Source organism: Candidatus Pelagibacter sp. PS_17 (assembly GCF_059417945.1).
Genome location: NZ_CM182073.1, coordinates 1,149,932 through 1,207,602, shown reverse-complemented (window position 1 = coordinate 1,207,602; position 57,671 = coordinate 1,149,932). Strand labels below are relative to the sequence as shown.

58 protein-coding genes (2 of these 58 running past the window's edge) are annotated in these 57,671 nt (G+C 30.9%); 39 read left to right on the top strand and 19 right to left on the bottom strand.

The genetic code is table 11. The features are described 5' to 3' along the window. The 4 genes in view from AC5SML_RS06395 to AC5SML_RS06380 are tightly spaced (at most 58 nt apart) and all read left to right on the top strand, a layout consistent with a single transcriptional unit that may run on beyond the window. A protein-coding gene (locus AC5SML_RS06395) for an amidase (RefSeq protein ID WP_494617085.1) crosses the window boundary here: on the top strand, nt 1–914 show its 3' portion. Its footprint begins 424 nt before the window's first position; the window shows 914 of its 1,338 coding nt (coding positions 425–1,338); its start codon lies off the left edge, out of view; it ends in the stop codon at nt 912–914. Beyond that, nucleotides 904–1,083, top strand: a complete 180-nt coding sequence (locus AC5SML_RS06390; protein ID WP_011281579.1) for a hypothetical protein — start codon at nt 904–906, stop codon at nt 1,081–1,083. Before AC5SML_RS06395 ends, AC5SML_RS06390 begins: the two co-directional genes overlap by 11 nt. 12 nt (nt 1,084–1,095) lie before the next feature. Then, nucleotides 1,096–1,989 (top strand): DMT family transporter, encoded by an 894-nt coding sequence (locus tag AC5SML_RS06385; protein WP_011281578.1) that lies wholly within the window; start codon nt 1,096–1,098, stop codon nt 1,987–1,989. A gap of 58 nt (nt 1,990–2,047) precedes the next feature. Further along, complete coding sequence (locus AC5SML_RS06380; RefSeq protein ID WP_006997650.1) at nt 2,048–2,611, top strand: hypothetical protein; 564 nt, start codon at nt 2,048–2,050, stop codon at nt 2,609–2,611. On the opposite strand, the gene ftsY is transcribed toward AC5SML_RS06380, so the two are convergent. Next, on the bottom strand, nt 2,604–3,521 hold the full coding sequence (gene ftsY / locus AC5SML_RS06375) for a signal recognition particle-docking protein FtsY (RefSeq protein WP_271616582.1): 918 nt from the start codon (nt 3,519–3,521) through the stop codon (nt 2,604–2,606). The two genes, AC5SML_RS06380 and ftsY, sit on opposite strands and share 8 nt — an antisense overlap. Further along, a complete protein-coding gene (gene dapF / locus AC5SML_RS06370; protein WP_018413629.1) occupies nt 3,521–4,345 on the bottom strand; it encodes a diaminopimelate epimerase in 825 nt (274 codons plus the stop codon). Before dapF ends, ftsY begins: the two co-directional genes overlap by 1 nt. A gap of 159 nt (nt 4,346–4,504) precedes the next feature. Between dapF and ffh the strand changes: the two genes are divergently transcribed. The 29 genes from ffh to atpC all read left to right on the top strand — a co-directional run bounded on the left by ffh (nt 4,505) and on the right by atpC (nt 37,357). After that, complete coding sequence (gene ffh / locus AC5SML_RS06365) at nt 4,505–5,863, top strand: signal recognition particle protein (protein WP_018413628.1); 1,359 nt, start codon at nt 4,505–4,507, stop codon at nt 5,861–5,863. A 14-nt stretch (nt 5,864–5,877) separates the two neighbouring features. Next, nucleotides 5,878–6,411: a 30S ribosomal protein S16 gene (gene rpsP / locus AC5SML_RS06360; RefSeq protein WP_011281575.1), complete on the top strand. Its 534-nt coding sequence runs from the start codon at nt 5,878–5,880 to the stop codon at nt 6,409–6,411. 8 nt (nt 6,412–6,419) lie between these two features. Further along, on the top strand, nt 6,420–7,106 hold the full coding sequence (gene trmD, locus AC5SML_RS06355; RefSeq protein ID WP_271499528.1) for a tRNA (guanosine(37)-N1)-methyltransferase TrmD: 687 nt from the start codon (nt 6,420–6,422) through the stop codon (nt 7,104–7,106). 16 nt (nt 7,107–7,122) lie between these two features. Continuing rightward, complete coding sequence (gene rplS / locus AC5SML_RS06350; RefSeq protein WP_018413625.1) at nt 7,123–7,647, top strand: 50S ribosomal protein L19; 525 nt, start codon at nt 7,123–7,125, stop codon at nt 7,645–7,647. 11 nt (nt 7,648–7,658) lie between these two features. After that, a complete protein-coding gene (leuC, locus tag AC5SML_RS06345; protein WP_018413624.1) occupies nt 7,659–9,062 on the top strand; it encodes a 3-isopropylmalate dehydratase large subunit in 1,404 nt (467 codons plus the stop codon). Between the two features lies 1 nt (nt 9,063). Continuing rightward, nucleotides 9,064–9,675 (top strand): 3-isopropylmalate dehydratase small subunit, encoded by a 612-nt coding sequence (leuD, locus tag AC5SML_RS06340; RefSeq protein ID WP_011281572.1) that lies wholly within the window; start codon nt 9,064–9,066, stop codon nt 9,673–9,675. Further along, complete coding sequence (gene leuB / locus AC5SML_RS06335; protein ID WP_006997659.1) at nt 9,662–10,768, top strand: 3-isopropylmalate dehydrogenase; 1,107 nt, start codon at nt 9,662–9,664, stop codon at nt 10,766–10,768. The genes leuD and leuB overlap by 14 nt, the downstream gene beginning before the upstream one ends. A gap of 26 nt (nt 10,769–10,794) precedes the next feature. Beyond that, a complete protein-coding gene (locus AC5SML_RS06330; protein ID WP_494617084.1) occupies nt 10,795–12,558 on the top strand; it encodes an acyl-CoA dehydrogenase C-terminal domain-containing protein in 1,764 nt (587 codons plus the stop codon). Between the two features lies 1 nt (nt 12,559). Further along, nucleotides 12,560–14,188 (top strand): acyl-CoA synthetase, encoded by a 1,629-nt coding sequence (locus AC5SML_RS06325; RefSeq protein WP_494617083.1) that lies wholly within the window; start codon nt 12,560–12,562, stop codon nt 14,186–14,188. Then, a complete protein-coding gene (locus AC5SML_RS06320; protein ID WP_494617082.1) occupies nt 14,185–14,961 on the top strand; it encodes an alpha/beta fold hydrolase in 777 nt (258 codons plus the stop codon). The genes AC5SML_RS06325 and AC5SML_RS06320 overlap by 4 nt, the downstream gene beginning before the upstream one ends. Further along, a complete protein-coding gene (locus AC5SML_RS06315) occupies nt 14,958–16,067 on the top strand; it encodes a dimethylsulfoniopropionate demethylase (RefSeq protein WP_494617080.1) in 1,110 nt (369 codons plus the stop codon). The genes AC5SML_RS06320 and AC5SML_RS06315 overlap by 4 nt, the downstream gene beginning before the upstream one ends. A gap of 20 nt (nt 16,068–16,087) precedes the next feature. After that, entirely contained in the window at nt 16,088–17,089 is a 1,002-nt protein-coding gene (locus AC5SML_RS06310; protein WP_018413621.1) for an aspartate-semialdehyde dehydrogenase, read from the top strand. Continuing rightward, complete coding sequence (gene sdhC / locus AC5SML_RS06305) at nt 17,082–17,465, top strand: succinate dehydrogenase, cytochrome b556 subunit (protein ID WP_011281568.1); 384 nt, start codon at nt 17,082–17,084, stop codon at nt 17,463–17,465. Before AC5SML_RS06310 ends, sdhC begins: the two co-directional genes overlap by 8 nt. Nucleotide 17,466: 1 nt before the next feature. Further along, nucleotides 17,467–17,793 carry a succinate dehydrogenase, hydrophobic membrane anchor protein gene (sdhD, locus tag AC5SML_RS06300; protein WP_018413620.1) on the top strand — a complete coding sequence of 109 codons (327 nt, stop codon included), beginning with the start codon at nt 17,467–17,469 and terminating at the stop codon, nt 17,791–17,793. Beyond that, complete coding sequence (gene sdhA, locus AC5SML_RS06295) at nt 17,793–19,565, top strand: succinate dehydrogenase flavoprotein subunit (RefSeq protein WP_494617078.1); 1,773 nt, start codon at nt 17,793–17,795, stop codon at nt 19,563–19,565. Before sdhD ends, sdhA begins: the two co-directional genes overlap by 1 nt. Then, a complete protein-coding gene (locus AC5SML_RS06290) occupies nt 19,565–20,338 on the top strand; it encodes a succinate dehydrogenase iron-sulfur subunit (RefSeq protein WP_011281565.1) in 774 nt (257 codons plus the stop codon). Before sdhA ends, AC5SML_RS06290 begins: the two co-directional genes overlap by 1 nt. A gap of 24 nt (nt 20,339–20,362) precedes the next feature. Further along, nucleotides 20,363–21,856 carry a CoA-acylating methylmalonate-semialdehyde dehydrogenase gene (locus AC5SML_RS06285; RefSeq protein ID WP_011281564.1) on the top strand — a complete coding sequence of 498 codons (1,494 nt, stop codon included), beginning with the start codon at nt 20,363–20,365 and terminating at the stop codon, nt 21,854–21,856. A gap of 8 nt (nt 21,857–21,864) precedes the next feature. Next, nucleotides 21,865–22,827, top strand: coding sequence for a malate dehydrogenase (gene mdh / locus AC5SML_RS06280; protein ID WP_011281563.1), 963 nt, complete (start codon nt 21,865–21,867; stop codon nt 22,825–22,827). Further along, a complete protein-coding gene (sucC, locus tag AC5SML_RS06275) occupies nt 22,827–23,987 on the top strand; it encodes an ADP-forming succinate--CoA ligase subunit beta (RefSeq protein WP_011281562.1) in 1,161 nt (386 codons plus the stop codon). Before mdh ends, sucC begins: the two co-directional genes overlap by 1 nt. Before the next feature lies 1 nt (nt 23,988). After that, nucleotides 23,989–24,864 carry a succinate--CoA ligase subunit alpha gene (gene sucD / locus AC5SML_RS06270; RefSeq protein WP_018413618.1) on the top strand — a complete coding sequence of 292 codons (876 nt, stop codon included), beginning with the start codon at nt 23,989–23,991 and terminating at the stop codon, nt 24,862–24,864. 34 nt (nt 24,865–24,898) lie between these two features. Continuing rightward, on the top strand, nt 24,899–27,802 hold the full coding sequence (locus tag AC5SML_RS06265) for a 2-oxoglutarate dehydrogenase E1 component (RefSeq protein ID WP_494617077.1): 2,904 nt from the start codon (nt 24,899–24,901) through the stop codon (nt 27,800–27,802). 2 nt (nt 27,803–27,804) lie between these two features. After that, nucleotides 27,805–29,082 carry a 2-oxoglutarate dehydrogenase complex dihydrolipoyllysine-residue succinyltransferase gene (gene odhB / locus AC5SML_RS06260; RefSeq protein WP_011281559.1) on the top strand — a complete coding sequence of 426 codons (1,278 nt, stop codon included), beginning with the start codon at nt 27,805–27,807 and terminating at the stop codon, nt 29,080–29,082. After that, nucleotides 29,083–30,483 (top strand): dihydrolipoyl dehydrogenase, encoded by a 1,401-nt coding sequence (lpdA, locus tag AC5SML_RS06255; protein ID WP_011281558.1) that lies wholly within the window; start codon nt 29,083–29,085, stop codon nt 30,481–30,483. It begins immediately after the preceding gene. A 22-nt stretch (nt 30,484–30,505) separates the two neighbouring features. Then, entirely contained in the window at nt 30,506–32,461 is a 1,956-nt protein-coding gene (gene priA, locus AC5SML_RS06250) for a replication restart helicase PriA (protein WP_494617075.1), read from the top strand. Between the two features lie 110 nt (nt 32,462–32,571). Next, complete coding sequence (gene atpH / locus AC5SML_RS06245) at nt 32,572–33,129, top strand: ATP synthase F1 subunit delta (RefSeq protein WP_018413614.1); 558 nt, start codon at nt 32,572–32,574, stop codon at nt 33,127–33,129. Continuing rightward, nucleotides 33,130–34,665: a F0F1 ATP synthase subunit alpha gene (atpA, locus tag AC5SML_RS06240; protein WP_006997678.1), complete on the top strand. Its 1,536-nt coding sequence runs from the start codon at nt 33,130–33,132 to the stop codon at nt 34,663–34,665. Nucleotides 34,666–34,668: 3 nt separating this feature from the next. Beyond that, nucleotides 34,669–35,544: a F0F1 ATP synthase subunit gamma gene (locus tag AC5SML_RS06235; protein WP_494598735.1), complete on the top strand. Its 876-nt coding sequence runs from the start codon at nt 34,669–34,671 to the stop codon at nt 35,542–35,544. A gap of 2 nt (nt 35,545–35,546) precedes the next feature. Then, nucleotides 35,547–36,965, top strand: coding sequence for a F0F1 ATP synthase subunit beta (gene atpD, locus AC5SML_RS06230; protein WP_006997680.1), 1,419 nt, complete (start codon nt 35,547–35,549; stop codon nt 36,963–36,965). After that, entirely contained in the window at nt 36,965–37,357 is a 393-nt protein-coding gene (gene atpC, locus AC5SML_RS06225) for an ATP synthase F1 subunit epsilon (RefSeq protein WP_018413613.1), read from the top strand. The genes atpD and atpC overlap by 1 nt, the downstream gene beginning before the upstream one ends. Here atpC and AC5SML_RS06220 read toward each other — a convergent pair. From AC5SML_RS06220 to metX, 12 genes are all read right to left on the bottom strand, one after another. Next, nucleotides 37,350–37,826, bottom strand: coding sequence for an RNA pyrophosphohydrolase (locus AC5SML_RS06220; protein WP_020168880.1), 477 nt, complete (start codon nt 37,824–37,826; stop codon nt 37,350–37,352). The two genes, atpC and AC5SML_RS06220, sit on opposite strands and share 8 nt — an antisense overlap. Next, complete coding sequence (locus AC5SML_RS06215; protein ID WP_494617073.1) at nt 37,827–38,966, bottom strand: S41 family peptidase; 1,140 nt, start codon at nt 38,964–38,966, stop codon at nt 37,827–37,829. Then, entirely contained in the window at nt 38,963–39,313 is a 351-nt protein-coding gene (rsfS, locus tag AC5SML_RS06210) for a ribosome silencing factor (protein ID WP_006997684.1), read from the bottom strand. The genes AC5SML_RS06215 and rsfS overlap by 4 nt, the downstream gene beginning before the upstream one ends. Before the next feature lie 17 nt (nt 39,314–39,330). After that, complete coding sequence (gene nadD, locus AC5SML_RS06205; RefSeq protein WP_006997685.1) at nt 39,331–39,873, bottom strand: nicotinate (nicotinamide) nucleotide adenylyltransferase; 543 nt, start codon at nt 39,871–39,873, stop codon at nt 39,331–39,333. Further along, entirely contained in the window at nt 39,854–41,104 is a 1,251-nt protein-coding gene (locus tag AC5SML_RS06200) for a glutamate-5-semialdehyde dehydrogenase (RefSeq protein ID WP_494617072.1), read from the bottom strand. Before AC5SML_RS06200 ends, nadD begins: the two co-directional genes overlap by 20 nt. Before the next feature lies 1 nt (nt 41,105). Further along, nucleotides 41,106–42,212: a glutamate 5-kinase gene (gene proB / locus AC5SML_RS06195; protein WP_018413609.1), complete on the bottom strand. Its 1,107-nt coding sequence runs from the start codon at nt 42,210–42,212 to the stop codon at nt 41,106–41,108. Next, nucleotides 42,202–43,185 carry an Obg family GTPase CgtA gene (gene cgtA, locus AC5SML_RS06190; protein WP_006997688.1) on the bottom strand — a complete coding sequence of 328 codons (984 nt, stop codon included), beginning with the start codon at nt 43,183–43,185 and terminating at the stop codon, nt 42,202–42,204. Before cgtA ends, proB begins: the two co-directional genes overlap by 11 nt. 30 nt (nt 43,186–43,215) lie before the next feature. Next, nucleotides 43,216–43,470, bottom strand: coding sequence for a 50S ribosomal protein L27 (rpmA, locus tag AC5SML_RS06185; protein ID WP_006997689.1), 255 nt, complete (start codon nt 43,468–43,470; stop codon nt 43,216–43,218). A 12-nt stretch (nt 43,471–43,482) separates the two neighbouring features. Beyond that, nucleotides 43,483–43,887 (bottom strand): 50S ribosomal protein L21, encoded by a 405-nt coding sequence (gene rplU / locus AC5SML_RS06180; protein ID WP_006997690.1) that lies wholly within the window; start codon nt 43,885–43,887, stop codon nt 43,483–43,485. Between the two features lie 65 nt (nt 43,888–43,952). After that, on the bottom strand, nt 43,953–44,672 hold the full coding sequence (gene gloB, locus AC5SML_RS06175) for a hydroxyacylglutathione hydrolase (RefSeq protein WP_494587272.1): 720 nt from the start codon (nt 44,670–44,672) through the stop codon (nt 43,953–43,955). Next, nucleotides 44,673–45,269: a methionine biosynthesis protein MetW gene (gene metW, locus AC5SML_RS06170; RefSeq protein WP_018413606.1), complete on the bottom strand. Its 597-nt coding sequence runs from the start codon at nt 45,267–45,269 to the stop codon at nt 44,673–44,675. Between the two features lie 2 nt (nt 45,270–45,271). Next, nucleotides 45,272–46,390 (bottom strand): homoserine O-acetyltransferase MetX, encoded by a 1,119-nt coding sequence (metX, locus tag AC5SML_RS06165; RefSeq protein WP_494617070.1) that lies wholly within the window; start codon nt 46,388–46,390, stop codon nt 45,272–45,274. A 191-nt stretch (nt 46,391–46,581) separates the two neighbouring features. Between metX and hisC the strand changes: the two genes are divergently transcribed. Continuing rightward, nucleotides 46,582–47,664 carry a histidinol-phosphate transaminase gene (gene hisC, locus AC5SML_RS06160; protein ID WP_494617069.1) on the top strand — a complete coding sequence of 361 codons (1,083 nt, stop codon included), beginning with the start codon at nt 46,582–46,584 and terminating at the stop codon, nt 47,662–47,664. Between the two features lie 2 nt (nt 47,665–47,666). Further along, on the top strand, nt 47,667–48,563 hold the full coding sequence (locus AC5SML_RS06155) for a prephenate dehydrogenase (protein WP_494617067.1): 897 nt from the start codon (nt 47,667–47,669) through the stop codon (nt 48,561–48,563). Here the strand turns inward: AC5SML_RS06155 and AC5SML_RS06150 are convergent. From AC5SML_RS06150 to AC5SML_RS06140, 3 genes are read right to left on the bottom strand one after another with little or no spacing between them, the layout of a single operon-like run. Further along, a complete protein-coding gene (locus AC5SML_RS06150; protein WP_494617065.1) occupies nt 48,560–49,306 on the bottom strand; it encodes a C40 family peptidase in 747 nt (248 codons plus the stop codon). The genes AC5SML_RS06155 and AC5SML_RS06150 overlap by 4 nt on opposite strands. Next, nucleotides 49,296–50,672: an AmpG family muropeptide MFS transporter gene (locus AC5SML_RS06145; RefSeq protein WP_494591715.1), complete on the bottom strand. Its 1,377-nt coding sequence runs from the start codon at nt 50,670–50,672 to the stop codon at nt 49,296–49,298. Before AC5SML_RS06145 ends, AC5SML_RS06150 begins: the two co-directional genes overlap by 11 nt. Before the next feature lie 2 nt (nt 50,673–50,674). Continuing rightward, the gene (locus AC5SML_RS06140) at nt 50,675–52,120 is read right to left on the bottom strand and encodes a TrkH family potassium uptake protein (RefSeq protein ID WP_271564182.1); all 1,446 of its coding nucleotides are present in this window, start codon (nt 52,118–52,120) and stop codon (nt 50,675–50,677) included. 90 nt (nt 52,121–52,210) lie between these two features. On the opposite strand from AC5SML_RS06140, the gene AC5SML_RS06135 reads away from it, so the two are divergent. The 4 genes from AC5SML_RS06135 to AC5SML_RS06120 are packed head-to-tail and all read left to right on the top strand — an operon-like array spanning nt 52,211 to nt 55,756. Further along, on the top strand, nt 52,211–53,773 hold the full coding sequence (locus AC5SML_RS06135; RefSeq protein WP_236608322.1) for a lysine--tRNA ligase: 1,563 nt from the start codon (nt 52,211–52,213) through the stop codon (nt 53,771–53,773). Then, nucleotides 53,773–54,825 (top strand): quinone-dependent dihydroorotate dehydrogenase, encoded by a 1,053-nt coding sequence (locus AC5SML_RS06130; RefSeq protein WP_494617063.1) that lies wholly within the window; start codon nt 53,773–53,775, stop codon nt 54,823–54,825. Before AC5SML_RS06135 ends, AC5SML_RS06130 begins: the two co-directional genes overlap by 1 nt. A gap of 53 nt (nt 54,826–54,878) precedes the next feature. Beyond that, nucleotides 54,879–55,202, top strand: coding sequence for a 50S ribosomal protein L28 (gene rpmB / locus AC5SML_RS06125; protein ID WP_006997702.1), 324 nt, complete (start codon nt 54,879–54,881; stop codon nt 55,200–55,202). Next, nucleotides 55,202–55,756, top strand: a complete 555-nt coding sequence (locus AC5SML_RS06120) for a queuosine precursor transporter (protein ID WP_018413597.1) — start codon at nt 55,202–55,204, stop codon at nt 55,754–55,756. The genes rpmB and AC5SML_RS06120 overlap by 1 nt, the downstream gene beginning before the upstream one ends. On the opposite strand, the gene speB is transcribed toward AC5SML_RS06120, so the two are convergent. Both speB and AC5SML_RS06110 read right to left on the bottom strand, forming a co-directional pair. Next, entirely contained in the window at nt 55,753–56,628 is an 876-nt protein-coding gene (gene speB / locus AC5SML_RS06115) for an agmatinase (RefSeq protein ID WP_271616154.1), read from the bottom strand. The genes AC5SML_RS06120 and speB overlap by 4 nt on opposite strands. 2 nt (nt 56,629–56,630) lie before the next feature. After that, nucleotides 56,631–57,671: the 3' portion of a 1,9-bis(guanidino)-5-aza-nonane synthase gene (locus AC5SML_RS06110; protein WP_018413595.1), read on the bottom strand. It continues 3 nt past the right edge of the window; 1,041 of the gene's 1,044 nt are visible here — the last part of the coding sequence; its start codon lies off the right edge, out of view; the stop codon is at nt 56,631–56,633.

The following is a 57,671-nucleotide window of genomic DNA, read 5'->3' as shown; positions in this document are numbered from 1 at the left end:
ATTCAAGAACACCTGGGGGGTCATCAAGTGGTTCTGCAGCAGCTATAGCAGCACATATGGCGCCACTATCAATTGGATCACAAACTAATGGCTCAATTATTAGACCTGCTTCCTACTGTGGAGTTGTTGGTTATAAGCCATCTTATGGATTGATTTCACGAAGTGGTGTGATGAGACAATCTGATAAATTAGATCACATCGGAGTATTTGGAAAAACAGTAGAAGATGTTGCTCTGTTTGCAAAATCACTTATAAAAAAAGATTTATACGATTCATCAACTATTCATTATGCGGCAGATGAAATGTTAAATGTTTGTAAAAAAGGACCACTATATGAGCCTAAATTTATTTTTTATAAAACTAAAAACTGGAAAAATATTGATAAAGAATCACAAAAATCTTTTGAGTTCTTTTTAAAAACTTTTAAAAAAAATATTGAAGTATTTGATACCCCTTCTTATTTTGATGATATTCCAAAATATCATAAAATAATTCATGAAACAGATATGGCAAATAATTTTCAAGGTTATTATAAAAAATCTAAAAAACACCTTTCTAAAGAAATGGTTAGTGCAATTGAAAGAGGCTTAAAGTATTCAGCCAAAGAATATGCTGAAGCGATAGATTTTATGAAGAGAAGTTATGAATCTTATAAAGAAGTTTTTGAAGATTATCATGGAGTGTTAACTCCATCATCAGCAGGGGTTGCACCGAAGGGTCTTAAGAGTACTGGAAGTCCAGAATTTTGCACTGTTTGGACTTATATGGGTCTACCATCTATTTCATTACCTTTACTTGTTGGAGAAAATAATTTACCATTAGGTATACAGCTAATTGGAGACAAGCTAGATGATTTAAGATTTCTAGGTGTAGCCAACTGGCTAGAAAAAAATTGTAAAAAATATGCTAAATAAAATAACAACTCTAATCGGGTCAGGCCTTGCAACATTATTTCTTATTGGCCTTGCAACAACTTTAACTAGATCTTCGATGATAGGATTTTGGGATATATTGCCAGTGTTTATTTTAATGGCAGTAGCAATTTTTATGATGTTCTACGAAGCTTTTTTCGACAAGAATTAAATCTTCTTTTAAGTGAATAATTCTAAAAATAGCTATTTACCTTTCTTATTATTATTTATTCAACCAATTTTTATGGCTAGCAACTTAATCGTTGCAAGAGGTGGGGTTGAGTATGTTCCTCCAATATCTTTAGCTTTTTGGAGATGGACTGCAGTTTTTTTAATATTACTACCATTCACCTACAGTTCTTTAAAAAAAAATTTTAAGTTTGTAAAACAAGAATATAAAAGAATATTTTTCATTGGATCGATGGGTTGTGGAGTTTGTGGAGCTTTTCCATTTTTAGCTGGTCAAACAACAACGGTTACCAACATGGGAATTATATATTCCTCTTCTCCAATTTTTATAATCATAATCTCAAGTTTATTTTTTAAGGAAAAAATCAATCTTCTTAGGATTATTGGACTAGTTTCATGTTTAATAGGTGTTTTTGCCATTATTATTAAAGGTGATTTATCTTTATTAATTAGTCTTAAATTCACAATTGGTGACCTCTGGATGCTAGCTTCTGCAATAGGTTGGGCTCTTTATTCTATTTATCTATTTTATTGGAAAACTAATCTAAAAATTTTTGATAGATTTACTTTGATTGCATTTTTTGGAGTGGTTAGCTTGCTCCCATTTTATCTAATCGAAGAAGCTTTTTTTGTAAGAACTGTATTTAATTCTGATTTTTTTATGTGGGTTTTATTTGCAGCTATTTCACCGGGAATTATAGCTTTTACCTTGTATACAATGGCACAAAAAAAACTTGGGGCATCTATAACTGGATTTACTCTTTACATTTTTACAGTTTATAGTGCTATTTATGGAGTTTTATTCTTTAATGAGCAACTCGAGTATTATCATTATATAGGGACAGCCCTTGTTTTTGGTGGGGTATATATAGTTAAGAGAAAAGTTTAAATAAATTAAGCCACAATCTAAACAAATAATTTACAAATTTCATATTTATACAATAAGTATGAAAAAAATTGTTAGGACTTTATTTATTATAATCTTTGTAGCTAATTTTACTTATGCGGATGAAAAAGATTATTCTGCGGATAATTTTTTTCATATAGGTCAGATGAATTCACATGATGAAAATTTTAGTCTTTATTTTAAAACTAGAGAAAAACCTATTTTAGCACGAGGGGAAGAATCTAATTATATAACTGATTTTCCTCAGGATCTTTATATCTATAACTATAAAACAAAAACTTCACTTCCTCTAATTTCATACGAGTGGTTTCCTTCAAAGGCTAAATTTTTTTTAGAAGAGTATGATTTTCCAGTGTTCCCTGAAGATTTTGCTTATTATTTATTAAAAGATAATAATACATTAGTTATGATTAGTGCTATTAAAAATATTAATAAAAATTTTCAATTCGATATTACTAATAAAAAGTTAAATCAATATCCTTCTAGTGGAAAATTTGAATTTATAATTTCATCGATCGCAAAAAACTGTGGTCACTCACAATTAAAAGAAAATTATAAATGTAATTATTATAAACCTTTAATTTCGAATAATTTAATCAATTAATTTGAGTAAATGCTTCTGCAAATTTTTCTGCATTAAAAATTTGTAAATCATCCTCTTTTTCACCAAGTCCAAGAGCAATTATTGGAAGCTTATATTTTTTAGCAAGGGCTAATAAAATTCCTCCTTTTGCAGTACCATCTAATTTTGTCATTATCAAACCAGTAAGAGGTATAATTTTGTTAAACTCTTCAACTTGACTGATAACATTTTGGCCAGAGGTTGCGTCAAGCACTAGGATTACATCGTGAGGAGCATCTGGATCTATTTTTTTTGTTACATGGGCAATTTTTTTGTATTCTTCCATTAAATTTTTTTTATTTTGTAATCTCCCTGCCGTATCGATCAAAACATGGTTAAAATCGTTCTTTAATGCCTCTTCTATTGCCTTGTAGGCAACTGATGCCGGGTCGGATCCTTGAGTAGATTTTGTAATTTGCACATCAATTTTATTAGCCCAACTTTCTAATTGTTCTATAGCAGCTGCTCTAAACGTATCACAGGCAGAAAACATAACTTTATTACCATTAGATTTTAAAATTTTACCAACTTTTCCAATAGTTGTTGTTTTTCCAACCCCGTTAACTCCCGATACTAGGACTGCATTAAGTTTTTCTTTTTTATTAAAAAAATTCTCATTTTCCAAAGGTTTCATTAAAGTAACTATATAGTTTCTAAGAATCAAGTTTACCTCATTCATAATATCTTTTTTGGGGTCAATTTTTTCTTGAGCAATAATTTTTTTAATTTCTTCAGCTGCAACAAGACCAACATCTGATTGAATCAAATATTCTTCAATTTGATCTAATGTTTTGTCATCTATTTCTTTTTTTACAATTATATCTCTTAAACCAGATGTAAATGTAGAAGCACTTTTCTTAAAACCAATTTTAAATTTATCAAAAATTCCCATTACAACTTAATGTTGATATTTTTAATATCAGACACAGGTCCTTTCATATGAATACTATTTCTTTCATCAATAGAAATTGTTAAACTACCTAATGCAAACTCTATATCTGTAGTTTTTTCTACCAGATTATTAATGTTAGCTGCAACAGCTGTTGCACAAGCTGCCGTCCCACAAGCCTTGGTAAGTCCAGCTCCTCTTTCCCAAACTTTTACTTTTATTAAATTTCTATTTATAACTTTGGCCAGGGTCACATTACATTTTTCAGGAAATAGAGGATGATTTTCAATTTTCGGACCAATATTTTTTAAGTCAAATGCTTCAATATCATCTACAAAAAAAATTATGTGCGGATTGCCAACATTTATGGCTATTCCACCAATATGTTTGGTAGTATTTCTATCTATAATTTCAATTTTTAAGTCTTGAGTATCTAGCTGCTTACTTAATGGAATTTCTTGCCAATTAACTTTTGGTATACCAATTTCAGTCTCGACTAAATTATTTCCTAAAATTTTTGATTTTAGTGAGCCAGAAGTTGTTAAGAGCGTTATTTCTTTTTTACCACTTTCTTTTGATAGAAGATCTGCAACACACCTAGTGCCATTTCCACAAGCACCAGATATGCTTCCATCTGAATTAAAAAATTCTACATTTGCATCTATTTCTTTATTTTTCTTAATTAGGATGAGTTGATCGCATCCAATAAAACTACGATCACATATCTTAATTATTTGATCTTTATCTAAATTAAAATCTTGGCTTCTTTGATCAATAATTACAAAATCATTGCCTAAACCATCCATTTTAAATGCTTTAATATCCATATACAGATATTTAACTTATTTATTGACTTTTTGAACCTCTATTATAGGTTGATTTCGTTTCCACAAAAACGTTAAATTTGTGGTGTCTTTGGAAACAAAGAGATCAACACTAGTCAGCGATATTCGCCCACTAGTGCGAAACTGCTGTGCGTAATAAATATGTTTGAAAACTTAACAAATAAATTCGAAGAAATTTTTTCTTCTTTAAAAAAAGCACCTTCACTTGACGAAAAGCAAGTAGATGAGGGTTTAAGGGCTATTAGGCAGGCCCTCTTAGAAGCTGATGTCTCTTTAGATGTAGCTAAAGATTTTATAACAAAAGTTAAACCTAAAGTATTAGGTCAAGAGATAATCAGATCAACTTCACCAGGAGATATGGTTGTTAAAATTGTTTATGATGAACTAGTAAGCCTTTTAGGCGAAAGCAACACAGATATTAATTTAAATGCAGTTCCGCCAGTTCCAATGATGCTAGTTGGTCTTCAAGGTTCTGGTAAAACTACAACAACAGCAAAATTAGCCAAATACTTAGAAAAAAATAAAAAGAAAAAGATAATGATGGTTAGCCTTGATGTTTACAGGCCTGCTGCCCAAGAACAATTAAGGTCTTTAGGAGAACAAAATAATATTTTAACACTTCCTATAATTGAAGGACAATTACCAGCAGACATTTGTAGAAGAGCAGTTAGTGCTGCAAGCTTAAATGGAGCAGAAATTATATTGTTTGATACAGCTGGTAGAACTCAAATTGACCTTCAGATGATGAGCGAAATTAAACAAATAGAGAATATAATCAATCCAACTGAAACATTTTTAGTTGCAGATTCTTTAACAGGGCAAGTTGCTGCAGAAGTTGCAAAAGAATTTAAAAATACGGTAAACTTAACAGGTATTGTTTTAACTAGAGCTGATGGTGATGCAAGAGGTGGTGCAGCTCTTAGTATGAAATATGTTTCTCAAGTACCAATTAAGTTTTTAGGGGTAGGAGAAAAAATAGAAAACTTAGAAGTTTTTCATCCAGATAGAATAGCAAATAGAATACTAGGAATGGGAGATATTGTTTCCCTTGTAGAAAAAGCAGCAGAAGATCTTGGTGAAGAAAATTTAAAAAAAGCTGAAGAAAATTTGAAAAAGGGACAATTTTCTATGGAGGACTATCTATCCCAACTAAGACAAATGAAAAAAATGGGTGGTATAGAAGGAATAATGTCATTTATGCCAGGTGTTTCAAAGATGAAGTCACAGATGGATGCTGCGGGAATTGATGAAAGTATTATTACTCAAAACGAAGCAATAATTTTGTCTATGACCAAAAAAGAAAGAGGGAATCCTAAAATCATAGATGGTTCTAGGAAAAAAAGAATTGCTAATGGCTCTGGAACAGATGCGGCCACTATCAATAAATTGCTTAAGCAATTTAAAATGATGTCTGAAATGATGAAGAAGATGTCAAAAGGAAACCTGAAGGGTATGTCTGATAAAGGAATACCTCCAGAGCTACTAAATCAACTTAAATAAAAAAAGGAAAAAAAATGATAAAAATAAGACTATCAAGAGGTGGAACAAAGAAAAGACCAGTATATAAAGTAGTTATAGCTGACAGTCGTCGTGCAAGAGATGGAAGATTTATTGAGAAGGTAGGATTCTTTAATCCACTTTTACCAAAAGATAAAAAAGAAAGAGTAGGACTAGAAGCAGAAAGAATTAAATATTGGTTAGGTCAAGGTGCTCAACCAACTACTAGAGTTGCAAGAATTTTAGGTGAAAATGGTATTATAGCAATGCCTGCAAACGGTAGTAATCCAAGTAAAGCTATTCCTAAAAAAGAAAGAAAAAAAGAAGGAGACGAAGCAGCACCAGCAGCAGCTCCTAAAGCAGAAGCAGCACCAGCAGCAGAAGCTCCAAAGGAAGAAGCTCCTAAAGCAGAAGCAGCACCAGCAGCAGAAGCTCCAAAAGAAGAAGCTCCTAAAGCAGAAGCAGCACCAGCAGCAGAAGCTCCAAAAGAAGAAGCTCCTAAAGCAGAAGCAGCACCAGCAGCAGAAGCTCCAAAGGAAGAAGCTAAATAGTTGGATTTATGTGGCAAGCTCAGATATTCACACTCTATCCTGATTTTTTTCCTGGCCCTTTAAATAAAGGGCTATATGGAAAAGCTTTAACAAATAAAATTTGGGATTTAAAAGTTGTAAATATTAGAGATGCTGCTGAGGATAAACACAAAACTGTAGACGACACTCCTTTTGGAGGTGGATCTGGAATGTTGTTGAAAGCTGATATTTTAGCAAAATCTCTTGATGAAAATAAAAAAGAAGGAGAAAGAATTTTTTATTTATCACCAAAAGGAAAAAAGCTTGATCAGAAATTAGCACTAGAACTGTCTAAAGAAAAATCTATTAGTTTAATTTGTGGTCATTTTGAAGGTGTTGATGAAAGGTTGTTATCTACAAGGAATATAGAAGAACTTAGCATAGGAGATTTTATTTTATCTGGAGGTGAAACAGCAGCATTTGTTGTACTAGATAGTGTTCTAAGATTGCTTCCAGGTGTCTTGGGAAATGAACAATCAAAGACTGATGAGAGTTTTGAGAACGGACTTTTGGAGTATCCTCAATACACAAAACCTCAAATTTGGGAGGAAAAAAGCGTTCCAGAAGTGCTATTATCAGGAGATCACAACAAAATTAAAGACTGGCGTTTATCACAATCAGAGGCTATAACACGCGTCCGAAGACCAGATTTATGGGAAAAATATAAGAAAAATTAATTTGATAAATACTAATATGAAAACAATTGAAGAAATAAATCAACTAAACGTTAAAAAAATACTATCAGAGAAGAAAATCCCAGATTTTTTTCCAGGAGATGTAATAAAAGTTGGTGTTAGAATTACAGAGGGTAAAAAAGATAGAATTCAATATTTTGAAGGTGTGTGTATAGCTAGAAAAAACAGAGATATAAATTCTTCATTCACAGTTAGAAAAATTTCATTTGGTGAAGGTGTTGAAAGAACATTTCCCCTATATGGTACTGTTATAGATACAATTACAGTTATCCGTCATGGTAAAGTTAGAAGAGCAAAATTATATTACCTAAGAGACAGAACAGGTAAATCAGCTAGAATTGCAGAAAAAATTAGAAAAAAAATTGGTATAGAAGTTGATGTTAAACCAGAAATGGTAACAGAAGAAACTTTAGCACCAGTAGCTGCAGAAGCAGAAAAACAAACAGAAGTTCAAGCAGAACCTGTAAAACAAGCAGAAGTTCAAGCAGAACCAAAAATAGAAAAATCAGAAGAAAAAAAATAATTTTTTTTTCAATGCCTTTAACTCTTTACGATAAAATTTGGAATGATCATTTAGTAGATCAACAAGATGATGGTACAGCACTATTATTTGTTGATCGACATTTAGTACATGAAGTAACAAGCCCACAAGCTTTTGAAGGATTAAGAAACTCTAATAGAAAAGTTAGACAACCTGGCTTAACACTAGCAGTTGCAGACCATAATGTTCCAACTACTGATAGATCTAAAGGAATAGCGGATGCAGAGTCTAAAATTCAAGTAGATACCTTAGAAAGCAATTGTAAGGAATTTGGAGTTCAATATTTAGGCATGAATGACAAGAGACAAGGAATTGTTCACATAATTGGTCCAGAACAAGGTTTTACACAACCTGGTACAGTAATTGTTTGTGGAGATAGCCACACAGCAACACATGGTGCATTTGGTGCTTTGGCATTTGGAATTGGGACCTCAGAAGTAGAACATGTTCTAGCAACACAAACATTAGTTCAAAAAAAAGCAAAAAATTTTAGAATCAATGTTAACGGAAAACTTCCTATTGGAGTTACCTCTAAAGATGTAATCTTACAAATTATAGGAAATATTGGAACTGCGGGAGGAACAGGATCAGTTATTGAGTATGCCGGCAGTCTAATTTCATCTTTAAGCGTAGAGCAACGAATGACTATTTGCAATATGACTATTGAAGGAGGAGCAAGAGCAGGGTTAATTGCTCCTGATGAAAAAATATTTGAATATTTAAAGGGTAAACCGATGTCTCCAAAAAATGAAAATTGGGATAAGGCTATGAAATATTGGGAAAGTTTAAAAACTGATGATGGAGCTAAATTTGATAAAGAAATCAACTTAGTTGCAGAAGATATTTTACCGATGATTACTTGGGGAACCTCTCCACAAGATGTAATCACTATAGATGGCAAAGTTCCAAATCCTAAAAATGAACAAGATGAAGATAAAAAGAACTCTTTAGAAAGATCATTAAATTATATGGGCTTAAAAGCTGATACACTAGCTACAGATATTAAGATTGATAAGGTTTTCATAGGAAGTTGTACAAATGGTAGAATTGAAGATTTAAGGGAAGCTGCCAAAATATTAAAAGATAAAAAGAAAGCGTCCCATGTTCAGGCAATGGTTGTTCCGGGCTCAGGTTTGGTTAAAGAACAAGCAGAGCAGGAAGGTTTAGATAAAATATTTATAGCTTCAGGTTTTGAATGGAGAGAGCCTGGCTGTTCTATGTGTCTTGCCATGAATGCTGATAAATTAAAACCAGGAGAAAGATGCGCCTCAACTTCAAACAGAAACTTTGAAGGAAGACAAGGTAGAGGTGGAAGAACACATTTAGTAAGTCCTGGAATGGCAGCTGCAGCTGCAATTTCTGGAAACTTAGATGATGTTAGAAAGTATCAAAACTAAAATGCAAAAATTTAATTCACTTACTAGTATCCCAGCATATTTACCAATAGTAAATATTGATACAGATATGATTATTCCAAAACAATTTCTTAAAACGATTAAAAGAACAGGGTTAGGAAAAAACTTATTTTTTGAAATGAGATACGATGATAATGGAAATGAAATTAAAGATTTTATTCTAAATCAAAAACCTCACAATCAATCAAAAATATTAATCGCAGGAAAAAATTTTGGCTGTGGCTCATCAAGAGAACATGCACCTTGGGCACTTCTAGATTTTGGAATAACATGTGTGATAAGCTCTAGTTATGCCGATATTTTTTACAGCAACTGTTTCAAAAATGGAATTTTACCAATTACTCTGCCAGAAGAAAAAATAAAAGAATTATCAGAGTATTCAAAAAGAAAAGAAGAAATTTCAATAGACTTAAATGAAGAAAAAATAATTTTTGGAAATAGTGAAATCAAATTTGATATTGATCCTTTTAAGAAAAAATGTTTGTTAGAAGGACTTGATGATATTGCACTATCGTTAGCCAAAAAAGAAAAAATTATAACTTTTGAAGAAAATCTAAAAAATAATAAACCATGGATATTTAATGATAAAAATTAAAAAAAGAAAAATTTTACTTCTTCCTGGGGATGGTATTGGACCCGAGGTTATTCAAGAAGTTAAAAAAGTTATTTTATGGTTGAATTCAAATAAATCTCTAGATTTTGAAATTGATGAAGATTTAGCTGGAGGCTGTTCTTATGACAAACATGGGACACCAATCACGGATGAAGTTTTTTACAAAGCTCTAGAAAGTGAATTTGTTATGTTAGGTGCAGTTGGTGGACCAAAATGGGATAACTTAGAGTTTTCAAAAAAGCCTGAAAGAGCCTTATTAAAATTAAGAAAAGAATTAAAACTATTTGCAAATTTAAGACCTGCAATTTGTTTTGAACAATTAGTTGATGCCTCAACCTTAAAACCAGAAATCGTGTCTGGATTAGATATTATGATAGTTAGAGAATTAACAGGTGGAATTTATTTTGGTGAACCAAGAGGAATTAAGCCGATAGAAAATGGTGAAAGAAAAGGGATTAATACCCATTCATACACAACTAGCGAAATAGTTAGAGTTGCAAAAGTAGCTTTTGATTTAGCAAGAAAGAGATCAAATAGAGTTACTTCATGTGAAAAGTCAAATGTAATGGAAGCTGGACAACTTTGGAAAGAAGAAGTTCAAGAACTACACGACAAAGAATATAAAGATGTAGAATTAAGTCATATGCTTGCTGATAATTGTGCAATGCAATTATTAAAAAACCCAAAACAATTTGATGTAATTGTTACGGACAATTTATTTGGAGATATGCTTTCAGACCAAGCCTCAATGTTAACGGGATCTCTAGGTTTATTACCATCTGCTTCTTTAGGTGCAAAAAATAAAGATGGAGAAATGAGAGCTATGTATGAGCCTATTCATGGTTCTGCACCGGATATTGCTGGAAAAGAAATTGCAAACCCAATAGCCTCAATTTTAAGTTTTGCAATGGCTTTAAGATACTCTTTAGATTTAGATAGTGAAGCTGATGCTTTAGAAAAAGCTGTACAAGATGTCTTAAATGATGGTCTTAGAACAAAAGATATTCTTTCTCAGGGAAAAAAAGAAGTATCAACATCAGCTATGGGTGATGCAATCATTTCAAAATTGCAATAATTAAATAATTATTCTAGAGTTCTGGAATGCCAAATTATACTGCTCCAGTCGAAGACATGATGTTTCTTTTTGATAAATTAAGAAATAATAAAAATTATAATGATCTTGAAAAGTATAAAGAGGTTAATTCAGAATTAGTAAAAGATATTTTAGAAGAAGCAGCCAAGATTAATCAAAACTTAATATTACCATTAGCAAAATCAGGTGATGAAAATCCAACAGTTCTAGAGAATGGTGTGGTTAGAACACCGCCAGGCTACAAAGAAGCTTATTCTAAATATATAGAAGATGGTTGGACTTCACTTTCTTGTGATCCAAAATATGGAGGACAAGGAATGCCAAAAACAGTAAGTGCTTTTTTTGACGAAATGTTATCATCTGCAAGTTTATCATTTAAACTTTATAGTGAGTTAAGTATTGGTGCATATAATTGTATTTCTCATCACGCTACAGATGAAATAAAAGAAAAATACCTTCCAAAAATGGTTGAAGGAAAATGGAGTGGCACGATGTGCCTTACTGAACCAGTTTGTGGAACTGATTTAGGTCTTTTAAAAACTAAAGCTATTGAGCAATCTGATGGAACTTTTAAGTTAAGTGGACAGAAAATTTTTATTACATCAGGTGATCAAGATTTAACTGAAAATATTATCCACTTAGTTATTGCAAGAGCAGCTGACTCACCAGCAGGCACAAAAGGAATAAGTTTATTCTTAGTACCTAAATTTTTAGTAAATGAAGATGGATCTAGTGGAACTAGAAATGGAGTTTCTACAGGGTCTATAGAAAGTAAAATGGGAATTAAAGGTTCTGCTACATGTGTATTAAATTTTGATGATGCAACTGGTTATATGATCGGATTGAAGAATAAAGGCTTAAACGCAATGTTTACTATGATGAATTTAGAGAGAATTGTTGTAGGAATTCAAGGCTTGGGGATTTCTGAAATTGCCTATCAAAACTCTTTGAGTTACGCAAAAGAACGAAAACAAGGAAAAACAAATAATACAAAATCAACTAATGGAGCAGATTTTATAATTGAACATGCAGATATTAGAAAATCTTTGCTTAATATGAAATCTATTATTGAAGGCGAAAGAGCTTTATGTTTTTGGCTGTCTCAACAAACAGAAGTTAGCCTTTATCACCCAGATGAAAAAATTAAACAAGAAGCTTCAGATCTTGTGTCGTTAATGACACCTGTGGTTAAAACGATGTTTAGTGATATGGGAATGGAAATAACCAGTGAGGCTATGCAGGTTCATGGTGGTTATGGCTATACGAAAGATCAAGGTATAGAACAGTTGTATAGAGATAATAGAATCACCCCAATTTATGAAGGAACAAATTCTATCCAAGCAGCTGATTTAGTTTTTAGAAAATTGGTAAATAAAAATGGTGATATAATCGACAAATATTTAGAACTGATCAAGAATGATTGCAGTACTGAAAATGAAAAATTAAAACCTTTTATAAAAGAATTAAAAACGCATCTAGAGGTATTATCTACTTTTACTGATTGGATTAAAGAAAAAGTGCAAAACTCAAAAGACGATGCAAGCGCAGCATGCAATGACTATTTAAAAGCATTGGGGTTTGTGTCCATAGCACATGCGTGGATAAAAGTTTTAGAGGTAAGTTTTAAAGATTATGAACAAAACAAAGACTTTTATGAAGATAAAATACAGACTGCAAATTTTTATTTTAAAAGAGTTTTACCAAGAGCCGAAAGTCATTTTAAAACAGCCACATCAGGAAGTGACTATATAATGAATTTTAAATTTAGTTAATATGAGTCATTACGATACAAATTTAGATAAAAATGAGGCTAATTATGTTCCTCTTTCTCCTTTAGCATTCTTAGAAAGAACTAAAGATATATATCCAAATTATGAAGCCTTAGTTTATGAAAGTAGGTCGTATACTTGGGAAGAAGTTTATAAAAGATGTGTTAAGTTTGCTAGCGCATTAGATAAATTGGGTGTGAAAACTGGAGATACAGTTTCTATAATGGCTTTCAATACACCAGAAATTTTTGAAGCACATTATTCAATACCTATGGTGGGGGCAGTAATTAATGCAATCAATACAAGACTAGACCCCAATACTATAAGTTATATTTTACAACATAGTGATGCAAAGGTTTTAATTGTAGATAGACAATTTCATGATGTAATTGAGAAGGCTTTAAAAAATGTTAAAAATAAGATTACAATTATTGATATTGACGACCAGGACATAGACACAAGTTCTTTTAAAAAAATAGGTGAACTTGAATATGAAAGTTTCTTAAACACAGGTAATGAAAATTATGAATGGAAAAAACCAAAAGATGAATGGGAAGCGATTTCATTAGGGTACACTTCAGGAACTACTGGAAACCCAAAAGGAGTAGTTTATCATCACAGAGGCTCATATTTGATGGCAACAGGTAGTGTTACAGCTTGGAATATGCCTAACAAATTAAATTTTTTATGTGTTGTTCCAATGTTTCATTGCAATGGTTGGTGTTATCCTTGGACATTAGCAATGCTGCACGCAAGAGTAATTTGTTTAAGAAATATTGATGTTAAAAAGATGTTTGAACTAATTGATAAATATGAAGTAACACATTTTGGTGGAGCTCCAATAGTTTTAAATATGATTGTTAATTCTCCTAAGGAAGATCAAAAAGCCTTAAAAAGAAAAGTCAATGTTTTAACTGCAGGTGCACCTCCACCAAGTATTATTTTTGAAAAAATGGAAAATCTTGGCTTTGAGGTTATGCATGTTTATGGATTAACAGAAACTTATGGTCATATGTTGCAGTGTGCGTGGAATGATGATTGGAATTCTTTAGAAAAAGATAAAAAGAATGAAATCAAAGCAAGGCAAGGTGTACGTTACCCAAACACAGAGGGCGCTATTGTAATGGATCCAGAAACAATGAAGCCAGTACCTAAAGATGGAAAGACTATGGGTGAAATTATGATTAGAGGGAATATTGTAATGAAGGGATATTACAAGGATAAAGAAGCAACAGATAAGTCAATGGCAGGTGGATGGTTTCATTCAGGAGATTTAGCTGTGACCCATCCTGATGGATATATAAAAATTCAAGATAGATCTAAAGATATTATTATCTCTGGAGGAGAAAATATTTCTTCAATAGAAATTGAAAATGCAATTGCAAAACACCCTTCAGTTTCTTTAGCAGCTGTAGTTGCTAAACCAGATGAAAAATGGGGAGAAACACCTTGTGCTTTTGTTGAATTAATTAAAGATAAGCCAGCAACAGAAAAAGAAATAATAGATTTTTGTAGAGAAACATTGGCAGGATTTAAACTTCCTAAGAGTGTTATTTTTTGTGATTTACCAAAAACTTCAACAGGAAAAATTCAAAAATTTGAACTTAGAAAGAAAGTTAAGGAATTAAGTTGATCTTTCAAGTAGACAACAAAAAAGTCTTTGCATCAGATTCAGGCCAAGGTATTGATAAAAAAAAATCCACAATAGTTTTGCTGCATGGAAGTGGTCTCTCACACATTGTTTGGTCCTTAACAGAACAGTATTTATCAAATCAAAATTATAATGTTTTAGCAATAGATTTACCTGGACATGGAAATTCTGAAGGTGATTGTTTAAAATCAATAGAAGAAATTTCAGATTGGTTAGAAAAAGTTTTTAAAAAACTTAATGTTTCTGAATTAACAATAATAGGTCATTCCCAAGGGTGTTTGGAAGCATTGGAATATTCATTAAGGTATTCTAAAAGAGTTAAAAATTTAATATTTATAGGTGGTTCTTACAGAATGCCTGTTAATCAAGATTTAATTGATCTTGCTGAAAATGGAGATGATAAAGCAGTTCAGTTAATGATGAAATGGAGCTATGAGAATTATAAAAAATTCATTGGAGGTAATCCTGTAGAAAAAATTATTAATTCTCCAAGAAATATTAGAGAAGTTTTAGCCATCGATCTTATAGCTTGTAATAATTATAAAAATGGATCTGAGGCTTTGAAGTCAATCAAGTGTCCCACATTATTTATCTTTGGTGAGCTAGATAAGATGGTCAATATTGAAAAAGGTAAGAAATTTGCAGAGTTCGTTCTTAATTCAAAAACTCATATAATAAAAGATTGTGGACACATGATTATGTTTGAAAAAGCTTTTGAAATGAGAGAAAAGATCTCTGAATTTTTAAAAAAATGAAAAATTTTTCAATAGCAAAATCAAGAAGATTAAGAAGTACTCCTTATACCTCAAGAATAGAGAAGCAAGGAGTTACAGCATACACAATATATAATCATATGTTGTTACCTGCTGCATTTGGATCAATAGAGAATAGCTACAAACATTTAAAAGAACATGTTCAGATATGGGATGTCGCTGCAGAAAGACAAGTAGAAATATCAGGAAAAGACTCGGCAGAGTTAGTACAATTGATGACATGTCGGGATCTATCAAAATCTAAAATAGGCAGATGTTATTATTGTCCAATAATAGATGAAAATGGAAATTTAGTTAATGACCCAGTTGTTTTAAAACTTGATGAAAATAAATGGTGGATATCAATAGCAGATTCAGATGTAATCTTTTTTGCCAAAGGCTTAGCATCAGGACACAAATTTGATGTTAAAATTGTAGAACCAGTAGTTGATATTATGGCAATACAAGGTCCAAAATCCTTTGCGTTAATGGAAAAAGTTTTTGGAAAAAAAATTACTGAGCTTAAATTCTTTGGGTTTGATTATTTTGATTTTGAAGGCACAAAGCACCTTATAGCTAGATCAGGATGGTCTAAACAAGGAGGATATGAAGTATACGTTGAAAACACACAGTCAGGACAAAAATTGTATGACCATCTTTTTGAAGTTGGAAAAGAATTTAATGTAGGGCCAGGATGTCCTAATTTAATAGAGAGAATTGAGAGTGCACTGTTATCTTATGGTAATGATTTTGATAATAACGACAATCCATTTGAATGTGGTTTTGATCAATATGTTAGCTTAGATAGTGATATAAATTTTTTAGGAAAAGAAAAATTGAAAGAAATAAAATTAAAAGGACCCCAAAAAAAATTAAGAGGAGTTAAAATTGATATAAAAGAAATTAGTCTTACGGGATCAAAAAACATATATGATGAAAATAATAATGCGATTGGTGAATTAAGATCGGCTTGTTATTCACCTCATTTTCAAAAGGTTATAGGCATAGCAATGATCAAGAAATCCCACTGGGAAGCATCTCAAGGCTTTAAAATTCAAATAAACGATAATACCATTAATGGAAACGTTTGTGATTTACCCTTCATCTAGTATAAAAGTAAAATAATATCATGAATATAGCAATTGTAGGAGCCTCAGGTAATGTTGGAAGAAAAATGCTCGAAGTATTAGAGCAGAAAAAAATTTCAATAGACCAATTATTTTTAGTTGCCTCTTCAAGGAGTGCTGGTCAAAAAGTAAATTTTAATGGTAAGGAGCATGAGATTTTTAACTTAGAGACTTATGATTTCTCAAAAGCTGAAATTACCTTTTTTGCAGCTGGTGGAAAAATATCAGAAAAATATGCAGAAAAAGCAGCAAAACATACTACAGTAATTGATAATTCTAGCTTTTTCAGAATGGATCAAGATGTACCTTTAATTGTTCCACAAGTGAATCCAGAAGCAATTAATGTTTTAAAAAAAAATATTATTGCTAATCCAAACTGTTCTACAGCACAATTGGTAATAGCTCTAAAACCCTTACATGATGAATTTAATATAAAAAGAGTAGTTATATCAACTTATCAATCTGTATCTGGTGGTGGTAAAGCATCAATGGATGAATTGATTGAACAAACTAAATTATCATTAGATAAAAAGAAAATAAATTCTAAAAATTTTACTAAACAAATTGCATTTAATGCAATTCCTCACATAGATGTTTTTGCAGATGATGGTTACACAAAAGAAGAATTAAAGATGGTTAACGAAACAAAAAAGATTTTAGATGACAAAATTGAGCTAACTGCAACATGCGTAAGAATTCCAGTGCTAGTTTCTCATGCTGAATCTGTAAATATTGAATTTGAAAAACCATTTAGCTTACAAACAATACACTCTTTATTAGATAGTGCAGAGGGATGTGAGGTGTATGATAAAAGAGAAGATGGAGGCTACATTACTCCTTTAGAGGCAGAAGGTAAAAATGAAACTTATATTTCTAGGATTAGAGAAGATAAAACAAAAAAAAATACACTCAATATGTGGATAGTATCAGATAATTTATTAAGAGGTGCTGCACTGAATGCAGTAGAAATAGCTGAGCTTTTAATTAGGAAGAATAATGGATAATAACAACCCTTTATCACCACACATTCAAATTTATAGATGGCACATATCTTCTTTGGTTTCTATTTCTCATAGGATTACAGGAATAGTTAATATATTTGCAATAACAGTAATTTGTTTGTGGATATTTTCTTTGTTGTTAGGAGAATCTAGCTACGATCTAACAAAATTATTTTTGCAATCTATTTTTGGAAAATTTATTATTATTTGTTTAACTTGGTCTTTTAGCTTTCAGGTATTGAGTGAAATAAGACATTTAGTAATGGATCTTGGTTATGGTTTTGAACTAAAGACCACAAAGATTACAGGTTTATTTGTAATTTTTGGATCTATTTTTTTTACAATTCTATTTTATCTATTAGGAAGGAATTTTATTTAAAATGAACTCTGTAACAAAAAAATGGCTGTTCATGAAAATTAGTTCAGTAATTTTAGTACCTTTAATGATTTGGTTTATTCTAAATTTAGTTTCAATTTTTGATAAAGATTATATTGAGGTTGTTAATTTCTTTACCACTCAACCATCTAAAATTTTAGTTTCTTTAACACTAGTATTTGCTTACTTTTTTTCTGCCCTAAGTATTAGCGAAGTATTTGAAGATTATATTCAGAATGAAAAAATCAAAAATGCCGCAAACAAAGTACTTAATATTTTTGCTATAATAATGCCAATTATAACAATAACTGTAATATTGAATTTAAACTAATGAGCTCATATAAAATAATAGACCACGAATACGATGTCATCGTACTTGGTGCCGGAGGATCAGGTCTAAGAGCTGCTGTTGGTTTAAGTGAAGCTGGTTTAAAGACAGCCTGCATTTCAAAAGTATTTCCAACAAGAAGTCATACCTCAGCTGCTCAAGGAGGAATTTCTGCATCTTTAGGGAATATGGGTGAAGATGATTGGCGTTGGCATATGTATGATACTGTTAAAGGTGCTGACTGGTTAGGTGACCAAGATAGTATTGAGTATCTTTGTAAAGAAGCTCCAGCTGCTGTTATAGAGTTAGAAAAATATGGAGTTCCATTTAGCAGAACTGATGATGGCAAAATTTACCAAAGACCTTTTGGTGGAATGACAAAAAATTATGGTAATGGAATTGTTCAAAGAACATGTGCAGCTGCAGATAGAACTGGACACGCAATACTTCATACTCTTTATGGACAAGCTTTAAAACATAACACTGAATTTTTTATTGAATATTTTGCTTTAGATTTATTAATGAAGGATGGTGAATGCAAAGGTCTTATTGCTTGGAATTTAAATGATGGAACAATTCATAGATTTAGAGCGCACAGCACAATAATTGCAACAGGGGGTTACGGAAAAGCTTATTATTCTGCAACTTCAGCACACACTTGTACTGGAGATGGAAATGCAATGGTTTTAAGAGCAGGCTTACCATTACAAGATATGGAATTTGTACAATTTCACCCAACAGGAATTTATGGGCACGGAACTTTAATTTCCGAAGGTGTTAGAGGTGAAGGTGGATATTTAGTTAATTCAAAAGGTGAAAGATTTATGGAGCGTTACGCACCAAAAGCTAAAGACTTAGCATCTAGAGATGTAGTAAGTAGATCAATGTCAATTGAGATTAACGAAGGAAGAGGTGTGGGTAAAGAACAGGATCATGTTCATTTACACTTAAGTCATTTAGACAAAAATATTATTGAAAGTAGACTTCCAGGAATAACGGAAGCAGCAAGATTATTTGCAAATGTTGATGTAACTAAGGAGCCAATACCAGTAGTGCCCACCGTTCATTATAATATGGGAGGTATCCCAACAAACTATAAAGCTGAAGTATTAACAGGAAATGATTCTGAGACAGTTTCAGGATTAATGGCAATTGGTGAGGCTGCCTGTGTTTCTGTTCATGGAGCAAATAGATTAGGATCTAATTCTTTAATTGACCTAGTTGTATTTGGAAGAGCTGCAGCCAAGAGAGCTGCAGAACTTGTAAAACCAGGAACTCCACACGAGGATATAGGAGAGACTGAAACAGAAAAATGTTTAGAAAGATTTGATAAATTAAGAAACTCTAATGGTGAAAATAGTACTGCAGAACTTAGACTTTCAATGCAAAAAACTATGCAATCAAAGTGTGCTGTTTTTAGAACAGAAAAAACGCTTAAAGAAGGTGTTGATAATATTAGAAAAGCATATGATGGAATGGAATCAATTTCTGTAAAAGATAAGTCACTTGTTTTCAATACTGATTTAGTGGAAACATTGGAATTTGATAATTTGATAAGACAAGCAATTACAACAGTGGATTCTGCTTATAATAGACAAGAGAGTAGAGGTGCGCATGCAAGAGAAGATTTCCCAAAAAGAGATGATGAAAAATTTATGCAACACACTATTGCTTGGTGCAATGGAAAAGATTCAAAAATTGGATATAGACCAGTTACTAAAACAACTTTAACAAATGAAGTTCAATACTTTCCACCTCAAGAAAGAGTTTACTAGTGGTTCAAATAAATTTACCTAAAAATTCAGAAGTTCAAAAAGGTAACTATTACCAAGATAAGACTGGGTCAAAAAATATTAGAAAAGTAAATGTTTACAGATGGGATCCCTCAAATGGAGAAAACCCAAGAGTAGATACCTATGAAGTGGATATGGATAATTGTCCTTCAAAAGTATTAGATATTTTAAATAAAATTAAAAACGAAATTGACCCATCATTAGCTTATCGTAGATCGTGTGCACATGGAGTTTGTGGATCTTGTGCAATGAATATGGATGGTAAAAATGGTTTAGCATGTACAAAACCTCATTCAGAAATTGAAGGTGATATAAATATTTATCCATTACCTCATTTAAAAGTTAAAAAAGATTTAATTGGTGATTTAAGTGGATTATACAAACAGTATGAATCAATCGAGCCATGGCTAAAAACAAATACAAAAGTTGAAACCACTGAGATATTACAAACTAAAGAAGATAGAGTAAAATTAGACGGTGCATATGAATGTATCATGTGTGCATGCTGCTCAACATCTTGTCCAAGTTATTGGTGGAATGGTGATAAATATTTAGGTCCTGCAGTTTTACTTCAGGCTTATAGATGGATAGTTGATAGTAGAGATGATGAAAAAAAAGAGAGATTAAAAAAAGTAGCTGATGAGCTTAAACTTTATAGATGTCATACTATTATGAATTGTACTAATGCTTGTCCAAAGGGATTAAATCCAGCAAAAGCTATAGCTGAATTGAAAAAAATGCTTGCAACAAGCTAATTACCCCTTTAAATAACACCATTCATGAATTTATTAGAACATTTTGTTGGCGGAAAGCTAATTTCAGGCTCTTCTGACAGAAAAAGTAAAGTTTTTAATCCAGCAACTGGTGAACAAGAGTCTGAGGTAAGATTAGCCAGTAAAACTGATCTAGATAAAGCTGTAGAAGTAGCTCAAAAAGCTTTTGAAACTTGGTCTTTAAAACCTTCACTTCAAAGAGCAAGGGTAATGTTTAAATTTAAAGAGTTAATAGAAAAAAATGCCGATGAACTTACAAAGTTAATAGTTTCAGAGCATGGGAAAGTTTATGAAGATGCCAAAGGTTCTTTAACAAGAGGACTAGAAGTTGTTGAATTTGCGTGTGGTATTCCACATTTACTTAAAGGAGAATTTTCAGAAAATGTAGGAACAAATGTAGATAGTTGGTCTATGCGACAACCACTTGGAGTTGTTGCTGGAATTACACCTTTTAATTTTCCTGCAATGGTGCCAATGTGGATGTTTCCTATTGCTATTGCATGTGGAAATACATTTATTTTAAAACCGTCAGAAAAAGATCCATCTTGCCCACTAAGATTAGCAGAATTGCTAACAGAAGCAGGACTACCAGATGGTGTTTTTAATGTTGTTAATGGAGATAAAGAAGCTGTTGATGCGATTTTAACAAACAAAGATGTCAAAGCTGTAAGCTTTGTAGGCTCAACACCAATTGCAAAATATATTTATGAAAACTCTGCAAAAAATGAAAAAAGGGTTCAAGCTTTAGGTGGTGCAAAAAATCATTTAGTTGTAATGCCTGACTGTGACCTTGATGGTGCGGTAAATGGATTAATGGGTGCTGCATATGGGTCTGCAGGAGAGAGATGTATGGCACAATCAGTAGCAGTAGCTGTAGGAGATATAGGTGATGAGCTAGTTGCTCGTTTATCAAAAAAAGCTGAAGCATTAAAAGTAGGACCTGGTATGGATAAAACATCTGAGATGGGTCCACTAGTTACCAAAGAACATTTAGAAAAAGTAAAAAGTTATGTTGATCTTGGAGTTGAAGAAGGTGCTAAATTAGTTGTTGATGGAAGAAATATAAAACTTCAAGGATATGAAAATGGTTTTTTTATAGGGGGTTGTTTATTTGATCACGTTAAAAAGGATATGAGAATTTATAAAGAAGAAATATTTGGACCTGTTTTATCAGTCATAAGAGTTAAAACTTTTGAAGAAGCAACAAAGTTAATTAACGACCATGAGTATGGTAATGGAGTAAGCATTTACACAAGAGATGGTGATGCTGGAAGAACGTTTGCTAGTAAAATTCAAGTTGGTATGGTTGGAATTAATGTTCCAATACCTGTACCAATGGCATTCCATAGTTTTGGTGGATGGAAAAGATCATTATTTGGAGATAGTGCAATGCACGGAGCTGAAGGAATTAAATTTTATACAAAGCTTAAAACAGTAACATCAAGATGGCCTTCTGGAATAAGATCTAATGCAGAATTTGTCATGCCAACAATGAAATAAGGAGAGAAATGAAAAAAATATCTTTAATAGGAGCAGGTCAAATTGGGGGCACTCTTGCTCACTTAATAGGAACTAAAGAAGTAGCTGATGAGGTGGTACTTTTTGATGTTGCAAGTGGTATAGCTAAAGGAAAAGCTCTAGACATAGCTCAATCTTCCTCTGTTGATGGTTTTAATGTAAAATTTTCAGGTACAGACAATTATGAAGATATAAAAGATTCAGATGTAATAATAATCACTGCAGGAGTTCCAAGAAAACCAGGAATGAGCAGAGATGATTTATTAGGTATTAATTTAAAAATTATTAAACAAGTAGCAGAGGGTATTAAAAAAAATGCACCCAATGCATTTGTAATATGCATTACAAATCCACTAGACGTTATGGTGATGGCCTTTCAAAAATTTTCAGGCTTACCAGCAAATAAAGTAGTTGGAATGGCAGGAATTTTGGACAGCTCAAGATTTAAATTATTTTTATCTCTAGAGCTTAATGTTCCGGTAAAAGAAATTGAAGCAATGGTTATGGGAGGTCATGGAGACACAATGGTTCCTCTACCAAGATTTACAAAAGTTTCAGGTAAACCATTATTAGACTTAGTTAAAGAAGGAAAAATATCTCCAGAAAGGTTAGAAGAAATTAATCAAAGAACTAGAGATGGAGGAGCTGAGATTGTTAAATATCTAGAAAAAGGTTCTGCATTTTATGCACCAGCAGCTTCAGGTGTACAAATGGCAGAAGCATATTTAAAAGATGAAAAAAAATTACTTCCATGTGCAGTTCATTTAAATGGTGAATATGGAGTTAGTAATGTTTATGCTGGTGTACCAGTAATAATTGGTAAAGATGGTGTTGAAAAAATAGAGCAAATAGATTTAGATGAAAAAGAAAAAAAAGAATTTATGCACTCTATAGATGCTGTGAAAGCATTATGGGAAGCTGCATCTAAAATAGATCCAGATCTTTCTAAATAATGAATATTCACGAACACCAGGCCAAGCAAATTTTAAAAAAATATGGAGCGGTAGTTCCTGAAGGAGTTTTTGCTTTTACAGTTGATGAGTTGATTGAAAAAGCAAAATCATTAAAAACAGAAAAATTTGTTTTAAAAGCACAAATTCATGCTGGTGGACGAGGTAAAGCTGGAGGGGTAAAAATTTTAAACACAATTGATGAATTAAGTGTTGCTGCAAAAGAATTGCTTGGAAAAACACTCGTAACACATCAAACTGGCCCAGCAGGAAGAGAAGTAAAAAGATTATATGTAGAAGAGTCCTCTAATATTGATAAAGAATTTTATTTATCTTGTTTAGTAGATAGAGCAAGTTCAAAAATAGTATTTATATCCAGCGATCAAGGTGGAATGGACATTGAAGAAGTTGCAGAAAAAACTCCAGAAAAAATTATAACAACTAAAATAGATATTACTGATGAAATTTCTGATGCTGACTGTGAAAAAATAATTGCAATTTATGCTTTAGCAGATGATGCAAAAAAACAAGCAATAGCGCTGATAAAATCAGTATATAAAATGTTTTTAGGCACAGACGCCAACATGGTTGAAGTTAACCCACTAATATTAACTAAAGAAAAAAAAATAATTTGTTTAGATGCAAAAGTTAATTTTGACTCTAATGCTTTATTTAGACATCCTGAAATAATCGAGCTTAGGGATTTAAATGAAGAAGATCCCACAGAAATAGATGCGAGTAAACACGATCTTGCTTACATAAAGCTAGATGGAAGCATTGGCTGCATGGTCAATGGAGCAGGTCTTGCAATGGCAACAATGGATATAATTAAATTATATGGTGAAGAGCCAGCAAATTTTTTAGATGTTGGAGGAGGAGCTTCAAAAGAAAAAGTTTCAGCTGCTCTTAAGATTATTCTTTCGGACAAAAATGTTAAAGGCATATTAATAAACATTTTTGGGGGAATTATGAGATGTGATGTCCTTGCTCAAGGTGTTGTTGATGCTGCCAAAGAAATAAATATAAGTGTTCCATTAGTAGTTAGACTTGCAGGAACAAACTTTAAAGAAGGAAAAGAAATTTTAGATAATTCAGGATTAAAATTAATTTCAGCAGAAAATTTAGATGATGCTGCACAAAAAATAGTAGAGGCTATAAAATAGAATGTCAGTTTTAATTGATAAAAATACAAAAGTTATATGCCAAGGTTTTACAGGTACACATGGAACTTTTCATTCAGAACAAGCATTAAAATATGGAACTAATCTTGTGGGTGGAGTTACTCCAAAAAAGGGAGGACAAAAACATCTTGACCGTCCAGTATTTAATACTGTAGCTGAAGCAAAACAAGAAGTTGGCGCTGATGCAACTATGATTTATGTGCCAGCAAAATTTGCAGCGGCAGCTATTATAGAAGCAATTGATGCATCCATTGAGCTTATAGTTTGTATTACTGAAGGTGTGCCAATTCAAGATATGCTTCGTGTAAAACAAAAGCTAAATAATTCAAAAAGCAGATTGATAGGACCTAATTGTCCAGGAATAATTACTCCTGATGAATGTAAGATTGGGATTATGCCTGGAAATATTCACAAGAAAGGTTCTGTGGGAATTGTTTCAAGATCAGGAACTTTAACTTATGAGGCAGTTGCACAAACAACTGAAAATGGATTAGGACAATCTACTTGTATAGGAATTGGTGGAGATCCGATAAATGGAACAAACTTTATTGATTGTTTAGATTTATTTTTAAATGATACAGAGACGGAATCTATTCTTATGATTGGTGAAATTGGCGGTTCTGCTGAAGAAGAAGCAGCTGAATTTGTTAAAAACCATAAAATAAAAAAACCTATGGTTGGATTTGTTGCTGGAATAACAGCACCTCCAGGAAGAACAATGGGTCATGCAGGAGCTATTATTTCAGGTGGTAAGGGTGGAGCAGAAGATAAGATAAAAAAAATGGAAGAATGTGGAATTACAATTGCAAAATCACCATCAGAACTTGGCAAAACATTATTTAATAAATTATCTAATTGAAAATTATTTATCTGATATTATATCAATAGAATAGATGTCATCATCAAAAAATCTCGAATTCGAAAAAACTTCATTTCTTAGCAAGTCTAATAGTGCATTTATAGAGCAAATGTATTTAAAGTTTATAAATAAAGACAAAGATCTTCCTGAAAGCTGGCAAAATTATTTTGAGGGTATGAGTGAAGATTTAAGTATGATTGCCAAAGAAATTAATGGTCCATCATGGAATATAAAAAAAAAAATTGATATTGATGAAGTTGAAAAAAGGATTGAAGAAGATGAAAAAAAACTTTCTAATGAAGGCAACATTGCAAAAGTTAATTCAAAAGATTTAGTCAAAAGCAATATTAACTCAATTAGAGCTGTTGCGTTAATTAGAGCATATAGACAAAGAGGACATTTATTAGCTAAGCTTGATCCTCTAGGAATGATGGAAACAGAATATCTAGATGAACTTCATCCTGAGCATTATGGATTTAAAAAAGAAAATTATGATGAGAAAATTTATTTAGATGGCGTAATTAATAAAGAACACTCTTCTATAAAAGAAATATTAAATTTCCTAAATAAAACTTACTGTGGTCCAATTGGTTATGAATATATGCACATATCAAACCCAACAGAAAGAAAATGGCTTAGAGATAGAATTGAGCAAGATGAGAACTCTCTTCAATTTACAAAAAATGGTAAAGAAGCTATTTTAATGAAACTAATTCAAGCAGAAGGTTTTGAAAAATTTTTACATAAAAAATATGTGGGAACAAAAAGATTTGGTTTAGATGGGGGAGAAGGTTTAATACCTGCTCTAGAACAAATAATTAAAATTGGTGGGCAAGCTGAAGTTAAAGAAGTTAAAATTGGTATGTCCCATCGAGGAAGACTCAATGTATTAGCAAATGTATTACAAAAATCTTACAAAAGAATATTTAATGAATTTGCAGGAGATATTCAAACATTAGGGGAAGAAGGTGCGGGAGATGTAAAATACCATCTAGGGGCATCATCAAATAGAGAGTTTGATGGCAATTCTGTGCATGTTAGTCTTACAGATAACCCTTCACATTTAGAGGCAGTCAACCCTGTGGTACTTGGACAAACTCGAGCAAAACAATTTTTTCACAAAGATAAAGAAAGAAATAAAGTTATACCAATTCTGATTCATGGAGATGCAGCCTTTGCTGGACAAGGAGTTGTGGCTGAATGTTTTGCCATGTCTGGTTTACCAGGCCATAATACAGGTGGTACAATTCATATTATTGTTAATAATCAAATAGGCTTTACTACAAGCCCAAGATTTGCAAGGTCATCACCATATCCATCTGATGTTGCAAAAATGGTAGACGCTCCAATACTTCATGTGAATGGAGATGATCCAGAAGCAGTTGTTTATGCAACAAGGATTGCAACAGAATTTAGATTAAAATTTAATAGAGACGTAGTGGTTGATTTAATCTGTTATAGAAGATTCGGACATAATGAAGGAGACGAACCTTCTTTTACACAGCCATTGATGTATAAAAAGATTAGGTCTCACCCCACACCAGTTGAGCTGTATGGGAAAAAATTAGTAAATGAAAATACACTTTCAGAAAGTGAGTTAAGTAAATTTAAAACAGATTTTAAAAATTTGCTTGATGATCAATATAAAAATGCAAAAGACTATAAACCAAAAATAGAATGGTATGAGGGAACATGGTCAAGATATAAACCAGAAAAAGGAAAAGATAAAAGAGGTGTAAGTGGCTATGATCAACAAAAACTTTTAGAAATTTCTGAAAAAATTAATGCAACTCCAGAAAAATTAAAATTACATAAAACTATTGTTAAAATTTTAGATGCTAGGAAAGCATCGGTATCTAATGGAAAAGGTATTGACTGGTCAACCGCTGAAGCACTAGCATTTGGATCATTGTTAGAAGAAGGTTATCCAGTAAGATTAGTTGGACAAGATTCTGGTAGAGGAACATTTAGTCAAAGACATTCAGTTTTGAGGAATCAAGAAGATAACTCTAGATATATACCTTTAAATAATATTTCAAAAAATCAAATGAGATACGAAATAGTTGATAGTTTTTTATCAGAATTAGCAGTTTTAGGTTTTGAGTATGGATATAGTTTAGTTGAACCTAATACTTTAACTATTTGGGAAGCACAATTTGGAGATTTTGCAAATGGAGCACAAGTAGTTATTGATCAGTTTATTGCATCAGGAGAAAGAAAATGGACTAGAGCATCTGGGCTAGTAATGCTTTTACCTCATGGATATGAAGGCCAAGGACCAGAACACTCTTCAGCAAGACTAGAAAGATTTTTACAACTATGCGCAAATGATAACTTACAAGTATTGAATTGCACAACACCTGCAAATTATTACCATGCTTTGAGACGTCAAATGCATAGAGAGTTTAGAAAACCTCTAATAATTATGACACCAAAATCTTTGTTAAGAAATAAATATTGTGTTTCCAATATAGAAGACTTTAATAAAGATACTTTTTTTCACAGAATCTTATGGGATCACGCACTAGATGAAGAAAATGGATTTATAAAATTAAAAGAAAGCTCAAAAATAAAAAAAGTAATTTTATGTTCAGGAAAAGTTTATTTTGATCTACTAGAAGCGAGAGAAAAACTTAAGAAAGACGATGTAGTGTTGTACAGAGTTGAACAACTTTATCCTTTTCCAGTTAAAAGTTTAGTTAGAGAAATCAAAAAGTATGCAAAAAATGCTAAATTTTATTGGTGCCAGGAAGAACCAAAAAATATGGGAGCATGGTTTTCTGTAAGAGATTATATACAATGGACATTAGAAACTATTAACGCTAATAATAAGGAAATTTCTTATATAGGAAGAAGTCCAGACGCGTCTCCAGCTACAGGGTTTGCAAAAAGACATATTTCACAACAGCAAGAAATTATTAACAAGGTTTTTGAATAAAAATGAGTGAAAAAATTTTAGTACCAGTTCTCGGAGAAAGCATTACTGAAGCGACAGTTGCTAAGTGGCTTAAGAAAGAAGGCGATACAGTGGTAGCTGATGAGGCAATTGTAGAATTAGAAACTGATAAAGTTAATTTAGAAGTACCATCTCCAATTGATGGGGTTTTGTCCGAAATAAATTCTAAAGATGGAGAAACAGTCGAAGTAGGTGCTCTTCTTGGTATGATAAGTCAAAATGGAGCTCAACCATCTGAAAAAAAGATAATTACAAAAATTGAACCTAAGAAAACAGAAAATAATGTAGTTAATTTAGAAATTAAAAAAGAAGCTCCTAAAGTTCTTAAAGAACCTGAAGAGGAAGAGCCATTGGTATTAACCAATGAGGTTAAAGAGGAGAAAACTAATTCTTCAAATAATAATAATGAAATACTTTCACCAGCAGTAAGAAAAATTGTAGTTGAAAATAAAATTGATTTAAAAAAAGTTAGTGGCTCTGGTAAAGAGGGTAGAGTTCTTAAAGGTGACCTAATTAGTATGATGGGAGAGAACCCTCAACCATCAGAAAGAAAAATTAAATACGGTCAAGAAGAGAGAATTAAAATGTCTAGGCTTAGACAAACAATTGCAAAAAGATTAAAACAAGCACAAGAAAATGCAGCATTATTAACAACTTTCAATGAAGTTGATATGACTGGCATAATGGAAATGAGAAAAGAGAACCAGGAAGATTTCCAAAGCAGATACGGAATTAAATTAGGGTTCATGTCATTTTTTGTAAAAGCATGTGTTGCTGCACTAAAAATGTATCCATCAGTTAATGCTGAAATTGATGGAGATGAAATTATTTATAAAAATTATTATAATATGAGTTTTGCAGTAGGAACTGAAAAAGGATTAGTAGTACCAGTATTAAGGGATGCAGATCAATTGTCATTTGCTGATATTGAAAAAAATATTAAAACTATTTCTGAAAAAGCGAGAGATGGAAAAATAACCATAGAAGACCTTCAGGGTGGAACTTTTACAATTAGTAATGGTGGAGTGTATGGTTCAATGTTATCTACTCCAATATTAAACTTACCTCAATCTGGTGTATTAGGTATGCATAATATAGTCGAAAGACCAATGGTAGTTGATGGTGAGATTAAAATTAGACCTATTATGTATCTTGCCTTATCTTATGATCACAGAATTATAGATGGAAAAGAGTCAGTATCATTCTTAAAAATGGTTAAAGAAAATTTAGAGGATCCAAGAAGGTTATTTTTAAATATTTAAATGTCAGATAAATTTCAAGCAGTAGTAATAGGTGGTGGTCCAGGAGGCTATGTGTGTGCGATAAGATTAGCACAATTAGGACTTAAAACCGCATGTATAGAATCAAGAGGTTCGTTAGGTGGAACCTGTTTAAATGTAGGGTGCATACCTTCTAAAAATTTATTAAATATTTCTGAAAATTATCATAAGGCACAAAATTTTTCTAAACTTGGCATAGAAGTGGGTGAGGTAAAACTTAATCTTCAAAAAATGATGCAAAATAAGGATAAAGCAGTAACAATTTTGACTAAAGGTGTAGAATTTTTATTTAAGAAAAATAAAGTCACTTACTTTAAGGGTACAGGAAGCTTTAAATCTGCAAATAAAATTTCAATATTAGATGATCAAAAAAAAGAAACTATAATTGAAACAGATAAAACAGTTATTAGCACCGGGTCAGTTCCAGTTGCATTACCAGGTATTGAATTTGATGAAAAAATAATTGTATCTTCAACAGGAGCATTAACTTTAGAAACTGTGCCAAAAAAAATGGTTGTAGTTGGTGGTGGTTATATAGGGTTGGAGATGGGATCTGTTTGGTCTAGATTAGGTGCTGAGGTTCATGTGGTTGAATTTTTAGAGCATATTACTCCTAGTATGGATAGAGAAATATCTACAGAGTTTATGAAAATATTAAAGAAACAAGGAATTAATTTTCATATGCAGACAAAAGTAGAAGGAATTAAAAAAAATGCTAATGGTGCTATAGTTTCAACATCAGATAAAGATGGAAAAAAAGCAGATTTTGATTGTGATGTAGTTCTTATATCTGTTGGTAGAAAACCTAATACAACTAACTTAAATTTAGAAGCAATTGGTGTTGAATTAGATGAAAAGAAAAGAATTAAAACTGACAAAACATTTCAAACAAATGTTAAGAATGTATATGCTATTGGAGATGTAATTGATGGACCGATGCTTGCTCACAAAGCTGAGGACGAAGGTATTGCAGTTGCAGAAAATATTGCAGGACAATCAGGACATGTTAATTATGATATTATTCCTGGAGTTGTTTATACAACACCAGAGGTTGCTTCAATTGGGAAAACAGAAGAACAATTAAAAGAAGCAAATACTAAATATAAAATTGGTAAATTTTCATTTATGGCAAATTCAAGAGCTAAAGCAATTGATGAAGCAGAAGGTTTTGTGAAAATCTTAGCTGATGAAAAAACAGATAGAGTTTTAGGAGCACATATTATTGGACCTCATGCAGGTGAATTAATTGGAGAAATTGGAGTAGCAATGGAGTTTGGTGCTAGCGCTGAGGATATTGCAAGAACGTGTCATGCGCATCCAACATTCTCAGAAGCTGTAAAAGAAGCAGCTTTATCAGTAGATAAAAGAGCAATACACTCTTAAAGTATTTTCATATTATAAAAATATGAAAGTACCGATTCTTATACCAAATATTTTTAATCATCCATTTACCTATAATTCAGATTTAAATTTAAAGGTTGGAGACTACGTGGTAGTGCCTTTTGGCAAGTCAGAGGTGACTGGAGTTGTATGGGATGATTTTGAAAAAAAAACAAACAAAAATTTTGCTATTAAAAAGGTTTTAAGAAAATTAGATGTTCCACCCTTAAAGAAAAATACAATTAAATTCTTAAATTGGTTTTCTGAATACAATATGACTCCTAAAGGCATGGCATTAAAATTGTTATTATTAAGTAGTGGCGCCATAGAAAAGTTACCAATTGAAGCTTATGAGCAATTCAAAATAGACATCAAAGAAAATGAAATAAAACTTTCTAAAGAGCAAAAAGATTCATTAAAAAAAATGAATGTATTAAATCAAAAATTTAGAGTTCATGTTTTACAAGGCACTACAGGCTCAGGTAAAACAATGGTCTATTTTGAGGCTTTAAAAGAGATAATTAATAAGGGTTTTCAGGGTTTAATTCTATTACCAGAAATCGGATTAACAGGACAATTTCAAAATAAATTTATAGAATTTTTTGGTTTCAAGCCTGCTGTGTGGCACTCAGGAATTACAAAAAAAAATAAAGAAATTATTTGGAGTGGAATAGCAAATGATAAAATTAAAGTTGTAATTGGTGCTCGATCTTCATTATTTTTACCTTTTAAAAAACTAGGATTAATCATTGTTGATGAAGAACATGATCAATCTTATAAGCAAGATGAGGGAGTAACTTATAATGCAAGAGATATGGCAATTTCTAGGGCATCCTTTGAAAATATTCCAATCAATTTAATAACAGCCGTACCCTCTATTGAAACATATGACAATATTAAAAAAGGCAAATATAGCTTATCAAAACTTGATCAAAGATATTTAAATGCATCTTTACCAAAATATGAAATAATTAATCTTAATAATTCAAAGTTAGAATCACAATCCTGGATATCTAGAGAAACAATTGAGAAAGTAAAATTTCATCTTGAAAAAAAAGATCAAGTATTATTTTTTTTAAATAGAAGAGGATTTTCACCTCATGTATTATGTAAAAAATGTTTTACTAGTTATTCATGTCCAAATTGTTCAATAAATTTGGTTTATCACAAAAACAAACAAAATTTATTATGTCATTACTGTGGATACAAAACTTTACTAAATAGGGACTGCTCAAAAGAAGGAAAATGTGATTTTATTTTTAGTGGGCCTGGAGTTGAAAGGATATCAGAAGAAGTAAAAAAAATTTTTCCCACCAAGGAAACAACTATATTTTCTAGCGATACAATGAATAAAAAAAGTTCAGCAGATATTTTAGAAAAAATTATAGATAATAAAATTCAAATTTTAATTGGAACTCAATTAATTTCTAAAGGATTTCACTTTCCAAGTTTAAATTGTATTGTTGTTGTTGATATCGATTTATCATCACAAGGTCACGACCTAAGAGGTGCTGAAAAGAATTTACAATTATATCATCAACTTTCAGGTAGAGCAGGAAGAACAGGAAAGCCAGCAACTGTTTATTTTCAAACTTATAATTTAAATACCAAAATGATAACAGACATTACCAATAAAGATCCTGATATTTTTTTAGATAAAGAACTTGAAATTAGAAGGGAAAATAACCTTCCACCGTTTCAAAGATTTATTGCCTTAATAATTACCGGTAATAATGAAAGAGAACTAGAAAAAGAGGCTTATAAATTTAAAAGTTTTATAGAAAGTGCTGTTGATGGTAGAGTGCTTGGTCCTGTAAATGCACCTATATTTAGATTAAAAAGAAGGTTTAGAGTAAGACTTTTGATCAGGGGTCGAAAATCTCTCAAGGTTCAAAATTCCCTTTCAAAAGTCATTGAAAAATTCAAATTTCCAGCTGGAATGAAACTAACGGTTGATGTTGACCCAATAAACTTCAATTAACAAAGAAAAAACAAGACTTTTAGACAATGTGTGACTTGAAGAGCTAGGAGTCATATGTTAATTAAAACAAAATTTTAATAAATCTTCTAATATTTATAAGGAACAATAAATTGAGCAAAAATAAAGGTTTTTCTGAAACATCAGCAGGTAGATATTCCCTGGCACTTTATGAATTAGCTGTAGAAGCTAATAATTTAAGTGAGATCGAGGTTCATTCTGCTTCAATTATTAATTTAATTACTTCAAGTGAAGATTTTAAATCTTTAATCAAGGATCCAACGAATAACAAAGAAGACCAATTAAATGCTCTAAGTAAAATTTCAGAACAATATAAATTAAATGAATTATTAACTAAATTTTTAAGCTTTCTAATATCTAAAAGAAGATTCTTTTATGTGGATAAAATTCTAAAAAGCTTTGTTGAGACATGTTCAGTTAAAAGAGGTGAATTAAAAGCAGAATTAACTTCTGCAAAAGATCTTACTGAAAATGAAATTAACAATATAAAAGAAGAATTGACTAAAAACTTTAGTTCAAAAATAAAATTAAACTACAAACACGATGCAAGTTTAATTGGGGGTTTGATTGTGCAAGTCGGAAGCACAATGGTGGACACTTCCATTAAAAATAAATTACAACAAATCGAAAATAGGATGATAGAGGCATAAATGGATATAAACCCATCAGAAGTAACAAAGATATTAAAAGAGCAAATTAAAAAATTTGGCGATAAAGCAGAAGTGACTGAGGTTGGTCAAGTTTTGTCAGTAGGAGATGGTATTGCTAGAGTGTACGGATTAGACAATGTTCAAGCTGGAGAGATGGTAGAATTTTCTGATGGATCAAAAGGAATGGCTCTAAACTTAGAAAGTGAAAATGTTGGAGTTGTAATTTTTGGAGACGATAGAAAAATTAAAGAAGGTGACGTTGTTAAAAGAACAGGAAGTATTGTTGATACACCTGTTGGAAAAGAATTATTAGGAAGAGTTGTTGATGGATTAGGAAATCCAATTGATGGCAAAGGTGCTTTAGATAAAGCAACTAAAAGAAGTAGAGTTGAAGTAAAAGCTCCTGGAATTATTCCAAGACAATCTGTTAGTGAACCAATGCAAACAGGCTTAAAATCAATTGACAGTCTAGTTCCAGTTGGAAGAGGACAGCGTGAATTAATTATTGGGGATAGACAAACTGGAAAAACTGCAGTTGCTATCGATGCGATCATTAACCAGAAAAAAATAAATGAATCTGGTGATGAGAAGCAAAAACTTTATTGTATCTATGTTGCTATAGGTCAAAAAAGATCTACCGTTAGACAAATTCAAAAAACTTTAGAAGAAGCTGGTGCAATGGAATATACAACAATTGTTGCTGCTACTGCTTCAGATGCAGCGCCGCTTCAGTTTTTAGCACCATATACAGGCTGTACTATGGGTGAATATTATAGAGATAATGGTATGCATGCATTAATCATTTATGACGATTTATCTAAACAGGCTGTAGCTTATAGACAAATGTCACTTTTATTAAGAAGACCTCCAGGAAGAGAAGCTTATCCGGGAGATGTATTTTATTTACACAGCAGATTACTTGAGAGAGCAGCCAAGCTTAGTGATGAGCATGGTGGAGGTTCGTTAACCGCTCTTCCTATAATTGAAACGCAAGGTGGAGACGTATCTGCTTTTATTCCAACTAACGTTATTTCAATTACGGATGGTCAAATATTTCTTGAAACAGAATTATTTAACCAAGGAATTAGACCAGCGATTAACGTAGGTCTATCAGTTTCTAGAGTTGGATCTGCAGCACAAACAAAAGCAATGAAAAAAGTTTCTGGTTCAATGAAGCTAGAGCTTGCTCAATATAGAGAGATGGCTGCCTTTGCACAATTTGGATCTGATTTAGATGCATCTACACAAAAACTTTTAAATAGAGGTTCAAAACTAACTGAACTTTTAAAACAAAAACAATATTCCCCTATGACAGTTGCTGAACAAGTAATTTCAGTTTTCTGTGGAGTTAAAGGTTATTTGGATGATGTGGAACTTAAAGATATTGCTGAGTTCGAATCTAAGATTATTGAAAAATGTAAATCTGAAAAACCAGAAATTTTAGAATCTGTTTTAAGTTCAGGTAAGCTTGAAGAAGATACTGAAAAATCATTAGTTGATACTATCATGGAACTTAAGAAGAACTTTAATTCTTAAAATATGGCAACACTAGACGACTTAAAAAAAAGAATAGCGAGTGTAAAGTCTACACAAAAAATTACCAAAGCCATGAAAATGGTTGCGGCGGCTAAACTTAGAAGAGCGCAGGAAAATGCTGAAAAGGGAAGACCTTATTCTGAAAAAATGAATAACATTATTCTTAATTTATCTAGTGGCATTTCTGATAAGGAAAATGCTCCTAAGCTTCTTTCAGGAACAGGAGAAGATAAGGTTCATTTATGTATTGTGTTAACATCTGATCGTGGTCTATGTGGTGGTTTTAATACAAATATTATTAAAAAAGCCAAAACATATTTTCAAAAAATATCTGATGAGGGAAAAACTTTAAAAATTATAACCGTTGGATCTAAAGGGTATGATCAATTAAAAAGAGTTTATAAAGATGATATCGTAGAGAGAATGTCTTTTAAAGATTCAAAAACTATCAACTATCTAGATGCTGAAAAAGTGGGAAAAATGATAATTGAAAACTTTGAAAAAGAAGAATTTGATGTGTGTACAATTTTTTATAATAAATTTAAAAATGTAATCACTCAGATACCTCAAGAACAACAAATAATTCCTTTAAAAACATCTGAAGCAGAAGAAAATTCTTCTGAGGATAATTATGAATTTGAACCAGACGAAGATGAAATTTTAAGCAACTTATTGCCTAAAAATATATCTACTCAGATTTTTAAAGCGATGTTAGAAAATTCAGCTAGCGAACAGGGCTCAAGAATGAGTGCAATGGACAATGCAACCCGTAACGCAGGTGAAATGGTTGACAAGCTAACTATTGAGTATAATAGAAGTCGTCAAGCAGCTATTACAAAAGAACTAATTGAAATCATATCAGGAGCGGAAAGTTTATAATTATGAGCAAAGGAAAAATCACACAGATCATTGGAGCAGTAGTAGACGTAAAATTTGATGGAGAACTACCAGAAATTTTATCAGCATTAGAATGTAAAAATGGAGACAACAGATTAGTTTTAGAAGTTGCTCAGCACCTTGGTGAGTCAAGTGTTAGAACAATTGCAATGGATGCTACTGAAGGACTAAAAAGAGGAGACGAAGTAACTGCAACAGGTGCTCCTATACAAGTTCCAGTTGGTCCAGAAACTTTAGGAAGAATTATAAATGTAATAGGTGAACCTATCGATGAAAAAGGTGAAGTTAAAACAAAAGAGAAATGGCCAATTCATAGAGCTGCACCTGAATTTAGTGATCAGTCAACAGAGACAGAAATTCTAGTTACAGGAATTAAAGTAGTTGATCTATTAGCACCGTACGCCAAAGGAGGAAAAATTGGTTTATTTGGTGGTGCGGGTGTTGGTAAGACAGTACTTATTATGGAATTAATTAACAACGTAGCAAAAGCTCATGGTGGATTTTCTGTGTTTGCTGGTGTTGGAGAAAGAACTAGAGAAGGAAATGACCTTTATCACGAAATGATAGATTCAGGTGTTATTAAGCCAGAAGGTCCAGGATCAAAAGCTGCACTAGTGTATGGTCAAATGAATGAACCCCCAGGAGCTAGAGCAAGAGTTGCCTTAACAGGTTTAACTGTGGCTGAATATTTTAGAGATCAAGAAGGACAAGACGTATTATTCTTCGTTGATAATATCTTTAGATTTACTCAAGCAGGCTCTGAAGTTTCTGCACTATTAGGAAGAATTCCTTCAGCAGTGGGATATCAGCCTACACTTGCAACTGACATGGGTAATCTTCAAGAAAGAATTACGACTACTAACAAGGGTTCTATTACATCTGTACAAGCGATTTATGTACCAGCAGATGATTTAACTGACCCGGCACCTGCTACATCTTTTGCTCACTTAGATGCAACAACTGTATTATCGAGACAGATAGCTGAAATTGGAATTTATCCAGCAGTTGATCCTCTAGATTCTACTTCTAGAATTTTAGATCCTAGAATAGTTGGTGATGAGCATTACAGAGTTGCAAGAGAAGTGCAAAAAATTCTTCAAACTTACAAATCTCTGCAAGATATTATTGCAATTTTAGGAATGGATGAATTATCTGAAGAAGATAAATTAACAGTAGCTAGAGCGCGTAAAATACAAAGATTTTTATCACAACCTTTCTTTGTTGCTGAAGTCTTTACTGGTTCTCCAGGAAAATTAGTAGATTTAGAATCTACAATTAAAGGTTTTGCTGCAATATGTAATGGTGAGTATGATCATTTACCGGAAGCTGCATTTTATATGGTGGGCACAATTGAAGAAGCTGTAGAAAAAGCAGAAAAAATGGCGAAAGATGCTGCTGCATAATGAGTGAAGAGTTCAAAATAGAAATTGTAAACCCAGAAAAATCTTTTCTTTCAAAAGAAGATGTAACAGAAGTTGTTGTACCTGCTTTTGAGGGAGAAATGGGGATTTTAAAGGACCATATCTCAATTATTTCATTTCTAAAGCCAGGGATTATTAAAATCTTTTCTAAATCAGGTGAGGATAATTACTATGTTGAGGATGGAATTGTTGAATTTAAGAATAATAATTTATCAGTTCTAACAAGTTCTATTTTTAATATTAAAGATATTGATAAAGATAAAATTAGTGAACTACTTGCTCAAGCAGAAGAAAATTCAAAAAATAGTGACATTACAGATCAAAATAAATACTTAGTTGATCAAAAAATTGATGTGCTAAAAACTCTTAATTAAGAATTTCTTTTACTTTTTCTTTAACATCTTTGTACACATGTAGCTTAAAGTCTACAACTAGGTCAGTTATATTTTCTAGATCAATCCATTTCCATTCACAAAATTCAGGGTGTTTAGTTTTAATATCAATCTCATTATCTTGTCCTAAAAATCTCATTATAAACCACTTTTGTTCCTGACCTCTATATTTACCTTTCCAAATTATACCTAGTAAGTTTTTTGGTAATTCATAAGAGATTAATCCATCACATTCTTTGATTAGTTCAACATTTTTTATACTAGTTTCTTCTTCTAGCTCTCTGTAAGCAGCAGTTAAATAGTCCTCACCCTTATCAACACCACCTTGGGGCATCTGCCAAAAATTTTTTTGATTATCAATCCTTTTTGCAACAAAAACTTTATTATCTTTGTTCAGGACAACAATTCCAACCCCACTTCTAAGAGGTAAATTCACTTTACTATCTGGCATTTATCCGTTGAATAGTTTTATTGCAAAATTCAATTGATTATCAGTTTCAGAGTTAAATTTAAAATCATCCGAACCTTCTGCAACTTCTATATCAGGTGTTACACCTACTTCAGAAATAGATTTTCCTGAAGGGAGATAATATTTTGCAATTGTTAATCTAATAGCACCTCTATTTTTCAAAGGGATTATTGATTGCACAGAACCTTTTCCATAACTATTTTCTCCAAGTATAATAGCTCTTTTATGATCTTTTAATGCACCAGCTACTATTTCCGATGCTGAAGCTGATCCATAGTTAATAAGTATAATTAGTGTTTTACCATTTGTTAGATCACCTTTTTTAGCAAACCATTTTCTATTCTCTGAAGCTTGTCGACTTCTTGTTGATACAATCTCACCATTTTCTAAAAAAAAGTCTGAAATTTTAATTGCCTGAGAAAGCAAGCCACCTGGGTTGTTTCTTAAATCTAAGATATAACCCTTTAGATCTTTTTTTTTATTTAATTTATTAATTTTATCTTTAATTTGTTCACTGCTATTTTCGTTAAAGGAAGTTAATCTTATATAGCCAATGTTATTATCTATAAGTTCAGATTTTACAGACTGAACCTGAATAACTTCTCTCGTTATATTAAAAATTAATGCTTTTTTTACACCTCTTCTTCTAACTGTTATTTCAATACTTGATCCAACAGGTCCCCTCATTAAGTCTACTGCTTGCATTAATGTTTTGCCTTGGACCTGGGTATTATTAATTTTTACAATATAATCACCAGCTTTTAATCCTGCTTTTGATGCTGGAGTATTATCTATTGGTGATATTACTTTTACAACACCTGCTTCCATTCCAACTTCAATACCAAGCCCACCAAACTCTCCACTAGTTTCAGTTTGCATACCCTCAAAACTTTCAGGTGTCATATATGCGGAATAGGGATCAAGAGATTGCAATAAACCATTTATGGCTGAGTCCATACTTTTTGATTGATCAACTTCATCAACGTATTCTTTGCTAATTTTCTCAAGAACCTCACCAAACAAATCAATTTTTTTATATAAGTCGGTGTTTTCAGAAAAACTTTTTTGAAAAGTAAATAATAGTATTATAAAAAAAAGAAAAAATCTTTTAGTCAAAATCATATCATCACTTTTTCTTTAGGAATGATTTCTGACCATATTTTTTCTAATTCATAAAATTTTCTTTTATCGGGATGAAATATATGAACAATCAAATCTATACCATCAACTAATTTCCAATCACCACTTTCTTTTCCTTCAATTTTAGAATTTTTTATTCCATTGGTCTTTAATTTTTCTAGCACCATTTCAGATAAAGCTTGAATATGTCTAGAAGAAGTTCCACTTGCTATAATCATATAGTCAGCCATTGAACTTTTATTTTTAAGATCTATTGAAATAATATCTAGGGCTTTATTAGAATCTAGGGTTTTTAGGATTAAATCTTTAAGGTCTATGTTTTTTTCCATTAATTTATTTAACCTTATCAAATTTTTCTTAATTGAGAAGATGAAATATTAACCTTTTTAAAATTAATAAAAGATAATCTATTTTTATTTACACCATTATAGGTCACAGACTTTAGCGATTTAGCTTTATATCCCTGTCGATCAAATACAAGTAGATTGCATTTTTTTATAATGGATTTCCATTTATACCATTTATGAAAATTGATTAGATTGTCAGCACCCATAATAAAATAGATCTCAAATTTTTTATCTTTATTTAAGTAATTGATGAGGTCAATTGTTTTATTGGAGAGAACTTTTTCCTCATAAAATTTTACTTTAATAAAATTATTTTTACCAATAATTTTTTTTGCAAATTTTATTCTATTTTTTAGATCTGTTTTACTTGTATTTTTAAATGGGTTTTGTTTAGTAATTGCCCATATAATATTTTTTAATTCTAATATTTTTTTAGCCTGTTTAGAAATTTCTAAATGACCTTTGTGAGCAGGATCAAAAGTTCCCCCCAAGATTCCAATTTTTGTCTTTTTTTGTTTTAAGTTATTTTCTGGTTTTACCATTACTAATAATTTCGTATTTGTATGAAACGAGCTGCCCTAATCCAACAGGTCCTCTTGGAGGCAAAGTATTTGTCGAAATGCCAACCTCACCACCAAAACCGAATTCACCACCATCAGCAAATTGAGTAGATGTGTTATGCATTGCTATTGAACTTTTAACATTTTTTAAGAATTTATTTGCAGTTTTTTTATTTTTAGTAATGATAGAGTCAGTATGCATAGTCCCATATTTGTTAATATGGCTAATAGCGTCGTCACAATCTTTAACTGTTTTTACAGACACTGTTGATGATAAATATTCAGTAGACCAATCCTTTTCTTTTGCTGGATAAATCTTTCCCTTGTAATATTTTTCCAAAAAACGATCTCCATAAATTTTGCAGTTATTTTCTTCTAACTTTTTTAAAATTGGGTTACAGAATTTCTTAACAATTTTTTCATGCATCAAAATTGTTTCAGTAGCGCCACAAATACTAGTGTTTCTTAGCTTTGCATTATAGGTAACGTTTGTAGCCATCTTTAGATTGGCATCCTTATCAATAAAAGTATGACAAAGACCTTCCAAGTGACCGATAATAGGGATGTTAGAAAATTGTTGAACTCTTTTTACTAAATTTTTTCCACCACGAGGTATTATTACATCAATATAATCTTTCATTTTTGAAAGCATAAAGTCGACCATTTTTCTGTCTTTAGAGTCTATAAATTGAATAAAGTTTTCATTCACTCTAGTTTCCTTAAGCGACTTTCGAAATAGTTTTGCTAAAATTTTATTAGTATTTATAGCTTCAGAGCCACCCTTTAAAATTACAGCATTTCCAGATTTAAAGCATAAACTTGCAACATCAGATGTAACGTTGGGTCTGCTTTCATAAACAACACCTATAACACCAATAGGTATAGACACTCTGCTAATTGTTAAACCATTTGGTCTGCTCCATTTTTCTAAAGTAGCATCAACAGGATCTTTCAATTTAGCAATTTTATTTATAGAATTTTTTATGCCTATTAGCTTTTTTTCATCAATAGTTAATCTTTCTATCAGATTGCTTTTTAGGCCCTTGTTTAGAGCAAATTGAATATCTTTTTGATTAGCTTTAAATATAGATTTTTTTTCTTTGCCTAATAAGAAAGCATATTTTTTTAAAACTTTATTTTTAGTTTTTGAATTAACTTTATCAAGTGATGCCTTTCTTGCATTTTGACCTATTAATCTCATATATCTGCTCATTCTATACCTCTACTATATCATCTTTATGAATTACTTCTGATTTGGAAATATATCCTAGTAATTTTTCTATTTCTTTCGAGTGGTGACCCATTATTTTTTCTATTTCATTAGATGAAAAAGAGCTAAGTCCTCTTGCACATTCGTAATTATTTTTATCTAAAACTTTAATATGATCTCCTTTACTAAATCGCCCAGATACTTTTTTTATTCCTGCTGCTAATAAACTTTTACCATTTGAAAGTGCTTGTTTCGCACCATCATCAATAATCAGCGCACCTTTAGGTGAAACAGAGCTGATAATCCATTTTTTTCTAGCATCTAATTTTGAAACCTTAGGCAAAAACCATGTACAATTATTCTCTTCAGTTATTTTTTTAATAGGTCGGTTTATTAAGCCATTTGCTATTACCATCTGGCATCCTGATAATTGACAGATTTTAGCAGCATCTATTTTAGTTTTCATGCCACCCGTACCATGCTCACTAATACTTTTGGTCGCTATTTTTTCTATATCTTTATCTATATTTCTTATTTCTTTTATTAATTTTGCATTTTTATATATTTTTGGATTATGTGTATAAAGACCATCTACATCAGAAAGCAAAATAAGGGAGTCTGCACCTGATATTTGTGCAACACGAGATGCTAATCTGTCATTATCACCATACTTAATCTCTGAAGTAGCGATAGTATCATTTTCATTTACTATTGGTACAAAGCCCAGTTTAAATAAATTATCAAAAGTTCTTTTTGCGTTAAGGGCTCTTCTTCTTTGTTCTGTATCTTCTAGAGTGAGAAGAATTTGAGAAATATTAATTTTTAATTTAACAAATGTTTCTGAAAATAAGTTCATTAGTTCAATTTGCCCAATAGAAGCAACAGCCTGACTTTTATCAATCTTAAGGTTTTTTTTGCTAATATTTAGTTTTTTGCAACCCATTGCTATTGCTCCAGAGCTTACAATAATAACTTTTTTATTCTGTTTTATTAATTCCTGAATATCTTTAGCAAATTCAGTGAGCCATTTTCTCCTTACTTTTTTTTTGTCATCTATTAACAAGGATGAACCAATCTTAATTACAATTATTTTAGAATCTTTAAGATACATAGGAGAGCAATTTAGCTTTAATTCTAGATATTGAGCCTTTTTCTAATGTTGAGAGTGTAACCACCTCAGAATCTTTATTTTTAGAAAAATTTTTTAAAATTTCTTTCACTTCTTCTTCTTCTAATAAGTCTGTCTTATTTAATACAATTATCTCTTTTTTTTCTAGTAAATCTTTACTGTAACTCCCCAACTCATTTCGAACTTGTTTATACGTATTTTCAAGGTCCTCATCAGTAATATCTATTAAATGCATTAAAGTTTTGCATCTTTCTATGTGTTTTAAAAATTGAATACCAAGACCTACACCCTCGTGCGCACCTTCAACCAATCCAGGAATATCAGCTAGAGTTATTTCTTTATCATCATAACTTGCAACACCAAGATTTGGATTTAATGTTGTAAATTTATAGTTAGCAATTTTAGGCATCGCATTTGTAATGGAAGCTAATAAGCTTGATTTACCTGCATTAGGTAGTCCAACAATACCAACATCAGCAATAGTTTTTAACTGAAGCCAGATTACATACTCTTCACCAGGCGCACCTTTAGTAAATTTTTTGGGAGCTCTATTAGTGGAACTTTTAAATCGAGTATTTCCTAGACCACCTTTACCACCATTAGCTACAATAAATTCTTCACCTTCTTTTTTAAAATCATAAATTAAGGTTTTATTATCTTCTTCAAAAACTTGCGTACCTATTGGAACTTTTAAAATTAAATCTTCTCCACTGTGACCTGTACGATTTTGTCCAGAGCCATTAACTCCTCTTCCTGCTTTATGGTGTTGTTGAAATCTATAATCGATAAGAGTATTTAAATTTCTTTCTGACCTAAGATATATGGTGCCACCTTTACCTCCATCGCCACCATCAGGTCCGCCGTATTCAATAAATTTTTCTCTACGGAAGCTAGGAGATCCATGTCCTCCATTGCCTGCTTTTACATAAATTTTAACTTGATCTAGAAACTTCATAATACAACTCTTAGTTTTTTAGTTGTACTACTAATTGGGCTTTACTGAAACGAATGTTCTATCTGATTTACCCTTTTTGAAAACAACTTTTCCTTCAACAACAGAAAAAATTGAATGATCTTTACCCATCCCCACGTTTTCACCAGGAAAAATTTTTGTGCCTCTTTGTCTTACAATTATGTTTCCAGGAATTACTACTTCACCACCATACTTTTTAACGCCAAGTCTACGACCGGCACTATCTCTTCCGTTTCTCGATGATCCACCTGCTTTTTTTGTTGCCATAATTTACCTAATTTATTTGCTTGCTACTTCAGTCTCAACTTTTTCAACTTTTTTAGTTGGTTTTACCATTTTCTCAGCTTCTGATAAAACTTTACCATCTTTTGAAAAAATTTTGCTAATTCTAATTAATGAATACTGTTGTCTATGACCATTTTTTCTTCTTGAATTCTGTCTTCTTCTTTTTTTAAATATTAAAATAGTTCTATTTTTACCATTTTCTACAAGGTCGGCTTCAACTTTTGCACCTTCAACTACTGGAGAACCAACTTCAATAGTTTTATCATCTCCATAAGCTAGGATTTCTTTAAATTCGATTTTAGTTTCAGGTTTAGAATCCTCTAATCTTTCAATTTTAAGGATTTCACCAGCTTTAACTTTATACTGTTTTCCACCTGTTTGTATTATTGCGTATGACATTGTTTAATCTGTTTTTTATAATCAGCAATATAGTCTTGACCAAATTATAGTCAAGCGCGAATAAGCTAAAAATTGTCCTTTAAATCTCTCAATTTTGAAAAGCTTTCCTCTGTACCCGATCTAAGAAAAATATTGCACTCTAATTCCTCTTTAATCGTAGATGGAATAGTAGGTAGGTTTTTTTCTAATTTTTCATCTATAAGTTTAATCTTAACTTTAAGGCTTTCATTATCTTGGTCGTGAGCAATACAAAATTTAGAGTTTTGTTTGGTATATTCATGTCCGCAATAGACCTTAGTTTTTTCTGGCAGAGCTTTTATTTTCATCAATGAATTATACATCTGTGAGTATGTTCCTTCAAAAATCTTGCCACAACCAAGTGAAAAGAGGGTGTCTCCAGTAAAAACAGACTCTTCATTATAAAAATAAAAACATATATGGCCAAGGGTATGACCAGGTATATGAAATATTTTAGCCTGGAAATTTTCTTCGTGCCAAATGTCCTGATCACCAACAAGTATATCTATTTCTGGAATTCTATCTTTGTCTCCTTTGTATCCAATAACACTAGCTCCATATTTTTCTTTTAATTCTTTATTTCCCCCAACATGATCATAATGATGATGTGTATTTAATATATATTTTAAATGTATATTTTTATCTTCCAAATATTTGATAACAGGTTTTGCTTCACTAGGGTCAATCACACATGCAATATTTTTAGCTTTATCAATAATTAGATAAGAATAATTATCCTGTAGACAGCGTATTATTTCAATTTCCATTTAACTTTCAATTAAAAAAATACCCAATTCTGCAGATAAATTTTTAGTATTTAGATTAAGTCTATTAATAGAAGATATCTTTTCGTTATGTAGAGCTAATGATTTATCTAATTTAATTTTTCTATTTTCACAAAAATTATAAAAATCTTTTATAGTGCACATATGAAGGTTGGGAGTATTGTACCACTCATCAGGTAGATTTTTTGTAATTGGCATTGTTCCTTTAATTAATAGGTGAAGTCTAACCTTCCAAAAACCAAAATTAGGTATTGTAACAATAGCTTTTTTGCCAACTCTTAATAGTTCTTTGATAACTATTTCAGGATTTAAAAATGCTTGTAATGTTTGACTTAAAATAACGAAATCAAAGGAACTGTCAGGAAATTGTAATAGATCTTTTTCTGCATCACCTTCGATAACAGTTAGTCCTTTTGATAAACATTTTTGAACATTATCTTTTGAGATTTCTATTCCTCTTATGTCTATTTCTTTATTATATTTAAGATATTCCATTAATATGCCATCTCCACACCCCACATCTAAAACTCTAGTATTTTTTTCAATTAAATCGGAGATTATTTTAAATTCTTGTTTCATGTTTAGTTTTTAGAATAAGCTGTTTTAATATAGTCACCTAGAGTATTTAAAAATTTAGGAACTTTTAAAAGGAATGAATCGTGCCCTTTGTCAGATTCAATTTCAACAAATCCGACCTCAGCACCTATAGCATTTAAGGCTATAACAATTTCTTTATTTTCAGAGGTTGGATAAAGCCAATCAGAAGTAAAAGATATAATAAGAAACTTAGTTTTAGTTTTTTCAAATGCTTTAGATAAATTACCATGATGTTCTTTTACTAGATCAAAATAGTCCATTGCTCTTGTTATGTATAGGTAGCTATTGGCGTCAAATCTATCAACAAATACAGATCCTTGATATCTTAAGTAGCTTTCAATTTGAAAGTCAGCATCAAAACCAAATTTCAAATCATCTCTTTCTTGTAACTTCCTTCCAAATTTTTCTTGAAGACCATCTTTAGACAAATAAGTTATATGAGCAGCCATTCTTGCAACAGATAATCCTTTATTAGGATTTTTATTTTGATTGGAATAATCACCATTCTCCCAATTAGCATCAGCCATAATTGATTGTCTACCAAGTTCATTAAAGGCAATGTTCTGTGCCGAATGACTAGCTGTACAGGCTATTGGAATAGCAACTTTTGCTTTATCAGGGAAGTTATTAACAAATTGAAGTGTCTGCATACCACCCATTGATCCACCCATAACAGCAAATAATTTTTCAATATTAAAAAAATTTAAGAGATTAAATTGTGCATTAACCATATCATTAATAGTTATAACTGGAAAAGTAGTACCATATTTTTTATTGGTATCAGGGTTAATTTCACTGGGACCATACGAGCCCATACAGCCACCAATAACATTGGCACAAATTACAAAATATTTATCAGTATCAATGACCTTACCAGGTCCAACAGCATATGACCACCAACCATCTTTTTTAGTAATTGGGTTTATTCCAGAAACGAATTGGTCACCAGTTAAAGCATGAAAAATAAGAATAGCATTATCTTTCTTCTCATTTAGGGAGCCATAAGTTTCGTAAGCTAGAGAATAATTATTGATAATTTGACCACAATCTAATTTTAATGGCTTATCAATTATAATATTTTTTATGTTCACATTTTTATTCATAAATATTAGCCAAATTTGAATTGTGAGACAAAAAAACTTATTTAGCAGTTTTTTTTAAGCGCTCGCAATTCAGTTAAATCAGCGCATATTTTTTGTACTAGATAGCATTTCTTATGTCAATTTTTTTAAAAAATGACTTATTCTATATGAAAGGATAATATTTTATTTATAAGGTAAATTAAATTAATACAATGACAGTTCCAAAATTTAAAAAATTCAATATCGAGGCCTATAAACCAGGTAAGTCAAATATAGCAAAAATACGAAATATTATAAAATTATCAGCAAATGAGTCAGCTCTTGGTGTAAGCCCGAGAGTAAAGAAAATTTTACAGAATAAAAAATTGTTAATATCAAAGTATCCAGACGGTAAAGCAAAAAACTTAAGAAAAGAAATTTCAAAGAAATTTAAGTGTGATTTTGAGAGAATAATTTGTGGTGCAGGGTCAGATGAAATTATTCAAATGATTTGTCAGTTATACTTAAAACCCTCTGATGAAGTGATTGTTCCTCAATATAGCTTTTTAATGTACAGGATATATGCACAAATAGTGGGGGCAAAAGTTGTTTTTTCTAAGGAAAAAAATTTTAAAGTTTCGATAAATGAAATTATTAAGAAAGTAACAAGAAAAACCAAGCTAGTATTTATTGCTAATCCAAATAACCCAACAGGAACATACTTAACTAGAGCAGAATTAATAGACTTAAGAAAGAAATTAAATAAAAACATTTTACTAGTTTTAGATGATGCGTATTTTGAATATATGAAAAATAAAGATTATAAATCTGGTTTAGATTTATTTAAAAATAAAGATAATGTTGTTGTGATAAGAACTTTTTCAAAAATATATGGACTGGCCTCCTTAAGAGTTGGCTGGGGTCATGGGCCAAAAAAAATTATATCTGCAATGAACTTAATTAGACCTCCATTTAATGTAAATCAAGTTGCACAGATGGCAGCAATAGAAGCTTTAAAAGATAGAAAATTTATTAATAATTCTGTGAAACACAATATTAGAGAAGCAAATAAAGTTAGAAATGTTTTACAAAAACTAAAAATTCTCTCAAATGAAGTAACGGCTAATTTTTTATTATTAAATTTTGATAGATGTAAATTTTCAGCTAACTATATTTTTAACAAACTTCAGTCAAAAGGAATTATATTAAGATCTACAGATGATGGGTATAATATTAAAAACAAATTAAGATTAACAATTGGATCAACAAAAGAGAATATGAGATTCATAACAACAATTAAGGCTATCTTTAATTGATTATGAAAAATATTTTAATTATAGGCTGTGGTTTAATTGGCTCTTCATTATTAAGAGCAATTTCTGAGAAAAAAATAGCTAAAAAAATATTTGTCTATGAAAAATCAAAATCAAATATTTTAAAAATCAAAAAATTAAAATTACCATGTGAAATTACAAATGATTTAAAGCAAATTATCCCATACTTAGATTTGATAATATTTTGTACTCCACTAGGAGAATATGAAAAAATAATTTTAAAGATAAACAGATATTTATTACCCAAAACTATTATTACAGATGTTGGATCATCTAAAGAAAAGTCTATGGATTTAATTAAAAGAAAATTAAAAAAAGGAATTTTTTGGACATCCAGTCACCCTATTGCAGGTTCAGAAGTTAGTGGCCCAGAAAATGGAGTAAAAAATTTATTCCTTAATAAATGGTGCATATTAATAAAAGAAAAAAATACCAACAGAAAACATCTTCTGATACTTGCCAAGTTCTGGAAAAAAATTGGTTCAAAAGTTGCAATTATGGACTCAAAAAAACATGATACGGTTTTTTCTATGACCAGTCATTTGCCTCATTTAATTGCATATAATTTGGTTAAAACAGCTACAGACTTTGAAAAACAACAAAGATATGAATTAATAAAATTTAGTGCCGGTGGTTTGAGAGATTTTTCAAGAATTGCTGCATCTAATGAAATTATGTGGAGAGATATTTTTTTTAATAATCAAAAAAATATTTCAAAAGTTATTGATCTGTTTATTAAAAATTTACGTTCATTTAAAAGAGATATTCAATTTAAAAATAATAAATCTATTATTAAAAAATTAGTTAATACTAAGAAGGTTAGGAAAAAAATAATTAAGTTAAAACAAGATATTAATAAGCCAGATTTTGGAAGAAATTAGTATTTTATAGGGGATATTTTTTTTACAGTTAATTTTGCTGTTCTTTCAATTCTATTTATTGTCTCTTTTATATTCATAATCAAAACTTTCTTTTCAGGACCATATGCATGAATTAATTTTTGAGCGTTAATACAGACAGCAACATGACCTTTCCAAAAAATAATATCACCTTTTTTAAAAACTTTACTTCTATTTTTTTTTGCTGAATATTTTATTTGGTCTTTTGTGTCTCGTGGATAAAATTTATTATTATAGTAAAAAAATAATTGTAAAATAGCAGAGCAGTCTATACCTCTATAAGTTTTACCACCCCATAGATATTTAATTCCTAAAAATATTTTTAATACTTTTAAATAATCTTTTTCTATATGATTAATTTTTTTTATATTACTTTTTTTAATCCATTTATTTTTTTCAAACTCTATGAATTTTTTATTTTCATTAATTATTGAAATTCTTGATGCAAAGGGTAAAAAATTTTTTGTTTTATTTTTTTGTTTATTATAAATATTTGTTTTTAAAGTAAATATTTTATGAGTTGGTTGGTGGTCTTTTGTGTAATCTTTATTTTTTATGTATCCAGTATAATTATCGAATAAAGTCTTTATTTTTATCCAACTTTTATTCCTAGATATAATCTTAAATTTTTCTCCGTACAAAATTTGAGAGGTAACCTCAGAAAATATATTGGGCTTTTTATAGATATTTGATAATGGTTTTTTATAAAAATAACTATCTTTCATGAAGTTTTAATTTATCTTTTATAAACCATAAACAAATCAAAGAAGGTATTACCATGATGGCAGTAATGATAAAAAATACTCCCCAATCTCCATTAAGCCAATCTACTAATGCTCCAGATGATGATGCAAGTGTAGTTCTGCCTGCAGTTCCTATTGATGCAAGTAACGCGTATTGGGTTGCAGTATATGTTCGGTCTACTAGTAATGAAATAAATGCTACAAATGCAACTGTTGCAAATGCTGCTGCTATATCATCAAATATGACAGCTACTGCGAATAATAACTCGGATTTATCACTCCATGCTAAGACTGTGAATAATAAGTTAGTTGCAGCCATTAATATTCCTGCAACAAACATTGCTTTTAAAACACCAGATCTAATTACAAAAAGTCCACCCAGCAATGTAAACATAACTGTAGTAATCCAACCTAAAGTTTTAGAATAAATTGCAATATCACCTTTAGAGAAGCCTATTTCTTTATAAAAAACTATCGACATACGTCCAAGAAAGGCCTCACCAATCTTAAATAAAAAAATAAAACTTAAAATTCCAACAGCAATTGTAAAACCATTTTTCCTAAAAAAGCTTATTATAGGGCCACCTAATGTGCTGCTTATCCATGTTATAAAATTAGTTATAATATTTTTTGATCCAAGTTTACTTTCTATAAGTTTATCAGTTTCTTTTTGTTTTTTTTGTCTATCAGTATAAAGAGGCTCATGGACAAACATCAAACCTATATTCATTAAAATTACTAGAATTCCTAAAATTAAAAATGTAATTTGCCAGTAATTTGTAACACCCATATTCTCTAAATATTCTGCTGTAAATAAAGCTATTACACCACCTAATTTGTATCCACTCCACCAGCCAACAACAGCCATAGCAGCGCCAGCGGCCATTGATTTACTTTCGTGTTCGCCTATTTGTTCAATTCTTAAAGCATCAACTGTAATATCTTGTGTTGCTGATGCTATAGCAATAATTAAACCAACTGTAATTAGTAGCGCAAGGTTTTCGGTAGGATTAATGAAACTCCAAGTAACAAGACAAGCTAAAATTGCAATTTGCATTAAAACTATCCAGCCTCTTCTATGACCAAGTTTTTTTGTTAGGTAGGGTATTTGAAATCTATCAATAAGGGGGGCCCATAAATAATTAAAAGCATAAACAGCAAATATTAGTCCTGCCCAACCAATTGTTGATCTGCTTAAGCCCTCTTCTTTGAGCCATAGACTTAAACTGCTCCCAATTAAAACCCAGGGAAAACCAGAGATTGCACCTAATAATAATATTCTAAGCATTCTCTTATCAAAGTAGACAGCAAAAGTTTCTGATAAGGATTGTTTTTTAATTTCAATCATAGTTAATTTCTCCAAAATGATGGAAGAAACAATACAAGTATAGCAAATAATTCTAACCTACCCAATATCATTCCAAGACTTAAAATCCATTTAGATATTTCCGGTAAGCTTGAAAAATTGCCATTAGGGCCAATTGTAGAGCCCAATCCTGGACCAACATTTGAGATAGAAGTTGCAGCTCCAGAAATTGAAGTAACAAAATCTAGACCACTTAAGGATAAAAATGCAGTTATTAAAAAAAATATAACCAAATAAAGAAAGATAAAAGAAATGATGGAAGCCATAAATTTATCATCAACATTATTTTTATCATATTTTATTATGAATATGCCTTTTGGATAAATAATCTTTTTTAATTGATTAATAATAAAAAGGTATAAAATTTGAATTCTAAAAATTTTAATTCCACATGTGGTAGAACCAGCACAACCACCAATGAACATTAAAGTTAGAAAGAAAATGAGTGGAAAATTACCCCATCCATCAAATTCTCCAGTAACATATCCCGTTCCACTTAATATAGAGATAACATTAAAACAAATAGTCCTAATATTTATTTGAGAAAAATCTTTGTTGTGAAAAAGTAAATAAATAAAAAGTATAATAATTGAAAAAATAATAATTTTTAAAAACGATTTTATTTGAACATCAGAGATAAGAATTTTTCTGTCTCCATTTAAAAATTTTATATAAGCAATAAAAGGTAAACTCCCTAATATGATGAAAACCATGGATGATATTTCGATAGGTAGACTATTAAAATATCCAATAGATTCGTTATAATTTGAAAAGCCACCAGTTGCTATCGTGGTCATTGAATGAGTTAAGCTATCAAAAATATTCATACCAAAAATTTTATATGTAGAAGCACAAAGCACGGTTAGACCTAAATAAACGTAAATTAGTCTAAGTGAAATTTCTTTTGATTTTGGTAATAGTTTTTCAGAAGAATCATTACTTGAAATTTTAAACAATTGCATTCCACCAACATTCATTATTGGCATTAAGGTTATTGCCATTACAATAATACCAATTCCACCTAACCATTGAAGCATTGCTCGCCACAAAAGTATCGATCTTGGAGCACTCTCTAAGTTGGAGATAATTGTCGACCCTGTCGTGGTGATTCCAGACATACTTTCAAAGAAAGAGTCAGTAATTGAAAGTTCAAGAGTAGAAAAAATAAAAGGTAAAGAACCAAATATTGCAATACTTAACCAAGAAAGAGCAGTTAATAAGAACGCTTGTTGTAGATTTAATTTTTTATCATGATTTAAATTTGTTAAAAAAAATAAAACACCAAATATTATAGAAATTATAGAGCCTCCAATAAAAGAGGAGTCAATTTCCGAATATATAAACTGAGCTATAATTGGAATCATCATGGAAATTCCAAGAATAATTTGCAAAACACCCAAGGTAAAAAAAACAGTTTTATAATTAGACATTTTGAAAGAACATTATTTTATGGTAAATAAATTTCAACTCTATAAGAATTAATAAAAACACCAAATATAAGATATTTGTTATTAAACAAAGTGATTGAAAAAGATAATTTAGATAAAACTAACGCATGGCCCTTTGTTGAGGCTAAAAAATTACTGCGTGAAAGAAAGTCCTTTATTGATAAAAAAGGTAAAATAATTTTACAAACTGGTTATGGTCCAAGTGGGCTGCCCCATATAGGTACATTTGGTGAAGTTGCAAGAACATCGATGATGGTTAATGCTTTAAAACAACTCACAGATATACCAACGGAAATCATAACCTTCTCTGATGACATGGATGGCTTTAGAAAAGTTCCAGAAAACGTTCCAAATCAAGAGCTCTTAAATAACAATCTTCATAAGCCTTTAACTCAAGTGCCAGATCCATTTGAAAAATTTTCAAGTTTTGGCGAACACAATAATGAAATGTTAAAAGATTTTTTAAATAAATTTAATTTTGAATATAATTTTCAAAGCTCTTCAGTTCTTTATAAGAGTGGTTTTTTTAATCCCACATTACAGATAATCCTAGAAAATTATCAAGGTATTATGGATATAATTCTTCCAACACTAGGGAAAGAAAGACAAAAAACTTACAGTCCATTTTTACCAATTTGTCCAGACACCGGTAAGGTTTTAGAAATTCCAGTTTTAGAAATACTAAAAGAAAAATCCAAAATTATATTTGATAATAATGGAAAAAAACTTGAGGTAAGTATCTTCGATGGGAATTGCAAATTACAATGGAAAGTAGATTGGGCAATGAGATGGTACGCTCTTGATATAGATTTTGAAATGTATGGAAAAGATCTAATTGAAAGTGCAATATTATCATCAAAAATAATCAAGTTAATTGGAAAAACAAACCCATCTGGGTTTGCTTATGAGCTTTTTTTAGATGAAAAAGGAGAAAAAATATCCAAATCAAAAGGAAATGGAATTACAATTGATCAGTGGCTGGAGTATGCATCACCCGAAAGTCTTTCATTGTATATGTATCAAAATCCCAAAAGAGCAAAAAAACTATATAAAGAAATAGTTCCTAAAACAGTCGATGAGTACTTGGACTTTATAGAAAAAGCTAAAACACAAAATGAGTTACAGCTATTAATGAATCCTGTTTGGCATGTGCATAATGGATTAATTCCTAAAGAAGATACTATTATGAGCTTTTCAATGCTTTTAAATTTAGTAGAAACGAGCAATGCAGACTCTAAGGAGTTACTTTGGAAGTTTGTAAAAAAATATAAAAAAAACCTTTTAGAAAAAGAACACCCAATTTTTGATAATCTTATAGGTTATGCGATTAAGTATTTTAATGACGTAATAAAATTACAAAAAAAATACAAAACCCCTGATGCAAATGAAAAAGTCGCATTAGAAGCACTGGTTAAGTCTCTTGATAGCTGCAATGATAAGATGTTGCCTGAGGATATTCAGACATTAATTTATTCAACGGGAAAAGAAAATGGTTACGCAGAAAACTTGCGTGATTGGTTTAAATTAATTTATGAGGTTGTTTTTGGAGATGAAAATGGACCAAGAATGGGATTTTTTATAAGTTTTTTTGGAGTAAACGAAACTAAAGAGTTAATTAAAGAAAAAATAAAATAATGTTTTCAAAATTCAGATCACTAATTTTCAAAATTGATCCTGAAACTGCTCATAATTTAGCAATTAAATCTTTAAAACTAAACATATTACCAAACATAGCTGATCAAAATAAAGGAGATCCAATATTTAAGGCTAATTTATTTGGTAAGAATATAGATAATCCAATAGGAATGGCTGCCGGGTTTGATAAAAATGCTGAAGTTTATAACCCACTGTTTAAACTTGGGTTTGGTTTTGTTGAAGTAGGAACGGTTACCCCACTTGAGCAATATGGAAATCCAAAGCCAAGAGTTTTTAGGTTGGTTGAAGATCAGGCTCTTATAAATAGGTTAGGTTTTAATAATTTAGGAGCAGAAAATATTAGCCATAGAATTAGATCTAATTCACATAAAGGTTTATTAGGAATCAACATAGGTCCCAATAAAGATAGTGAAGATAGATTAAATGATTATTTGATTGGACTAAGAAACTTTTATGATATCGCTGACTATATTACAGTTAATATTTCTTCGCCTAACACAGAAAATCTAAGAGCTTTTCATGATGAGACTAAATTTGATGAATTGTTGAATGCAATAGAAAAAGAAAAAGTTAAACTTAAATCAAAAATTCCAATTGTAGTAAAAATCTCTCCAGATATTTCAGACGAACAAATTGAACTAATAAGTAAAATTTTAATTAAACATAAAGTTAGTGCAATAATTGTTTCAAACACAACAGCTAAAAATAGAGAAAAATTGAATAATATTTTAAAGCATCAAAAGGGTGGGCTATCAGGCAAGCCACTAGAGGAAGAGGCCAATAAACTAATAAGTAAGTTTTATAAACTGCTTAAGGGCAAGATTGAAATTATAGGTGTAGGAGGTGTGGACTCGGGAGAAAGTGCTTATAAAAAGTTTCAGGTAGGAGCTAGCTATGTTCAGTTATATACAGGAATGGTTTTTCAAGGACCAAACATTGTAGGAAAGATAAAAAAAGAGCTTAAAGAAATATTAATTGACGAAGGTATTAAGAATTTTAAAGAAATAATAGGAAAGAAGCTGACTAATTGATCCTAATAAACTTGACGAGATCATGAACACATCTTATATAGTCACTAAATATTATGTCTAAAAAATGTGAATTAACTGGTAAAATTCCTATGAAAGGTCACAATGTTAGTCACGCTAACAATAAGACTAAAAGAAGATTTCTACCTAATTTAAAAAAAGCTAAATTTACAAGTGAACTTTTGAAAAGAAGTCTAACTTTAACTGTTAGTAATGCTGGTGTTAGAAGCGTTGATAAAAAAGGTACTTTTGATCAGTTTTTAAAGACTGTAAAAAATAAAAATATTTCACCTAGACTAAAAAAATTAAAAAAAAGTATATTAATTAAATCACCTTTTATTAAAAAAGCACCAAAAGCATCTCCTAGTAAATCAGCTTAATGAAAAAGTTTTTTATACTACTCTCATTTATAATGGGAGTTGTTGTCTTAACTTCAAATTATTTAGTACAATTTCCAATCAATTATTATGGTTTAGAAGAAATATTAACTTATGGTGCTTTTAGCTATCCAGTTGCTTTTTTAATTACGGATCTGGCAAATAGATCTTATGGCAAGGTTGTAGCTAGGAAAATTGTTTATGTTGGTTTTATTATAGGGATTGTATTTACTCTTTTCTTTTCAACAAATTTTGCAGACTTAATTTCAGTTAGAATTGCTATAGGTTCAGGTATAGCATTTATGGTTGCACAGTTGTTAGATGTTCAAATTTTTGACTATTTAAGAAAAAAGAAATGGTTTGTTGCTCCATTAACTTCCTCGTTAATCGGGTCTACTGTTGACACATTTTTATTCTTCTCCATCTCATTTTATGCAACGGGAATACCATGGGTCACTTTATCTCTAGGTGATTTAGCTGTTAAAATATTTGTTGCTTTAGCAATGTTAATTCCATTTAGATTATTATTAGGAACTTTTAAAGCTTCAAAAGCTTAGTATAAAAATTTGTACGACAATATTTTATAAGCAAGTTTTGCTACAAGAAAATTGTAAGAATTAAAACCTTTTATAGGTGAAAGTTCATTTATATCTGCACCAACAATATTAGAGTTTTTAGCAGCTATCCGTATGATATTTAAAGTTTCATCCCACAATAATCCACCTGGTTCAGGTGTGCCTGTTGCAGGCATTATGCTTGAATCTAAACCATCAACATCAAATGTTAAATAAACTGTTTTATTCTTTATCATTTTTTTAAATTTTTTTAGGTCCCATTTATTTTTGTCTTTTGCCCAAAAGATATCAATCCTAGATGAGTTTTTTTTTAAGAATGGTATTTCACTTTGAGATATATTTCTGATCCCAAATGAAATTATGGAAACATTTTTATGATCAAGACATCTCTTAATAGCTGAAGCATGTGAAAATTTTTCACCATTATAACTCTCTCTTAAATCTGCATGTGCGTCAAAATGTAGTAAACATATATCTTTGTATTTTTTTACAAATGGAGCAATACATCCAGGTGTTATTGAGTGCTCCCCACCAAAAGTGATTGGAAATAATTTTTTATCTAATATTTCTTGATTTATATCAGACATCTTTTTAAGAGCTTTTTTAATGTCTTTATCAATTTTAAATGGTTTTAAAGTTTTAATCCCAATTTTTTTATAGGGTTCACAATGTAACTCTTCATCATAAAGCTCAACTTGATGAGATGCTTTGATGATTTCTTTAGGGCCATTACGAGTGCCACCACCATAACTTACAGTTTTTTCTAAACCAAATGGAACAACTACTACTTTCTCTTTAAAATTAACATCATTGTCAATTCCTAGAAAACCATTTTTATTAGAAAGATATTTCAATTTTATTTAAATATTTTTGAGAAGTTTTTTCTCGTTCTATTTTTCCAATCACCTTTATGATAAGCATCGCTTGCAATCAAAGGAAGGACACTAGTTGCTTCTGCAAAAACCATTTGTTCTTTAGCAATATCTACTTTACCCCATGAGCTTGCCTCTTTTAATGTAGAGCTGCTGCAAGCACCATCTCTAGAGTCTGCTACTGTAATTTGAACTGCATATTTATGCATCTCAACTTCTTTTCCTAAAAGTTCAGCACAGATAACAGTATCTTGAACAAAGTTTTTAGGAACTCCTCCACCAATCATAAATAAGCCAGATCCTTTTGATTGAATCTTTATTTCAGTTAATTCACGAAGCTCTCTAATAGAATCTATCGTAATATGGTTTTTAGGATTATTTTCTTGATGAGTGACCAATCCAAAACCAGCACTTGAGTCTGTAAATGCAGGACAAAAAATGGGAACATTATTGTCATATGCAGTTTCAATTAAAGAATCTTTTTTTTTAGAATTTTCCTTTAAATATTTTCCCATTTCATAAATAAATTCTCTTGATGTGTAACTTCTAGGATCAAGTGTATCTGCTATTTCACATATTTTTCGATCACATTCCTGTAATTCATCTTCATCAATATATGTATCATAAATTCTATCTATATAATTTTTTCTTAATTCAGTGTCATCTTGAAATTGTGAGCCTTGATAATGTTTAAAGCCTAAAGCTTCAAAAAAATCCATATCAACTATTGAAGCTCCTGTAGCAATAATTGCATCAACCATATTGTATTTAACTAAATCTTTATAAATATTCATACATCCCGCAGCAGAAGTGGAACCAGCAAGTGTTAAAAAAATTGTACAATCCTTATCTTGAATCATTTCATTAAAAATGTTGGCTGCATTTGCTGTTTCTCTTGAAACAAAAGACATTTTTTCCATTGAGGAAATTATCTTTCTTGCATCAAACGATGTAATATCTATGTGTTCAACTGGATTTTGTAAGAAGCTTTTTTTGCTATTATGAGTTAAATTTTTGTTTTCTGA

Bases quoted from the DNA above. Each gene is read 5' to 3' on its own strand.
- AC5SML_RS06390 (WP_011281579.1), top strand. From the start codon at position 904: ATGCTAAATAAAATAACAACTCTAATCGGGTCAGGCCTTGCAACATTA.
- AC5SML_RS06380 (WP_006997650.1), top strand. From the start codon at position 2,048: ATGAAAAAAATTGTTAGGACTTTATTTATTATAATCTTTGTAGCTAAT.
- ftsY (WP_271616582.1), bottom strand. From the start codon at position 3,521: ATGGGAATTTTTGATAAATTTAAAATTGGTTTTAAGAAAAGTGCTTCT.
- dapF (WP_018413629.1), bottom strand. From the start codon at position 4,345: ATGGATATTAAAGCATTTAAAATGGATGGTTTAGGCAATGATTTTGTA.
- ffh (WP_018413628.1), top strand. From the start codon at position 4,505: ATGTTTGAAAACTTAACAAATAAATTCGAAGAAATTTTTTCTTCTTTA.
- rpsP (WP_011281575.1), top strand. From the start codon at position 5,878: ATGATAAAAATAAGACTATCAAGAGGTGGAACAAAGAAAAGACCAGTA.
- trmD (WP_271499528.1), top strand. From the start codon at position 6,420: ATGTGGCAAGCTCAGATATTCACACTCTATCCTGATTTTTTTCCTGGC.
- rplS (WP_018413625.1), top strand. From the start codon at position 7,123: ATGAAAACAATTGAAGAAATAAATCAACTAAACGTTAAAAAAATACTA.
- leuC (WP_018413624.1), top strand. From the start codon at position 7,659: ATGCCTTTAACTCTTTACGATAAAATTTGGAATGATCATTTAGTAGAT.
- leuD (WP_011281572.1), top strand. From the start codon at position 9,064: ATGCAAAAATTTAATTCACTTACTAGTATCCCAGCATATTTACCAATA.
- leuB (WP_006997659.1), top strand. From the start codon at position 9,662: ATGATAAAAATTAAAAAAAGAAAAATTTTACTTCTTCCTGGGGATGGT.
- AC5SML_RS06330 (WP_494617084.1), top strand. From the start codon at position 10,795: ATGCCAAATTATACTGCTCCAGTCGAAGACATGATGTTTCTTTTTGAT.
- AC5SML_RS06325 (WP_494617083.1), top strand. From the start codon at position 12,560: ATGAGTCATTACGATACAAATTTAGATAAAAATGAGGCTAATTATGTT.
- AC5SML_RS06315 (WP_494617080.1), top strand. From the start codon at position 14,958: ATGAAAAATTTTTCAATAGCAAAATCAAGAAGATTAAGAAGTACTCCT.
- AC5SML_RS06310 (WP_018413621.1), top strand. From the start codon at position 16,088: ATGAATATAGCAATTGTAGGAGCCTCAGGTAATGTTGGAAGAAAAATG.
- sdhC (WP_011281568.1), top strand. From the start codon at position 17,082: ATGGATAATAACAACCCTTTATCACCACACATTCAAATTTATAGATGG.
- sdhD (WP_018413620.1), top strand. From the start codon at position 17,467: ATGAACTCTGTAACAAAAAAATGGCTGTTCATGAAAATTAGTTCAGTA.
- sdhA (WP_494617078.1), top strand. From the start codon at position 17,793: ATGAGCTCATATAAAATAATAGACCACGAATACGATGTCATCGTACTT.
- AC5SML_RS06285 (WP_011281564.1), top strand. From the start codon at position 20,363: ATGAATTTATTAGAACATTTTGTTGGCGGAAAGCTAATTTCAGGCTCT.
- mdh (WP_011281563.1), top strand. From the start codon at position 21,865: ATGAAAAAAATATCTTTAATAGGAGCAGGTCAAATTGGGGGCACTCTT.
- sucC (WP_011281562.1), top strand. From the start codon at position 22,827: ATGAATATTCACGAACACCAGGCCAAGCAAATTTTAAAAAAATATGGA.
- sucD (WP_018413618.1), top strand. From the start codon at position 23,989: ATGTCAGTTTTAATTGATAAAAATACAAAAGTTATATGCCAAGGTTTT.
- AC5SML_RS06265 (WP_494617077.1), top strand. From the start codon at position 24,899: ATGTCATCATCAAAAAATCTCGAATTCGAAAAAACTTCATTTCTTAGC.
- odhB (WP_011281559.1), top strand. From the start codon at position 27,805: ATGAGTGAAAAAATTTTAGTACCAGTTCTCGGAGAAAGCATTACTGAA.
- lpdA (WP_011281558.1), top strand. From the start codon at position 29,083: ATGTCAGATAAATTTCAAGCAGTAGTAATAGGTGGTGGTCCAGGAGGC.
- priA (WP_494617075.1), top strand. From the start codon at position 30,506: ATGAAAGTACCGATTCTTATACCAAATATTTTTAATCATCCATTTACC.
- atpA (WP_006997678.1), top strand. From the start codon at position 33,130: ATGGATATAAACCCATCAGAAGTAACAAAGATATTAAAAGAGCAAATT.
- AC5SML_RS06235 (WP_494598735.1), top strand. From the start codon at position 34,669: ATGGCAACACTAGACGACTTAAAAAAAAGAATAGCGAGTGTAAAGTCT.
- atpD (WP_006997680.1), top strand. From the start codon at position 35,547: ATGAGCAAAGGAAAAATCACACAGATCATTGGAGCAGTAGTAGACGTA.
- atpC (WP_018413613.1), top strand. From the start codon at position 36,965: ATGAGTGAAGAGTTCAAAATAGAAATTGTAAACCCAGAAAAATCTTTT.
- AC5SML_RS06220 (WP_020168880.1), bottom strand. From the start codon at position 37,826: ATGCCAGATAGTAAAGTGAATTTACCTCTTAGAAGTGGGGTTGGAATT.
- AC5SML_RS06215 (WP_494617073.1), bottom strand. From the start codon at position 38,966: ATGATTTTGACTAAAAGATTTTTTCTTTTTTTTATAATACTATTATTT.
- rsfS (WP_006997684.1), bottom strand. From the start codon at position 39,313: ATGGAAAAAAACATAGACCTTAAAGATTTAATCCTAAAAACCCTAGAT.
- nadD (WP_006997685.1), bottom strand. From the start codon at position 39,873: ATGGTAAAACCAGAAAATAACTTAAAACAAAAAAAGACAAAAATTGGA.
- AC5SML_RS06200 (WP_494617072.1), bottom strand. From the start codon at position 41,104: ATGAGCAGATATATGAGATTAATAGGTCAAAATGCAAGAAAGGCATCA.
- proB (WP_018413609.1), bottom strand. From the start codon at position 42,212: ATGTATCTTAAAGATTCTAAAATAATTGTAATTAAGATTGGTTCATCC.
- cgtA (WP_006997688.1), bottom strand. From the start codon at position 43,185: ATGAAGTTTCTAGATCAAGTTAAAATTTATGTAAAAGCAGGCAATGGA.
- rpmA (WP_006997689.1), bottom strand. From the start codon at position 43,470: ATGGCAACAAAAAAAGCAGGTGGATCATCGAGAAACGGAAGAGATAGT.
- rplU (WP_006997690.1), bottom strand. From the start codon at position 43,887: ATGTCATACGCAATAATACAAACAGGTGGAAAACAGTATAAAGTTAAA.
- gloB (WP_494587272.1), bottom strand. From the start codon at position 44,672: ATGGAAATTGAAATAATACGCTGTCTACAGGATAATTATTCTTATCTA.
- metW (WP_018413606.1), bottom strand. From the start codon at position 45,269: ATGAAACAAGAATTTAAAATAATCTCCGATTTAATTGAAAAAAATACT.
- metX (WP_494617070.1), bottom strand. From the start codon at position 46,390: ATGAATAAAAATGTGAACATAAAAAATATTATAATTGATAAGCCATTA.
- hisC (WP_494617069.1), top strand. From the start codon at position 46,582: ATGACAGTTCCAAAATTTAAAAAATTCAATATCGAGGCCTATAAACCA.
- AC5SML_RS06155 (WP_494617067.1), top strand. From the start codon at position 47,667: ATGAAAAATATTTTAATTATAGGCTGTGGTTTAATTGGCTCTTCATTA.
- AC5SML_RS06150 (WP_494617065.1), bottom strand. From the start codon at position 49,306: ATGAAAGATAGTTATTTTTATAAAAAACCATTATCAAATATCTATAAA.
- AC5SML_RS06145 (WP_494591715.1), bottom strand. From the start codon at position 50,672: ATGATTGAAATTAAAAAACAATCCTTATCAGAAACTTTTGCTGTCTAC.
- AC5SML_RS06140 (WP_271564182.1), bottom strand. From the start codon at position 52,120: ATGTCTAATTATAAAACTGTTTTTTTTACCTTGGGTGTTTTGCAAATT.
- AC5SML_RS06130 (WP_494617063.1), top strand. From the start codon at position 53,773: ATGTTTTCAAAATTCAGATCACTAATTTTCAAAATTGATCCTGAAACT.
- rpmB (WP_006997702.1), top strand. From the start codon at position 54,879: ATGTCTAAAAAATGTGAATTAACTGGTAAAATTCCTATGAAAGGTCAC.
- AC5SML_RS06120 (WP_018413597.1), top strand. From the start codon at position 55,202: ATGAAAAAGTTTTTTATACTACTCTCATTTATAATGGGAGTTGTTGTC.